Genomic DNA, 56735 nt, shown 5'->3' on the forward strand with positions numbered 1-56735 from the left:
TCTCCACGCAAGGAACGAAAAGCCCGTGTGCTGCCGGCGAACCTGCCGCGTGTCGAGCGTGTGATTGAGCCTTTAAGCATTGCCTGTCCCTGTGGCTGTGGCGATATGGTTCGCATCGGCGAAGACAAGACGGAACGGCTTGATTACATTCCGGCCAGCTATCAGGTGATCGTCACGATCCGCCCGAAATATGCCTGCCCCAAAGGACGCACAGGAGTGGTTCAGGCCAAATCGCCCGCGCATCTTCTGGAAGGCAGTTGGCCGACCGAAGCGTTACTGGCGCAGATCGCCGTCTCCAAACATTCCGAACATATGCCGCTGAACCGACAGGCGGTAGTCATGGCCCGGCACGGGGTTCCGATTGACCGTTCTGTTCTGGCTGATTGGATGGGGCGCACAGGCGCTCTGATCGCGCCGGTCGTGGACCACATGGCGATGATGCTGAAGCAGGACTGTTCGCGGCTTTATGTCGATGAAACAACGGCCCCGATATTGGATCCGGGGCGCGGCAAGACGAAGACCGGTTATCTTTGGGCGGTTCTACGCGATGACCGGGGCTGGGGCGGATCTGCACCGCCGGGTGTGGTGTTCCATTATCGACCTGGACGTAGCGGCGAATATGCCGCTGAAATCCTCGATGGCTTCAACGGCACGATCCAGGTTGATGCCTATGGCGGCTATTCCCACCTCGCCACGCCGAAGCGCGCGGGCGGCGATCCGTTGCGACTGGCATTTTGCTGGGCACATGGTCGTCGAAAGCTCATCAAGGCAACACCCAAAAAAGGCTCGCCCATCGTGGATGAGGCGCTGTTGCGCATCGCAGCCCTCTACAAGATCGAGGACGCTATTCGTGGCAAGGAGCCTGAACATCGCCGCGCCATGCGACAGGAAATGTCCCGGCCTCTGGTGGATGAGTTCTTTGCCTGGCTTGCGGCTCAGGCAAAGCGCATCTCGCGTAAATCCGATCTGGGTAAGGCGCTTGCCTATATGCTCAGGCGTCAGGACGGCTTCCGGCTGTTCCTTGATGACGGCCATGTCGACATAGATTCCAACCTGGTTGAAAATGCCATCCGCAGCCCGGCCATGAATCGTCGCAATGCGCTTTTTGCTGGTCACGATGAAGGTGGACGCAATTGGTCTCGCTTTGCCAGTCTCATCGGCACATGCCGGATGAACGGCGTCGAACCCTATGCCTATCTGCGCGATCTCTTCATCAGCCTCGCCAACGGTCATATGGCCAAGGACATCGACGCCTTGATGCCATGGGCCTATGCGCGCAGATTGAATGAAAGCAAAAATTAGCTCATTTGTGAGCAACAAATGTGCTCACTCATCGAATGATCGAAACCTCAATACTTCAAGCGCAAACCCAAAATCAATGGGGCAGAGACGGCGCATACCTACATCTTTGATTACTGGCTATTTTAGAAATAGCCACAATGTAGCCAGATGTTGACCTTGGCTTCATCCCGCCCACCAACTTGGCAGGTGGGGCATTTCTTTACATCTGGATCTGCCTAGTCTTGATGCCTCTCCGAACGGCGGTCAAAACAGCCCGGTAGAATTCAGTGCTTTTCAGAAGGTCGCCGTAATTTGCTTCCGGCAAACGTGCGATACTTTCCGCAACGCCTGATGACGGACCCGTCGCTTCTGCGATGCTTTCAGTCCAGCTTTTGCAGGCTTTGGAGAACGTTTCGCCAATGTGCTTGCGCGGGTCGAAAAGTGGCACTTCGGTGTGCACGTCATCCTTGAGATAAGACCTGAGACTACGGATGATGTCGGTTGCTTTACCGATCGGAATAACGACATCCTTCAGATCATTGTGCGCCACGCAGACGTTTGCATCCGTGCCATCCTCATTGATCTTCACGTGGAGCCAAGCGTGCTTTTCATCGAGAGACTCGACCGTCAATCGCGGCTCGCCAACATAGATATTCATCGATACGTGGCTCGCATGTTCGCCGCCGGTTTTGACTGACATACGCAAGATCTCGTTCTGGAGCGTGCCGATCCTCGAATCTAGGAATTGCATGAACCAATCTTTCTTGCGGGGTCATGATGCTTCCTTCATTTCTGGGTATCGGTCGGGGTGTTCTGCGGCGTGCATGAACAAGGTGAAATCAGCCATCATCGTGCGCCAATGCTCTTGATGAACATCGAGAATGCAGGCCGGATCTCCGATGAGGTCAGTCCAAAGCGCGATTTTGATTTCGAGGTCGGCACGGGACTGAGCGCGGAGTTTGAGAATGGCCTGCTTCAGATGCCAAACAGCCATCCATATTGCAGATTCCAGTGATTTACCGGACGCGATTCCGATCAAAAACCGGCCATTAATCCAATCATTTACCGGACGGATTTCCGATTAATTACCGGACGCTTTTTCAGCTCTGAGAGTACCTCCTGGTCCGCAACTTTGGCATGCATTTCCTTATCACAAGCAAGGAGATGCGGATGCCGCAAAGACGGAAGCTGACCATGAGACAACTGCGACAGATGCTTCGCCTGAATGCAGACGGCGTGAGCGTGCGCGACATTTCGGTAATGCTGGGGATCGCGCGCAGCACGGTGCAGGACAACATCGAACGCGCGACAGCCGCCGGGCTTTCCTGGCCGCTACCGGGAGAATTGACGGACGATGCTCTCGAGCATCGGCTTTTTTCACGCAGAGGGGTCGAAGCGGGTTTTCGCCGTCGTCCCGAACCGGATTGGGCCGCGATGACGACAGAGCTGAAGAGGCCCGGCGTGACACTGGGAATCCTGTGGGAGGAATACCGAAGCGTTCATCCCGATGGTTATGGTTACAGCCGATTCTGTGATCTTTATCGCGGTTTCGAGAGACAGCTCGCGCCTACGATGCGGCAGGAGCATGTTGCCGGCGACAAGGTGTTTGTCGATTACTCCGGCAAGAAGCTCCCAATCGTGGATCCAGCGACCGGCGAGATCCGGGAGGCGGAGATATTCGTCGCGGTTCTCGGCGCGTCGAGCTACACCTACGCTGAGGCCACATGGAGCCAGACGTTACCGGATTGGATTGGCTCGGACCTTTGGTGAGACGCAAAGCAAACGCGACACTGACGTGATTGTCACATTAATTATGAAACGAAAACCCCGCTCGATGGCGGGGTTTCTGACTGGATATGAACGCCGATTTCTAATTCTCGTCAATGGCGCGCTGTATCCAAAAATAAGCGGCGCCGAAGCTCCCGCTTTATAGTACGCCAAGTTACTTTTCGGCACGCCTTATGCGCACCTCAAAAAACTTAGATATCGTATTGTTTTCTAGCGATATCTCCCAAGCCAGCCGCATCTAGATTCTTCAGTGGGGCCAAGAAGGTGACCTGAATAACACCAGGATCGCGTCCGATCTCAATTGCACCATTAACCGTCGCACGATTGCGAACCTCACCGACGGACATGCCGAGCAGTTTTGCTGCTCGTTCGAGGCCATTGACGATGGCGGCATTCATGTTGGGCGCCGTTCCGATTACTGAAATCGGCGCCACTTCTTCTGTTTGCTCGACGCCCCACTGCTCGGCCAACTTTGCTGCTTTCAGTTTTTCATCAGCAGTAAACGGTCGTGCCAAGGGTGGGAGGTCTTCCAACAAAGGGAACAACACAGGTCCATCATTGTTGTATTTCTTGAGAATTTCCACTTGAAGCGTCACGCTTCCTGCAACATCCATGGTGTGGCCTGCAATCTCACCATCTCCCTGAGAGGCGTGCATGTCCCCCATGTAAACGCCTGCCCCCTTAACCTTCACAGGGCAGACAAGAACAGCTCCAGCGCGAACCGCATCGATGTCCATATGACCATCTGTTTTGTGTTCCAGCAATTGTTCGGGCGTCAGCGAATAGATGTGAGGAGCGCCGACGAGGAAGGCGCCAAAATCGCCAGCATTGTGTGAATCAGGCATCGCAATAGACGGCGTCGTGCCGAGCTGTCCCAGGAATGGCCGCATACGAACGATAGCGCCAACAAGATCAGCGGGCGCGTAGTTCAGGATGGAATGCTGCACGGAGTTATCTGGTAGCGACGCGTAATGGTCTGCATTCTGCGCAATCTTTTGTGCGGCATGCTGCGGCAGCGTGAGGCCAACCGACTGCGTGTCATCGAAAACGACCGTGTAGCCATGCTCCATCGTAAAGGGCTTGATAGCTTCTCCACATTTGTTGCATTTTACGGAATCCTGCCCAACGCCTTCGATGTGCGTTTCAGGCCAAACTTCATCGCAAGTGGGGCATCGTGCTGCCACGAACGGATCACCGAGACAAAATTGATTGGACACGGTGTCATGGCCAGACGCCGTTGCAAGAGATGTCACAGAAATATCTCGAATGCGAATGACTACGCCGTCGCCAACTTCTGCTCCATCAATGAAAACAGGCTTAGTGACTTCATGGCCACCGCGTAATCTAGGCGTTATCATTGGGCCCCAGCATCCCGGCGCGGTATTTGCAATGATGGTGCCGCCATTCTGCAACGGTCCAAGCATTGGCTGTTTTGGGTCGAGAACGCTGTTCGTAAAGCCATCAACCACGATGCTGCGCTTTGCGCCTGAAAAGTTACCGTCCGCCATAATAGCCCTCCTATTTGCTCTTCATGAGACTGTAGCCGCGAGGCGCGTTTTTGCTAAGTCATTTTTTGCGCCTTTAGGACGCAACGGCCCTCACGAAAACATCGTACGCCGCTGTATCGCTATGGCGCATATCCGCCGTCATTCCACAGCTTCAAGATCATAATTAGCTCAAATTACAGATGAAAACATTCTAGGAAGTTTGGAAGGGCAGGCGCTTCAGCGATCATTGAACAGCGAGAAGCCTCTTTTATTAGAATCCCTCATTTAAATCCGTACTGTAATTAAAAGCGGATCTACCGTTAGGCTCTCGACATCAGCAATTTTGGTATATATAAAAAAATTGACATTTTTTTAGCTAAGCAAAATATCGGGAGTATTTTTGCCGATGACAAAGATCATGAAAGCCGGAAACAATATGCCTGCGCAGGCTCCATTGGTTCCGGATCCGGTTCTTCCTTATAGCTGCAAAAACAGCAGAACTGTCTATGCAATTTGTGAGGCAGACGAAGCGACTTTACGTCACCATTTGTCGGCTACACCGTTTGAGTATGTGAACAATCTTTGCATGGTGTATGTGAATGATTTCACTGAAAGCCCGGAATTGCCTTACATGGATGCAGGCATCATTTTCACTGTAAAATATAAAGACACCTATGGTGGCTATTATATGTATGAGTGGGAGGATGACGATGCTGCAATTGAAACCGGCCGTTATTGGGGATACCCGAAAAAATTCGGACACATGACCTTAGAGAAAAATGGCGAGGTTATTCGTGGCACAGCAACTCGCCGCGGCGTTAAACTCATTGATATCGAATTGGATTGTTCAAAACCCATTGAAAATTTGCCTACCCTTCATACAGTTTATCCTCACCTCAATTTGCTCACTATTCCAAATCCAGACGGTCCGGGTATTTTCTCTCAACGCGTCACAGCCCGTGATAATTCATCTACATGCAAAGTTATCTCAAACATTCATGCTGAGGTGAAAGTCGTTCTGGACAGTTCACCAACAGATCCTATCGGTGATTTTGCAGGCCTGAAAGTTATTGGCGGCGGATATTCTGTGACTGATTTTAAAGCCACAACTGAAAACGGCTGGGCGAAAGTCATTGATACGCTCATTTAAATTCTGCTTCCAATTTAAAAAGCGCTAACGGGAGGGTGTTGTGCAAAGAAGTGGTCTGCTTACAGTTTTTCTTTTGTCTGGTGCATATATTGCTTATCTTGCGGGATCCGGTTTCGGCAGTGGACAAGAGATCATGCAATATTTCATGTCCTACGGCTATGTAGGCACTCTTGGAATATTATTCAGCGCAATCCTCTGGGGAACATATGCTGTCTTTATCGTACGGGATTCCCGTGACTTTGAACTCAAAACCTTGCATCAGGTGTACATATTTTATTGCGGTAAGTATTTAGGGAATGCGCTGTTTGTATTCTCTATTGCTTACCTGTTTTGTATGGCCAGTCTTATGATTGCAGGTTCAGGTGCTGCGTTTTCTCAATATTTCAATGTCGGCAATGAACTTGGACGCATCATTATGACGGTTCTGGTTCTGATTACCGGTCTACTTGGTATGAGGAAAATGGTCGATGTTATTGGCAGTCTGGGACCATGCATTATTGTCTTCGTCATGCTGATTGCAATTATTGCATTGTTCCGGGGGGCAGACGGACTTGAAGCAGGAAATCAGTACATTCATGCGAACGAAATGCTGAAACCGAGCGGCAGCTGGCTCTGGGCAGCTATCATGTATTTCTCGTATTGCATTCTTTTTCAGGCTTCATACTTATCCGGTCTGGCTGCCACCAATCCTGCCTCAACCAGCCAATTGACCCAAAGTGTTGTTATTGGTGCCATTGTCTATGTCATTGCATGCATAATCATGCTGCTGGCGTTCATGGCAAATATCACCGAGCTACATGGTATAGAGGTTCCCACATTGCATCTGGGAGCACAAATCAGCCCGTTCCTCGGTGCGATTTACGGCGTGATACTGGTTGCAGCACTCTACACAACAACAGCTCCATTGGTGTGGTCTGTGACGAATGTTTTTGCTCAGGAAAAAACGCAGTACTATAAATGGGTTCTGATGTTCACGGCGGTTCTGGCATATTTAGCCAGCGGTATCAGCACTTTCTCCGTACTGGTAAATCTCGTCACGACAATCGCGGCATATGTCGGGATACTTTACATAATTCCGGTTTTTTATGTGAAATTCATAAAACGTCCGATGCCTGTATCGAAACAATCTGCGTAAATAATAAAAGGTTGTTAGTAAAAACTGACAGCCTTTTATTTTATGACGCCGACGGAGCGCCGATACCTAAAATTTCAGTCGGTTCATTGGTCGGATTAAAAAGCCGGTACGGCAAATTTGCCCGATAGCAAATTGAATCACCTTTATTGGCCAGATACATTTGCCCATTATATTCGAATCCCAAAACGCCGGACAATACATAGATAAATTCTTCGCTTTGGCATGTTACAAACAGCCCCTGAGGCTCCTCATAGTGAGGAGCTATCTTGATGATTGCGGCCTGTAGATCAAAGCCAGCCATACTGTTGCGCAATAATTCATAAACCAGAGGGGAGTCAGGACGACCAAAGGTAGGTCTTTGATCAGCACGCACCAAAATTTGGTCTGCCTCTTCGGATTCAAAAAAATAAACGACACCTACGCCATAGTATGCCGCCAAGCGCCGCAGTTGAGAAATTGACGGTTCTACTTTGCCAGTCTCTATCTGGCTAAGATAGCCTACAGATAATTCGTTCGCTTTTGCAACATCTTGCAAGCGTTTATTGGATTTCTTCCGAAGTTCCCGAAGCTTAGTATGTATCATAAAATTTTTCGTCGCCTCCTCACTTGGGGTTTTGCTTTACCCAACTTAGCTGATATCTATTTTTCAAACCATCTGCGAAATATATGATTTATTAGATCGTACATTCGACAGGCAGCCGTCCTTCTCACCAACCGATAGCAGGCCTTGAAGATTTTGCCGAGCGCAAAAGAGTGTGGAATGCCACGATAATGTGGTGTTGATGGGCACAGCGAAGAGCGCCATATCGCCCAACTCAGGTATGACCGGATGGGTTGTGGCGTCAAACGATTTGGATAATCATGATACCATGAAGACATAGCCCACAAAGTACCCTGGGAAAAGAAGCGAATCAGATGCGCTAAGGTTAGGCGAAATAGCTAGGGTGAGAACTATAATTCGTCCCGAAAGCTATCCCGGCCAAGCCTGGCGCGATCTTCACGGTTAGGTAGCCACCACCAAACGAGGCCAACCTTGGCAAACATGGATCTGATCGAAGCAATCGCGGAAATTCTCTGCACCGAATGCGACGGAACCGACTTTGTCAGTCTGCCTGAGACGGCGAAGTATCTCGAGTGCAGAGTGGAGCAACCTCGCGCTATTGCCGACAAGGACAGCGCCAGGAAGATCGCAGATGCGATCTTGGCTGAGGTTCTTGCCGCACTACAGGATCATGCCAAGCTTGCCGGCAGTCAGCAGATCAGCGAATGGCTGGAAGAAGGTCCGATTGGGGAACGGGGATAGCTGAGGCTGGCGGAGAAGTTGGGGCGATGACGCCCTCCCCGCGAAAGCGAACCCGCTTAATGCATTGGAGCTTTCTTTGATCTAGCGCAAATAACGGCGAGAAGTGGTAAGATATGTTTTCCTCGACGGAGGACCACCATGGCGGATAACAAACGACCCGGTAAAAATGCCGTAATCATTGACGGCGACCGTTCAAGCGGCGGGGATTCCGAGGGTAGCACACTTACCCCGATGCTGATCGGAGGGCTTGTTCTTGTCATTCTGGGTGGCATTATCGTGATGATGTTCGTCTGATTGGACCACGAAACAAGACCATGCTGCCCGCCTTTCGCTATTCAAGGTGGCGGGCGCGGACGCTGTTGGCAAGGGAGCCAACTGCGGCAAGACAGGGTTTTCCGCAGGAAAGAGACACCACTCGGAATCGACGGCCACCCGTGGTTGGGCCATTTTGGTCAAGGCTTGGAGGGGGATCATGAAAAGAGTCGCGTTTACCTGTGCGTTGCTCCTGTTGGCAACCGCAGCACACACTCAAACATCGAAAGAGTTTGCCTTAATGGCGAGAAAGTCGTGGTCGGCTTTCGAATGCTCCTATTTGGCGGCGCAGGCAAAAGATCAAGGCGAATACGGACGACTTTTCAATATTGGCTACGAATTTGGTAAAAAAGCAATTGATGCGTTTCAGAACAATAAAATCAGCAAGGACGACGTCTTAGGCAATATGCCATGGGGCTTTACAATAAATTTGGCAGGCCCGAGCCCTGATTTTATGTTGGGCGTAATTTATCACGCTGCTTCCTCCAATGCCGAAACAGATGTCACGCGCGATATGTTTAGCAAGCCCATCGACACATCGTTGTGGCAAACCAATGCCCAAACCAAATACCAGAAAACAAACTGCGCACTTATTCAGTGAGCCACCGGCTCTGGCACGGCCAGCACATCACGGATGCCGCGTTTATCGTCCGAGATATCGAGGGTCGGTAGTTAAAGTCATGACCTCCACCAGAGGTGGAGGTCATGACTTTTCATACGATCTTTCCTTTGCACCGAAAATGCAAATCGGATTAGCTCTGCCATGCATTGCATGGAGGAAAGCATGAAGAACGCCTTGATCACTGGCGGCAGTCGCGGCATCGGCCGCGCCACCGCTCTGCGCTGCGCGGCGCAAGGCTGGTCTGTAGCCCTGAACTACGCGAGGAACGAACAGGCAGCCCAGCAGGCAGTGACTGGGGCAGCAAAGCTGGGTGCGAAAGCGCTTGCGATCCGGGGTGACATATCCAGCGAGAAAGACGTTATCGCCATGTTCGACAAGGCAGATGCCGATCTTGGTCCGCTGACAGGTGTCGTCCTGAATGCCGGTATCGTGGCTCAAACCATGCCTCTTGCAGACATGAGTGCCGATCGTCTGAAAAACATGTTCGATGTAAATGTTTACGGCACCTATCTATGCGCCCGCGAAGCAGCGCGGCGCTTGCAGCCCGACAGCGCAATCGTCATCGTTTCCTCCATGGCCTCGCGGCTTGGATCACCGTTTGAATATGTGGATTATGCCGGAGCGAAGGGCGCCCTCGATACGCTCACCACCGGTCTCTCTAAAGAGCTCGCGCCGAAAGGCATTCGCGTCAACGCGGTGCGTCCCGGCCTGATTGATACCGAAATCCATGCCAGTGGCGGCAATCCGGATCGCGCGGCAAGGTTGGGCGCCGAGACACCCGCTGGAAGAGCCGGCAAGGCGGAGGAAGTCGCGGAGGCCATTTTCTGGCTGTTGAACGACGCCCCCGCCTATGTGACCGGAACATTCATCGACGTTGCCGGTGGGCGTTAATCCTGAACCGCCTCGACCTATTTCTCGCGCAGCTGATAGGTTTCCGCGACGTAGCGATAGCCCTCGCCTTCCCGCTTGAGATAGGCCAGCGCCGGAAACGGCATATGATAGCCGATGAACGGTAGCCTGTCTGTCGCGATCATATCGAACATGCGCTTGCGGGTCTGGACAGCGGCTTCCTTGTCGATATCGAAGGAAACGTGCCATTCGGGCCGCTGCAACGTTATGACGAAATGGTTCGCCGTATCCGAAACCAGCATCAACGACTTGCCTCCCGTTTCGACCCGGAAAGCCAGATGGCCCGGCGTGTGGCCATAAGCTGCCACAGAATGAATGCCGGAAACGACTTCGCTGTCATCACCCAGAAACGTCATCTTCTCAGCCAGTGGCTTCACGTTTTTGGCCACCATTTCGGCAATTGTCTTGGCGGGGCTGTCAAGCCTTGCGGGATCTGTCCAGAAGCCGAATTCCTTCTGTCCAGCAGCGTAACGCGCATTGGCAAAGGCCGGCTTGCCGTCCTCCATCAGTCCTCCGATGTGATCGGGATGGAAATGGCTCAGCACCACCAGAGACACATCGTCCGTCTTATAGCCCGAAGCTTCCAGCGCGCTGGTCAATTTGCCCAATCCCGCCTCGCGGGCTCCTGCTCCCATGCCGGTGTCAAACAGGACAAGCTCCTTGCCCGTATTGATGAGTACCGGCGTGAAACTGTTGACGAAACGGTCGGCGGGCAGAAGATTTTCCTCAAGAAGTGCAGCGATCACTTTCGGGTCCTGATCCACCGCATATGTTTTTCGGGCGCTTGGCCTGCCCTGCGTCCATCGGAAAGCGTGGTAATCTCGAAATCACCAAACTGAAAACGATGGAAGCCCGGATTTTCTACCTGTGACGGGGTTTCACTTTGGAACTGCCTGTTTCGGCTGCGGCCCTAGTGAGTTCCAGAGGCGACAAGGCCAATCCGGCACCGGCAGCAGATGCTGTAACAATGAAATTACGTCTTGAGATGCTCATCGATCGATCTCCCGGCATAATCTTTGGATAAGATCGACAGGATACCCGAAAAAGCTCCCTGATACATGGGATGCGCGATCAAGTTTCTATTGGCGCGACAAGGGCGGCATCCCTCTTGCCTCTCCGTTCAAGAATCACTATTTACAGGGCCGCGCGGGACGACCCGTGCCAGTGTTCGCATCGGGGACGGCCCCATAGGAGGGTGTCCTGTGGCAGGGCCGATCGAACAATTCGCAATCAAGCCCATCGTTGAACTTGGCGAAATCGGCGGTCAGCCGATTGCTTTCACCAATTCGGCACTCTTCATGGTGCTGACAGTGCTGGGCGCAGCTGTGTTCATGTACCTGTCGGCCCGTCGGGCTGCTGTTGTGCCGGGGCGTTGGCAATCCTCTGCCGAGATTCTCTACGAATTTGTGTCGAAGACATTACGAGAGAACGCCGGTGAAAAAGGCATGACCTTTTTTCCCTTCGTCTTCTCGCTGTTCCTGTTTATCCTGTTTGCCAATTTGATTGGCATGTTTCCTTATGCCTTTACGGTGACGAGCCACATCATTGTGACCTTTGCGCTGGCCATGCTCGTATTCCTGACAGTTACGATCTACGGCCTTATACGAAACGGTTTCGGGTTCTTCCGGCTGTTCATGCCTGCAGGCGTGCCAGTCGTGCTGGCGCCCATCATCGTGCCAATCGAGATCATGTCCTATATCTCGCGCCCGGTCAGCCATTCGGTTCGTCTGTTCGCTGTGATGCTTGCGGGGCACATCACGCTGAAGGTTTTTGCGGGGTTCGTCATCGGTCTGGGCAGCCTGGGCACGCTTAGCATGTTGACTGCCGTACTGCCGCTGGCAATGACCGTCGCGTTGACAGCGCTCGAATTGCTGATGGCAGTCATTCAAGCTTACGTATTTACTATGCTGACCTGCATGTATCTCAACGATGCACTGCTACCGTCACACTGATTGCACAGTTCGCGGGAAGGACGACCTTCCCGCTTTTTCAACGAACGGGACGGCCCGTTCAGAACCCTCGTGAGGGAGCATTAAAATGGCATGGCTTTATCTGATCGTGGCCGGAGTTCTTGAGGTTGTCTGGGCTTATTTCATGAAAAAATCGGAAGGCTTTTCCCTTCTGACACCGAGCGCTATTACCATCGTAACGATGATCGGCAGTTTCATTCTGTTGTCCATCGCCATGCGCAGCCTGCCGCTCGGCACGGCCTATGCAATCTGGACAGGCATTGGCGCGGTGGGTGCATTTGTGGTGGGCATCTTCATTCTTGGTGAGGCTGCAACCTTCTTCCGTGTTGCAAGCGTGACGTTGATTCTAGCCGGTATCATCGGGTTGAAACTCTCATCCAGCTGATCCTCTCGGCTAAAAGAAAAGGGAGGCAAAAGCCTCCCTTTTTTCATGCGATCCAAAGTCGATCAGCGCACCTGATCGAGAAGACGCTTGCATTCCAGAAGATCGAACAACGCCTCCTGCAGGAGCGAGCGGTTATCCTTGGAAGGCCGCTTTCCATCAGCTCCGATGGGGCCATCCTCCTCGCCCTTCAACAAGCCGAAAAGTTTGCGCGCTGGTTGCGGTGCTTTGATGCCGCTCGGCAAAGCCATTTCATTGTCAGCCGCCTCTTCGGCAGCACGCTTATCGGCGGCAGCCTGCTTCTGGCGTGTGATTGCCTCTATGGCCTGAACATCGCCATTGCCGAGCGCGATGATGAACTGCGCATTGTTTTCGCGGAGCAGGCGCTGCACGCCCTTGATCGTATAGCCCTGATCGTAGAGCAGATGACGAATGCCCTTGAGCAATTCGACGTCAAGCGGTCGGTAGTATCGGCGACCGCCGCCGCGCTTCATAGGCTTGATCTGGGTAAAACGCGTTTCCCAGAAACGCAGCACATGCTGCGGAAGATCAAGATCATCCGCTACTTCGCTGATCGTCCTGAATGCATCAGGGCTCTTGTCCATTCCACTTGCCCTTTCCAGTGGTTCGGGTTTCGCCGTTGCGGCGCAACCTCGCCGATCCAGATAGTTCAACTCGCTGCCAACGCGGACGCGTCTGTAACACGAAAGGCGCTTGTTACCATCGGATTTTAAAAGACGGGAGTTAACAAACTCCAGCGTGTGGAAAGACACGGCGCAAACGTCATTCAAAACCGGACGGCGTGCAACACGAACTCGCTCTGAAAAGCCAGGCGCTTTCCAGATTTCAATATCAGCGAAGCGATTCGCTCCGCTGAATCCATTATATAATATCAGAGCTTTATAAGCATCCCTTCACGCATGGCCGAAGGTAGCGTGGCCAACCCAGGGCCAACAGCGACCGCCCCCCCCTGAAGGGGCTGGCGGTCGAAGCGACGTTCTCCGCGCATGGTCCTGAACCAGACACAGAAAACTGTCAGCGATTTGCAATGATGGGCCAAAAATAAAATGCTGCCCGATGGGCAGCATTCCAGCAATTACTTCTGGCTTTTGGTTTCACGCTTCTGGTGTTCCTGCAGAATACGCTGCTTGAGAACGTTGGAAGCTTTGAAAGTCATCACACGACGGGGAAGAATTGGAACCTCCTCGCCTGTTTTCGGATTACGGCCAATGCGCTCGTTCTTGTCACGAACCTGAAATGTCGCGAAAGACGACAATTTCACGGTTTCGCCGTTGACGATAGCGTCACAGACTTCATCGAGGATCATCTCGACAAGAGCCGCCGACTCCGTTCTGGAAAGGCCTACCTTCCGGTAAACAGCCTCTGCCAGATCAGCTCGCGTGACCGTTTTACCTCCCATGACCGAACCTGCCTGGTTAGCGTTTGAACAGATAATATCCTTACGTGACAGGACGTTACACAAATAAAAGCGCAACGGTCAAGCCGCGAGTTCCCTCACGGCAGATCAAATTTGTACTTACCAGCGCAACAGAACCGCGCCCCACGTGAATCCGCCGCCCATTGCTTCCAGAAGAACGAGGTCGCCCTTCTTGATGCGACCGTCTGCAACGGCGGTCGCAAGAGCCAGCGGAACCGACGCTGCAGAGGTGTTACCATGGCGATCAACGGTGATGACCACCTTGTTTTCAGCAATGTTCAGCTTCTTGGCGGAAGCATCGATAATGCGCTTGTTGGCCTGATGTGGAACGAACCAGTCGATATCCTCGGCAGTAAGGCCGGTTTCCGCGAAAGAAGCCTCGATAACGTCCGTAATCATGCCAACGGCATGCTTGAAGACTTCACGGCCTTCCATGCGCAGGTGCCCGACTGTCTGGGTGGTAGACGGGCCACCATCCACAAAAAGTTTTTCCTTGTGATTGCCGTCCGAGCGCAGATTGGCTGCGAGAACACCGCGATCCGAGGTCAGCCCGTTGCCTTCGGCAGCTTCCAGAACCACCGCGCCGGCACCATCGCCGAACAGAACACAGGTCGTACGATCATTCCAGTCGAGGATTCGCGAGAAGGTTTCCGCGCCGATGACCAAAACCCGCTTCGCCATGCCGCCGCGGATATAGAGGTCAGCCGTCGTGATGGCATAGATGAAGCCGCTGCACACGGCCTGCATATCGAAGGCAAAACCCTTGGTGATTCCCAATTCGCGCTGAATTTCCACGGCACTTGCCGGAAAAGTATGGTTGGGCGTCGAGGTTGCCAACAGAACGAGATCAATATCGGTCGGCTGAAGACCGGCATTCTCGATTGCCGCGCGGGCCGCAGCCGCGCCGAGCGAAACCGTGGTTTCGTCATCGCCTGCAATATGGCGCTCACGGATACCCGTGCGCTGCACGATCCACTCGTCCGAGGTTTCGATAATACCTTCGAAATCGGTATTCTTCATGACCCGCTTCGGCAATGCCGAACCGATACCCCGCACGACAGATCTTATCATCTCTTATTTCCTGTCCTTACATGCGACCGGCGCGACAAGCATTCGCGCGCGCAGCCGTGAATTCTGGCCCTACACATATTCGGTAAAAGTTACTTCACCGCTTCGGTGCCGAAAAAATAATCGGCGAACCGCAAATCTTATCCAATTCCGTCTTCCGGATGGCGTTGCCGGAATTATGCCTTTGCGGCCTCGCCACCTTCATTCGAAACATGCGGATGACTGTGGTGGAAATGCGCCAGATCGGCTTCGATCTTTTCCAGAAGGCGATTTCTCACCATGTCATAGCCGACTTCCACTGCCGAGCAGAAACCTTCTGCGTTCGCGCTGCCATGACTTTTGATGACAATTCCGCTGAGACCGAGGAAAACGCCGCCATTGACCTTATTCGGGTCCATCTTTTCACGCAGACGGTCGAACGCGCCCTTGGCGAAAACATAGCCGATCTTGGCAAGCAGCGTACGACTCATTGCCTGACGCAACAGTTCCGCCATCTGGCGGGCCGTGCCTTCCGCAGCCTTGAGCGCGATATTGCCGGTGAAACCTTCGGTCACGACTACGTCCACCGTGCCCTTGCCGATATCATTGCCTTCAACGAAGCCGGAATAGGCCAGCCCGTCCAGCGGAGTATCACGCAGAATCTGGCCCGCTTCCTTGATCTCGTCGAGACCCTTGACCTCTTCCGTGCCTACATTCAGGAGACCGACGGTCGGCTTGCGCACTTCGAACAGGGCACGCGCCATGCCCGCGCCCATAACAGCATAATCGACGAGCTGACGTGCATCGGCACCAATTGTGGCGCCAATGTCGAGCACGATGCTTTCGCCGCGCAGCGTCGGCCAGATGCCTGCAATCGCGGGGCGCTCGACGTCCGACATCATGCGCAGGCAGAATTTGGACATGGCCATCAGAGCACCCGTATTGCCGGCGGAGATACACGCCTGCGCGTCACCGGTCTTTACAGCCTCGATAGCCTGCCACATGGACGACTTGCCCCGACCGGCGCGCAAAGCCTGGCTCGGCTTGTCATCCATGCTGATGGCAACCTCGCTCGCGCGAAACTCGGATGCGGCCTTCAGTTTCGGGTAACGTGCCAGAACGGGCTCCACCTGAGCGGGGAGACCGAAAAATATGAAACGGATGTCAGGATGGCGCTCAAGCGCCTTCGCTGCGCCGGGGATGACCACTTCAGGGCCAAAATCACCGCCCATCGCGTCAATCGAAATTTTGATCACTCTTGATTATTCCTGTGCGATCCCTGTCCCTGCCCTGCCTTTGCAGCAGACAGGTTTTCGGCGAAAATAGTGTTTTTGCGTTTCCGCACAACCAAATTCTATCAAACTCACCGTGAATCACGGCTTCTTTTGCCATTCCGAAAGTTTCGCAAACGGCGAAACGGGCTTCTCGTCCCCCTCTTCGTCCCCGAAAACCTTCGGCTCGCTCTCGTCAGGCAAGCCCGGTTTGCGGGGATATGGATCAATGGCGAGATCGAAGAATTCCTCTGCAATCGCGCCGACATCAATCTTGTCACCGACAAAAACTTCCGGACTGTCCGCGCCTTCCGCATCGAGCAGCATTTCACCGCTTTCATCAAGCTGAATTCGGGCGAGCCGTGAATTTTCCGGCACGAAGATCGTGTCGACCTCTTCAGCGACACTGTTGGTCAGCGGCTCCAGCGTCACGACGCAGGATTGAACGATCTCCGCATCGATGCGGCCGCGCACCCGGATACCGTCCTTCTTCCAGGGCGTAATCAGAAATTCCGCGCTAAAGGCGTTCACGGCCTCAAGTCCATGGTCTGCCGCAAGCGCTGCGCGCTCTTTCTCATCCGTGCCTATTTTCACCGTTACGCCTTTTTGCGGCAGGTGAAGAACCGGAACAGGATAGGTGAGCGCCGGTTTATCAGTCATTCTTATTGGCCTCTTCAGCATTGTTCGTTGGCGCAAGGCCAATCTCATCGGCATCCATATAGGAAATGTCGCCTGCCGCCAAAGCATCGTCCGCAATTTTTTGCAGGCGGTCGCGGCATCCCAGAACATATTCGCTTAAATGGTGGGCATGCGGCCAGAATTCGAGGTCCGGACGGATATTTCGCGTCAGCGCCGCTGCCAACGCCTCTGCATCGTTTGCATCCAGCGCCTCACCATAGGCCGCGACACGACCGTAGAACATGCGCGCAAGTTTCTTCATGCGCTTCGGCACGCCCTGATCGCCGATGCCGAGTTCGCGCAGCGAATGGTCGACATCCTTGAAAAACTCATCCGCGATTTCCTGCGCAAGATCGGCAAGCACCTTGTTTTCTCCCCTCATGCGGTGAAGGGCGAGAAAAATATGCAAGGAAAGCATTTCATAGCGACCGAGTGGCGTATCGGGCACCTGAAATTGTGCATAAAACCGTTTTTGCCGCGCCGCCGCCACGATCACCTCGTAAACGCGAAGCATAATTGCCTCGTTTGCTTTCGACTTGCGGCGGAATAGTTGGAGAATCATGTCCGTACGACCGTTCCAGTTGCATAAATAAGCAAGGTGGTTTACCGAAGTTCTCCCGACGGCGAAAGTGCCGCGCTGGTTTAGAATGTATGGAGAGGTCTTTGTTGCAGCGAATTTTACCAAGTGTACGCAAGCAGCGTGCTCTTCTCGCAGGCACGGCAGTTCTCGTCTCAGTGGCTCTTGCCGGATGTAACACTGCGTCCACGCTCAATCCATCCGAAACGCTGACAGAGGGTTACGTGCTCGATCAGGGTGCGCTTGATTCGGTTCCTGTCGGTTCCAGCCGCGAGCAGGTGCTTCTGGCGCTCGGCACGCCGTCCACCACTGCGACCTTCGACAACGAAGTGTTCTATTACATTTCGCAGAAGCGTTATCGCGCGGCGCAGTTCATGAAGCCGAAGATCGTTGAGCGGCAGATTCTTGCCATCTATTTCGACAAGGACGGCAAGGTCGAGCATATCGCCAATTACGGCCTGAAGGACGGCAAGCTGTTCGACTTCGTGTCGCGCACAACGCCGACAGGCGGCAAGGACCAGACCTTCCTCGGTCAGATCATTCAGGGCGTTTCCAAGGCCCCAACATCATTGCCGGGCATGGGCTCTTCAGGCGGCGCCAACAACTGATCCGTCAAATATCTACAAAAAGAAAACCCGCCTTCACGGCGGGTTTTCTTTGTTTGAAGTTCAATCCGTCATGCCATATGCGCCAGCACAGCCAACAGAAGAAGGGCCACGATGTTGGTAATCTTGATGGCCGGATTGACGGCCGGACCAGCGGTATCCTTATAGGGATCACCAACAGTATCGCCGGTCACCGATGCCTTGTGCGCTTCCGACCCTTTCAGGTGCTTCACGCCATCGGTGTCGGTAAATCCATCTTCGAAGCTCTTCTTGGCATTGTCCCAAGCGCCGCCGCCGGACGTCATGGAAATCGCCACGAACAGGCCGTTGACGATGACACCGAGAAGCGATGCGCCGAGTGCTGCAAAGGCTGCTGCCTTCGAGCCTGAGATGAGCAGCACGCCGAAATAGACGACTATCGGCGCCAGCACAGGCAAAAGCGACGGGATGATCATTTCACGAATGGCCGCTCTGGTCAGCAGATCGACCGCCCGGGCATAGTCCGGACGTTCCTTGCCGGTCATGATCCCCGGCTTTTCGCGGAACTGGCGGCGCACTTCCTGCACGACCGCGCCGCCTGCCCGGCCCACGGCCGTCATGGCCATGCCACCGAACAGATAAGGGATCAGACCGCCGAAGATCAGTCCCGCAACCACATAAGGATTGGAGAGATCGAAGGAGACAGGTCCCATATCCGCGAAGTAGGGATAGGTTTGCCCGTTGGCGGCGAAATAGGCCAGATCGTTGGAATAAGCCGCAAACAGCACCAGTGCACCAAGTCCCGCCGAACCGATGGCATAGCCCTTGGTGACGGCCTTGGTCGTATTGCCCACGGCGTCGAGCGCATCGGTAGCCTTGCGGACTTCCGGGTCGAGACCGGCCATTTCCGCGATGCCGCCCGCATTGTCCGTAACCGGGCCGAAGGCATCAAGCGCTACGATCATGCCCGCGATGCCAAGCATGGCAGTAACAGCAATAGCGGTCCCGAACAGGCCTGCAAGCTGGTAGGTCGAGATAATGCCACCTACGATCACGATTGCCGGAAGCGCGGTTGATTCAAGCGAAACCGCCAGTCCCTGAATGACATTCGTGCCGTGGCCTGTGACGGAAGCCTGTGCAATGGAATTGACCGGGCGCTTGTTGGTACCGGTATAATATTCCGTAATCACGACGATCAGACCGGTCACGATCAGACCGATCAGACCGCAGATGAAGAGATTGGTGCCGGTAATGCTTTTTCCGGCCACAGTTCCGATTTCACCCCAGCCGATGGTCAGTGTATTGGCAACGGCAAGACCGACAATGGAAAGCAGGCCGGTCGCGATCAGCCCCTTGTAGAGCGCACCCATGATGGAACCATCGACGCTGAGCTTGACGAAGAAAGTTCCTATGATCGACGTAATCACGCAGGCACCGCAGATCATCAGCGGATAAAGCATGACACTCGGCAAAACGTCCGATCCGTTGAAGAAGATTGCGCCGAGAACCATGGTAGCAACGACCGTCACGGCGTAAGTTTCGAACAGGTCAGCGGCCATGCCTGCGCAATCGCCAACATTGTCACCGACATTGTCTGCAATAGTTGCAGGATTGCGCGGATCATCTTCGGGAATACCGGCTTCCACCTTGCCCACCAGATCGCCGCCGACGTCGGCGCCCTTGGTGAAGATACCACCACCCAGACGTGCGAAGATCGAAATCAGCGAAGCGCCGAAACCGAGCGACACCAGCGCATCGATAACGGTACGGTCCGACGGCGAATAACCAAGCCAGACGGTGAGAATGAAATAGTAAACGGATACGCCGAGCAGCGCGAGCCCGGCCACCAGAAGGCCGGTAATGGCCCCGGACTTGAAGGCCAGTTCAAGCCCTCCGGCAAGGCTCAGCGAAGCTGCCTGCGCGGTGCGCACATTGGCGCGAACCGAAACGTGCATTCCGATGAAACCAGTGACGCCCGACAGAACCGCACCAATCAGGAAGCCGATTGCGGCGCTGATCGACAACAGATACCAGGCTGCCAGAAAGACCACGACGCCGACGATGGCAATCGTTGAATATTGTCTTGTGAGATAGGCTGAGGCACCCTCGCGGATGGCTTCAGCAATTTCCTGCATGCGCTGCGTCCCCTGATCGGCTGCAAGAACCGAACGGATCGCCCATATGGCGAAAAGAACGGAAACCACGCCGCAAGCAATGACGAGAACTAAGACTGCCACTCCCATTTGCATAAAGGCCAACTCCCATTGAGTTTGCGCTGGCTACCGTCAGACCGCGAGCCGCGATTGTCGGCAGGCACATGCGCAGGATAGGCCCGAAAACCCCTCCCCGGACCCGATTGAGCGGCATGGAAGTGCCTGAAGCCAATAAAGGATACCGGGCTTCATCGGTATATTCACGTCTGGAACTTACGCCTTGGAATCAATCAATTGGCGCGATTCCTTGTATTTCAGCATTCTCAATGCCGCACGCCCAACATGCGAAACGGTTTAACAAACGTCAAGTCGTTCTTTGCCAGCGCACAATGAAAGAAGGGCTGCGATTTCTCACAGCCCTTCTTTCATATTTGTTGTTGCTTAAATCTGATCAGCGCGGCTTCACGCCACGGCTCTCGCCACGAATGACAAATGCCAGTCGGTCAAGCACGGCGTTGACCAGCTTCGGCTCTTCTTCCGTATAGAATGCCTTGGCGATATCGACATATTCGGACACGATCACAGCCGTTGGCACGTCTTTGCGCGTCTGCAATTCCCATGCGCCTGCACGGAGAATTGCGCGCAGCGTCGAATCGAGACGCGACAGCGGCCAGTCTTCCGTCAGCGCCTGATGAATCAACGGATCGAGCTTCAGCTGTTCATCGACGACACCGGCCACAATCGCGCGGAACCATTGCGGATCGGCATCGAGATACTGGGTGCCGTCCACTTCCTTGCCAAGACGGAAAGCTTCGTACTCAGCCACCACTTCCAGAACCCCCGTCCCGGCAACATCCATCTGATAGAGTGCCTGAACTGCAGCAAGACGGGCAACGCCGCGCTTGTTCGCCGTGCGTGGAAGATTGGGGGTCGGGCGGCCTTCGGTAGAAGAAGTCATGGTAATCAGACTCCGAACTTCTTGCGCAGGTCGATCATGGTCAGTGCGGCACGAGCGGCAAATCCGCCCTTGTCCTTGTCTTCACGGCGAGCGCGAACCCATGCCTGCTCTTCGTTTTCGACGGTCAGAATGCCGTTGCCGATAGCGATGCTTTCCTCGACCGAGAGATCGGTAAGCGCACGGCAGGATTCATTGGACACGATATCGAAATGATAGGTCTCGCCACGGATAACCGTGCCGAGCGCGACAAAGCCGTCATATTCCTTGCCGCCATTGTCTTCGCCGTCGAGTGCGAAAGAAATGACTGCCGGAACCTCAAGCGCACCTGGAACCGTCACGACATCATAGGTCGCCCCTGCTTCATCCAAGGCTGCCTTTGCGCCATCCAGAAGCGCGTCGGCGAGATCATCGTAGAAACGCGCTTCAACAATAAGCAAATGCGGCGCATGCGCCTCGTGCTTGGACATGAGAGACTCCATGACAAATTTTGCGGACCGCAACGATTGCGGTCAACGCTTAAAATCGGGATATGCTTTTACAGCCTGGGAATTTAGGCTGTAAGCCTATTTCTGATATTGCGCAAGCCTTGCCGCGTAACGTGCCAGCTGGTCGATCTCGATATTTACCTTGTCACCTGCTTTCCGCTCGCCCCAGGTCGTGACTTCAAGCGAGTGGCGGATCAGGAGCACATCAAACTCGTTTCCGTTGACGCCATTGACCGTCAGCGAAGTTCCGTCGAGCGCAACCGAACCCTTCTGGGCAATGAATGGAGCCAGTTCTTCCGGCGCGCGCAGGGTGAAGCGCACTGCGTCGCCCTCATCCTTGCGTTCGATGATTTCAGCCTGTCCGTCGACATGGCCCGAAACGAGGTGGCCGCCCATTTCATCACCGAGTTTCAGCGAGCGCTCCAGATTGATGCTCCGTCCGCTCTGCCAATTGGAGATCGTGGTCAGGCGCAGCGCTTCTTCCCATGCCTCCACCTCGAACCAGCGGGCATTCGTGCCTTTTTCCGGAAGTGCCACCACCGTGAGACACACACCGGAACAGGCAATCGATGCACCAAGCTCGATCGTTTCGGGATCATATGCGGTTTCGATACGCAGAAGAACGCCTTCATTCAGCGGCTTGATACGGTCAACTTTGCCGATATCGGTAATAATGCCTGTAAACATCAAGTCTTCCTTACATATTCCGCATAGGCATCGTCACCATAGCGAGCCTGCCTCAGAATTTTGAATTCGTCTGCGATATGGGTTTCAAGCCCTTCCACGGCAACCCCGTGTTCGCCGCCGATTTCAACCGGCGAGCGGAAGATAGCAAGCCGATCTACCAATCCCTCGTCCATAAAGCTTTTCGCAACACCTGCTCCGCCCTCAACGAGAACCGATGAAATACCCTGCGCCGCAAGATCATCCATCAGTTCAGGCAAGGCGATGCGGCAGTCATGTGCTTCTGTTGCGAGAATGCGGCAACCAGCGGCCTTCAATTCATACCGCCGTTCCGGCGATGCCTCTTCACCGCAGGCGACCCACAAGGGCTGCGCATCGGCCGTCTGCACGAGCTTCGAGGACAGCGGCAGGCGCAATCCGCTGTCGAGCACGACACGAACGGGTGAACGCTGCTCCAGCCCCGGCAGACGACAATTCAGCACCGGATCGTCGGCCAGCGCTGTTTCGATACCAATCAGGATCACATCGGTTTGTGCTCGCAGAATATGCGACTGCGCCCGCGCAATCGGTCCCGTTATCGCAACCTGCCCCACGCCCCGGCGACCGATCATGCCGTCGGCGGAAAGTGCAAGTTTCAGAATCACTTCCGGGCGCTTCTTCGCAGATCGATTCAGATAACCGGCAAGATCGTCAGCAGCCTGTTCGGCGAGAATGCCCGGCACGACCTCAATCCCTGCCTCGCGCAGTATGGCAAAACCTTTTCCGCTGACGCGTTCATCCGGATCGGTTGCGGCAACCACGACACGCGCTACCCCTGCCCGCACCAGCGCCTCCGCACAAGGCGGCGTGCGTCCGTGATGTGCGCATGGCTCCAGCGTCACATAAGCCGTCGCGCCGTGAGCGGCCTCTCCCGCATCAGCCAGTGCCTGCGGCTCGGCATGGGGTCTGCCGCCAATTGCAGTTACACCGCGTCCGATGATGACGCCATCTTTGACTATAATGGTGCCGACGGAAGGATTGGTTCCCGTCAGCCCCTTGTGACGGCGGGCATGACGGATCGTTGCTTCCATGAAGCGAACATCTTCCGAGGTTGCATTCGAAGGCGGAAACTTGCTGCCACTCATACTCAAGCGTCCAGATCGTCCTCGATTTCAGCAACTGTCAGTTCATCGATGACGTTGTGGAAATCGACGGCCTTGCTGAAATTGCGATAGACCGACGCAAATCGGATATAGGCAATATCGTCGATGCCTTTCAGCGCATCCATCGCCAGCCGCCCGATTTCATCGGATGTCACCTCTGCCTCACCCGAGCTTTCAAGCTGGCGCACAATGCCGGAAATGGCGCGTTCGACCCTGTCGTTATCGACATCGCGTTTGCGCAGCGCGACTTCGATGGATCGTGTCAGCTTGTCACGATCGAAGGGAACCCGACGCCCGCTTTTCTTCACGACCATCAGGTCGCGCAACTGCACGCGCTCAAAGGTCGTGAAACGACCGCCGCACACCGAACAGACACGGCGCCTGCGAATGACTGCGCCGTCTTCCGCCGGACGGGAATCCTTCACTTGCGTATCTTCAGACTGGCAATAGGGACAACGCATGGAACTCTTTCGATTTCAATATCGGCAATCTCAATATCGGCAGCTTCAATACTGGCAAGTTTGCACTGGCGACGAACAGCTCATATGTGGGGTTACCCCCGCCAAAAACTCAAGAGCTGTACCATCGGCAACCGATTCCCGGCAATCATAGCCCATAAGCGGCAACCTACCTACCGGATGCGACAATGAAAAAGCCCCGCTCAACAAGTTGAAACGGGGCTTCATCTCAATCATGGAAACAGGCTTATCCCTGATAGTCGTACATCGGGAAACGGGCGGTCAAGGCGATGACCTTTTCCTTCACGGCCTGTTCGACGGCAGCATTGCCTTCGTCGGAATTGGCAACCTTGAGGCCGTCGAGAACTTCGGCGATCAGCGAACCGATTTCCTTGAATTCAGCAGCGCCGAAACCGCGGGTCGTGCCTGCAGGCGTGCCGAGACGGACGCCGGAGGTGACGAACGGCTTTTCAGGGTCGAACGGAATACCGTTCTTGTTGCAGGTGATGTTGGCGCGGCCGAGAGCGGCTTCCGCACGCTTGCCCGTTGCGTTCTTCGGACGCAGATCGACCAGCATCAGATGGTTGTCAGTGCCACCCGAAACGATATCGAGGCCATTCGACTTCAGTTCTTCAGCCAGCGCGCGCGCATTGTCGACGACGTTCTTGGCATAGAGCTTGAATTCAGGCTTCAGTGCTTCACCGAAGGCAACCGCCTTGGCGGCGATGACGTGCATCAGCGGGCCGCCCTGAAGACCTGGGAAAACAGCCGAATTGAACTTCTTCGCCAGGTCGGCATCATTGGTGAGGATCATGCCGCCGCGTGGGCCGCGAAGCGACTTGTGCGTCGTGGTCGTGCAGACATGGGCATGCGGAACCGGCGAAGGATGAACGCCACCGGCAACCAGACCGGCAATATGCGCCATATCGACCATGAGATAGGCACCGACTTCGTCAGCGATCTCGCGGAAGCGCTTCCAGTCCCAGACGCGCGAATAGGCCGTGCCGCCTGCGAGGATGAGCTTCGGCTTGTTTTCACGTGCGAGACGGGCAACTTCGTCCATATCGAGCAGATGGTCGTCCTTGCGAACGCCATAGGACACGACATTGAACCACTTGCCGGACATGTTGACCGGCGAACCGTGGGTAAGGTGACCACCCGAATTGAGGTCGAGGCCCATGAATGTATCGCCCGGCTGAAGCAGAGCGAGGAACACGGCCTGGTTCATCTGGCTGCCGGAATTCGGCTGAACATTTGCGAATTCGCAGCCGAAGAGCTTCTTGGCGCGTTCGATGGCCAGTTCTTCCACGACGTCCACATACTGGCAGCCGCCGTAATAGCGCTTGCCCGGATAGCCTTCGGCATATTTGTTGGTGAGGATGGAACCCTGTGCTTCCAAAACAGCGCGCGAAACGATGTTTTCCGAGGCAATCAGCTCGATCTCATGACGCTGACGACCGAGTTCGTTGCGAATTGCACCGAAAATCTCGGAATCGATGTCCTCGAGGCTTGCATTGAAGAAAACGTCGGAAGACGCATTCTTGGCGGCGGCGTTGGCTTGAGACATGTTTCACACCCTCCGGGTTAGCCGGTAAAAGCTATATGGATGAGGCGCATTATCACACTTGAACGCACAAGGCCAATGGTCGCAAAGCGAAAAGCTTATTCCAAAATGCGGCAAACCGATTTGATAATTAAACGGAGACGAAAAAGCCGCCCGAAAAGCTTTCGGACGGCTTCGAAAACTCAAACTTAGGATGAGAATCAGGTGTCAGTGCCGAGTGCGAGTTCGGTCGCACCGTCCATCTTGTAGATGTCGTCGCGGAACTGCACCACGCCATCGCCAGTGGACCAGGCGGAAATGTAGACAAAGTGCAGCGGAACCGGATCAGCAAGCTGGATCGGGGTGTTCGTGCCGGACTTGATCGTGCTTTCGATGTTCTGACGGTCCCAGCCTGCGGTGTTCTTCAGCAGCCACACATCGAGGTCGCGCACGTTCTGGACGCGAACGCAGCCCGACGAGTCAAAGCGCATAAGCTTGTTGAAATAGCTCTTCTGCGGCGTATCGTGCATATAGACCGCATACTGGTTGTGGAAGTTGATCTTGGTCGAGGACATGGCGTTGATCTTGCCTGGGTCCTGACGGAACATCAGCTTCACCGCATCGTCCGTATTCCAGTCGATGCTTTCCGGTGCCACTTCCTGACCGGACTGGTCGTAGAGGCGGATCTTGTTCTTCGCCAGATATTGCGGGTCTTTCCGCATCAGCGGAATGATATCCTTCTGGATGATCGACTTTGGCGCGGTCCAGTAAGGATTGAGAATGACTTCGTGAATCTTCGAATTGAGGATCGGCGTCTGACGGTCGATCTTGCCGACAACCGCCGTGTGACGCTGCACGACGCTGCCGCCTTCAACGGCCTCGATGCGCGCGGCCGGGATGTTGACCATCACGAAACGCTGCTCCTGCATACCCTGATTGGCCAGAGGCGAAAGGCGCTGCAGATTGGTCTGGAGCTGTCCGAGGCGCGTATTGGCGTCCACATTCATGGCCGCATAGGTAAACTGCCCCATGACGCCGTCGGCTGGCAGGCCATGACGGGACTGGAAGCGCTTCACGGCAGCATCGACATAGGTGTCGAAGGAACTAGAAAGCCCCGCTTCCTGCGGCAGATCGCCGGAAATCATGAGGCGCTTGCGCAGCGCCTGCACTGATGGATCGGTGACACCGATCTGAAGCTTTGCATTACCCGGAACGCTCGGCCAGCCGCCGCGACCGGCGATGTCGGTATATTGCGCGATAGCAGTCTGGAGATTGCCGACCGTCTGCTGGCTCAAAACCGGCTGGTTGGTCGCGACCCGCTGGCCGCCCGTTGCACGGGCGTCGAACTGGTCAGCCCAGTTGCCGCGGCGCGACGATCCAATAACGTCGGTCAGAGCTTGCTGAGCATAAGCCGAGGAAACCATGGCGGAGGCTGCCACGGAAAGGCCGGCGGTTGCCGCGCCGCGCAGGAAACTGCGGCGATCTACTCTGAAAGCATCGGCTGGTCTGTCGGTCTTGGTCATTTTGCTTAGTCCCAAAAGGCTAACCGCTCGCGCGGAATCTTCCCAGAGAATATCAGCAATAGGTCAACAAGGCGATATCCGGATTGCAAGCAATGCAAAGCTGCTCGCTTATCCGAAATTCGATTTCGAGCCCATTCCTGACTGAAGGTGGCACAATATTGCCCGTGCCGCTCTAAAACGCTTATGTCGTTTTTTATGGCTTAATCATGTCGCATGGCCGGAATTTCAAGCCATGCGCCTTACGATTAGCAGCTTCACAGTACCTTATTCTTCTCAATGACAGCCTGTTGTGACAGTTCTGCAACTACTTAGAGCCGATAAGCGATGCTGTCGTTCCAGAAGCGATCGAGACGCTGCAGCGACTTGTTCATCGCCGTGAATTCTTCAACCTGAATGCCGCCGACCTGCTCGATCGAGGAGATATGGCGTTCGTAGAGCGAAGCCACCTGATCGGCAATCGCATTGCCCTTGTCTGTCAGGCTGACGCGCACCGAACGACGGTCGACGCGCGAACGCTGATGATGGATGAAGCCCATTTCGACCAGCTTCTTCAGATTGTACGAAACATTGGAGCCGAGATAGTAACCGCGCGAGCGCAGTTCACCGGCGGTCAGTTCGGAATTGCCGATGTTGAAGAGCAGAAGCGCCTGCGTCGCATTGATGTCGCTCTGGCCATTGCGGTCGAACTCATCCTTGACGACGTCGAGCAGGCGGCGATGCAGGCGCTCGACCAGCTGGAGCGCTTCCAGATAAAGCGAACGAAGTGCAGTTTCCGGCGTCGTGAGCGGAGCGGATATGTCCGTCTTGCGCTGTGCGTTGATCATTTCTTTTGCCTCTCTGTCGGAGCCACATTTCATGAAACCATGATGCAGCTCTCTGTCCTGTTTTATGCGGTGTATTGTTCTCACCGTGTCTTGAGAGGAATTTAGGGGAGATGCATAAAATTCGACTTAAAAGTCAGCCTTAACAGTAACTTACCGGAGAGATTGCGCATTCAGGCTTAATGTTTGCTTACTTCAAGCCATTTGCGGGACGGCGCCCGGATACATTGTTACAGCGCCAGAATGCCGGTTTTCCGGCCGTTAGAAAGGCCTGCCACATTAAACTTTCGTCATTTGAGAAGTGTCTGGATAGCGGCTAAATACGAGCCATCTACAATCCATTGGAGGGACCATGGCGCTTCGTCTTGCACATTATTTCGTGGTCGGCGGGCTGTTAAGCTTTACCGGCTTTGCGAGTTTCGCTCACGCGGAACCGGTTACCGCAGCTCCACAGATGACCATGTATAAAGACCCTTACTGCGGCTGCTGCGAGGGCTGGGCTGAACATATGAAAGCCGCTGGCTTCAATGTCACAGTGAAGGTCGAGGAAGCGATGGATACCGTAAAGGCAAAGTATGGCGTCGGTGCCAATCTTGCCTCATGCCACACGGCAGTCGTCGATGGATATGTCATCGAGGGGCATGTTCCAGCCGGTGCGGTCAAGCGGTTGCTGGCTGAACGTCCGCAGGCCACGGGACTGACCGCACCCGGTATGCCGATGGGATCACCCGGCATGGAAATGCCGGGCAGCAAGGCCGATACCTATGATGTTCTGCTTTTCAAAGGCCAGATGACGAAGCCATTTGCCCGCTATGAAGGGACACAGGCGCTATAAAGCTAAATCGGCAGGTTCGCACGGGCCTGCCGCCTCTTCTCGAAGAAGAGCAGAATGCGAAAAGCGATGAAAATGACGATACAGGCCGCGTTGAAACCCACGGTCAGCGGCTTGTATTCGAAATGTCGCGAAAAAACGGAATAAATGGCAATTTCGCCGAGCGCTGCCACAAACCAAAGCACAGGTCCCCACGGTGCGCGCATCCACAGCCCCGTCGCGGCAACGGGCATCAGCACCGCCAGAGCCACAACCGCTGTCTGCCACGGCCATGGCATGAGATCGAAACGCCAAAGAAGCCCCGGGTGAATCCCGATCAGCCTGATCCAGTAGAAAACGCCGCTGGCCAGCGCCACAAGAGCGAGTATCCGAACGAACCATGTGAAGGCCCATTCGGTTCCACTCGGCTGGGTATGCTGGCGCAGCTCGTTCATATGCATCAAAAGGTCAGTTCCTTGTCACCCAGATTTGCAAAATAGACATTGACCTGTTCAGGCTTCACTTCATCGAGTGTTGCCGGTTTCCACGCGGGCGCACCGTCCTTGTCTATAAGCAATGCGCGAACGCCCTCATAGAAATCGTGCGCTTCCAGCATGCGGTTGGCAATGCGGTATTCCATGCGCATGCAATCATCGAGATTAAGCGGGCGACCATCTGCAATCTGGCGGAAAGTCACCGCGACACTCGTTGGTGAACGGGTGGCGATCACCTTCACGATGTCCATCGCAGCCTTGCTGCCCGCTTGGGCTTCTTTTTCCAGGGCGGCCATGCAATCGCCAAGCGTCGCACCTGAAAAGCATTCCGCGATGATCTGGCGCGTTTCGATAGAGGTTTCAAAATCGGGATACTGGCTGCGCGTCAGTGCCGCATCGATGTCGGCGGTTGCGATGATGTCTTCGCGCAAATCATGCAGATCGCTTGCAGCTACGGCGTGTGTTGCAATCCCGCTTTGCAGGCAGTCGCCCCAGCGAATGCGGTTGCCGGTCAGCGCCAGATAATATCCGAAATTGTCATGCAGATGCGGCAGGAAAGCACTGCCGCCGACATCCGGGAAGAAGCCGATGCCGGTTTCCGGCATGGCAAACATGGTGTTTTCCGTCACGATGCGATGCGAACCGTGAACGGAAATGCCCGCACCGCCGCCCATGATAATCCCGTTAATGAGCGAGATATAGGGCTTTGGGAAACGGCCAATACGCGCATTGAGCCGATATTCGTCGCGGAAGAATTCGTAGGCAGGCGTTCCGGACTGACCGGCCTTGTAGGCGGCAACGACATCGCCGCCCGCACAGAATGCACGCCCCTCGCCTTCCAGAATCACGCAGGCCACTTCAGGATCGTCTTCCCAAGCCTGCAAGGCGCGGTCGAGCGCCAGAATCATTTTATGCGTGAGCGCATTGAGAGCTTCGGTTCGCGTAAGCTTCACAAGCCCCGCTTTTCCCTTGCGTTCAAAGCTGATTTCGCTGCCACCGCCGAAGTCAATCTGCATATCCTGTCTCCCGTTCCATCAAATGGGTAGAAAGTGAGACGCCCCGCGTCAATCCTGCACAGGTCAATGTTCTTGGTTTCATCACTTTTCCCATGATAAACGGTGCGCATCCGATGCTAGTGGATTGAATTTTACGTTTGATACCCGTCCGATATTAATCCCGTTTCAAACGTCAAATTCGAAATATCCATTAGATGGATAAAGTTACTAGTGGTCCTTTTGATCCCGACATTTGCTCAGCGCTCATATCCGAGGGATGCAAATGTCGAAATCAGGCCACTAGTCTTGAGATTTCATATTCCAAGACATCAATTCTCGGGAATAGCTTCATGACCGACCGCCAGTCCAAATATCTGCCCGCCAATATCAGCCAGCATGTCGATGACGTTACCGGCAGCAGGCGCCTGCGCCGCATGCGCAAGGCCGACTGGTCGCGCAGGCTGGTACAGGAAACCCGGCTGACGGTCGATGACCTCATCCTGCCGTTCTTCCTGACCTATGGAACCGGCGTGGCGGAGCCTGTGGAAGCAATGCCCGGCGTTGAACGTCTTTCGGTCGATATGGCCGTTCGCATGGCGGAAAAGGCCGCCAAGCTTGGCATTCCTGCCATCGCCCCCTTCCCCCGCGAAAAGCTGGACGTGAAGACCGAGGACGGTGCCTTCGTCGCCAGTCCAGACAATCTGATCAACCGCGCCGTGCGCGCCATCAAGAAGGAAGTGCCGGAAATTGGCATCATCACCGATGCGGCACTCGATCCCTTCACCACGCATGGCCATGACGGCATCCTGCGGAACGGCGAGATCGTCAACGACGAATCGGTTGCCATGGTGGTTCGCGGTGCTCTTTCGCAGGCTGAAGCCGGTGCGGATATCATCGCGCCTTCCGATATGATGGACGGTCGCGTCGGGGCTGTGCGTCAGGCGCTGGACGAACATGGGTTCTGTCACCTGCCGATCATGTCCTATGCCACCAAATTCGCCTCGGCCTTCTATGGCCCTTATCGCGATGCCATCGGCACGCAGGGACTGCTCAAAGGCGACAAGAAAACCTATTATCTTGATCCGGCCAATCCGGAGGAAGCCGTGCGCGAGGCCGAGCAGGATGTTGCCGAAGGTGCGGATATGTTGATGGTCAAGCCAGGCCTGCCCTATCTCGACATCATCCATCGCCTGAAAAGCGAGTTCCGCCTGCCCACCTATGCCTATCAGGTGTCGGGCGAGTACGCGATGATCAAGGCTGCTGGCATCAATGGCTGGATCGACGAAGAAAAAGTGATGATGGAAAGCCTTCTGGCGTTCAAGCGTGCCGGTTGTGACGGAATTCTTACTTACTTCGCAATCGAAGTGGCTGAAAAGCTTAAACAGCAAGGCTAAACGGCGGGTCCTTTCGGCGGGAAATCTTCAAATTTCCTTGAAACCGCCGGTTTTGGTTCCCATGTTGATGACTGTTCCGCTGAGGTAGCGGGACAGCGCCGGTTGTCACACTACCCCGGACGCTTCCTTGGAAACGACTGGAAGGAAAAATGTCCGACCATATTCTGCACGGCGAAGTCATGGGACCGCGTTATGAAAGCCGCGCATTCTTTGAAGGCGTGCGCACGCGCCGCATTATGGCTTTTCTTATCGATTACCTGATTGTCTTTCTGCTCTGCATTCCGGCAGCAATCGTTATTGCAATCCTCGGCATCATTACGCTGAGCCTCGGCTGGATGCTCTACGGCATCATGTTTCCCATGGTCGCGCTATTTTATGTAGCCCGCACTCTGGGCGGACCGCAGCAGGCCACCAAGGGCATGCAGATGATGAACATCAAGCTCGTCCGGCTCGAAGGCGGCACGGTTGATCCGATGCTCGCTATCGTTCACACGGTCCTGTTTTGGGGTCTCAATGTGGTGCTGACGCCGCTGATCCTGCTCGCTTCGCTGGTTCTCGACCGCAAGCGCACGGTGCACGATCTTCTGCTTGGCACGGCTGTCATTCGTTCAGATCGATAAGCCTATAGAGTTGGCCTATAGAGTTGGATCGACACATCTGTTTTTCGAAAATCGATTCCGAATTTCGGGTTGATGCTTCAGATCAAAAAAATTCAGAGCCGGCTGCGCAAAATGCCTATTGACGTTTTGTGCCGTCGGCTCAATCCTTAGAGACAGTATCGTGATGGTTTTGCCAGAGCATTTCCAGCAAAAGTGCGAAGCGGTTTTGCGTAGGAAAATGCGTCAAAGCGAGTAAATTAAGCCATTTCGTGGATATTGAATGACCCATCAACCGCAACAGTCTCCGCAGTTCTTTCTGACAGCTCCGTCGCCCTGCCCTTATCTCGAGGGTCAGATGGAGCGAAAAGTCTTTACGCATCTGGTCGGCGACAAAGCGAACGAGATCAACGATCTTCTGACCCAAGGCGGTTTCCGCCGTTCCCAGAACATTGCCTATCGTCCAGCCTGCGAATTGTGCAGGGCATGCATATCCGTTCGCATCCTGGCCGGAGAGTTCAAGATGACGCGCAACATGCGCCGCGTCTGGACACAGAATAATGACCTGATAGGACGTGTGCACAAGGCACAGCCCAGCACTGAACAATATGCGCTTTTCCGCGATTATCTCGATGCGCGCCACCGTTCCGGCGGCATGTCGGACATGACGGTCCTCGACTATGCAATGATGATCGAGGATACGCATGTAAATACGCAGATCATCGAATATCGCAAGCGCGGCCCGGAAAGCTTCATCAGTGCCAAGGGCGACGGTGAGCTGATCGCTGTAGCACTCACCGATGTGATGGCCGATGGCCTGTCGATGGTCTATTCATTCTTCTCACCGCATATGCATGACCGGTCGCTTGGGACCTACATGATCCTCGATCATATCCAGCGCGCACATGCCGCCGGTCTGCCGCATGTCTATCTCGGCTATTGGGTCGAGGGATCACGCAAGATGCAGTATAAAATCCGCTTCACTCCGCAGGAGCATCTGGGTCCCCGCGGCTGGCAGCGATTTGAGGGTTAGACACGAAAAAGGCGGCAAAAGCCGCCTTTCCTTGTACACGCAAGCCAATCTAGAATTTACCCGAACGCGGAAAGCCCTTCGGCACCAGACGACCCGCAGAGGCGCGCGCGCCGATCCACTCGACAAGCTCTTCCTTGTTGCGATTGAAGGTGCGCTCTGCGGAATCCTGCCAGGAAAGCCCTTCAGCAATTGCAAAAGTGCGTACGTCGGATACACCGCCATCCTTGTACTTCTGCAGGCGTACGCCCTTGCCGCGTGTCATTTCCGGAATATCGGAAAGCGGGAAGACCACCATCTTGCGGTTCTCGCCGACGACAGCAATGTGATCGCCGGAGACGCGCTGGCAAAGCTTTGCCTCGTCCGGCGTCTTGACGTTCATCACCTGCTTACCCTTGCGGGTGTTGGCGACCGCCTCATTCTCGGGAACAATGAAACCGTTACCTTCATGGCTGACGAGCAGCAGTTTCGCGGATGGATCATGCACGAAGGCGGTCAGAATATCCTGATCGTTTTCCATATCGACGAGAATGCGGATCGGCTCGCCATGGCCGCGCCCTCCCGGAAGCGTGTTCGCGCCGATGGTGAAGAACTTGCCGCCCGTCGTGAAGAACAGAAGCTTGTCGGTCGTCTCGGCATGGAAAGCGAGCTTGAGCTTGTCGCCTTCCTTGAAGGCAAGCGTGGAGAAGTCGGCCAGATGCCCCTTCATCGCGCGCAGCCAGCCCTTTTCCGACACAACAATCGTGACCGGCTCACGCTCGATCATCGCCTGATGAATATCTTCCAGATCATGGGTTGGCGCATCAGCAAAGGTCGTACGACGTGCGCCGAGCTTGGTCTTCGGACCAAACTTTTCGCGCACCGACTTGATTTCGGCACTGATCTTCTTCCATTGGCGCGTGCCGGAAGCGAGCAGACCTTCGAGGTCTGTCTTCTCGACGGTAAGGTCATCGAACTCCTTGCGGATTTCGAATTCCTCAAGCTTGCGCAACGAACGCAGGCGCATATTGAGGATCGACTCGGCCTGAACATCGGTCAGCTCGAAGGTCCGCATCAGGTCCTGTTTCGGCTCATCTTCCTCACGGATGATGCGGATCACCTCATCCAGATTGAGATAAGCGATCAGGAAGCCGCCAAGGATTTCCAGGCGTCTTTCGATTTCCGCCAGACGGAATTGGGAACGGCGGACAAGCACTTCCTTGCGATGGTCGAGCCACTCGCGCAGAACGCTGCCCAGCGACAGGACATTCGGCACCTTGCCATGCGACAGCACGTTCATGTTCAGCGAAACGCGGCTTTCCAGCTCGGTCAGCTTGAAAAGCGATTCCATCAGCAGTTCAGGATCGACCGTCCGATTCTTCGGCTCCAGAACGATGCGAATGTCTTCTGCCGACTCGTCGCGGATGTCGTCGAGCAATGGCAGCTTCTTTGCCAGCAGCAGCTCGGCGATCTTTTCGATCAGGCGCGATTTCTGCACCTGATAGGGAATTTCAGTGACGACGATCACCCAGGTGCCGCGATTGCCCTCTTCCTTCTCCCAGCGGGCACGAACGCGAAATGCGCCGCGGCCCGTGCGATAGGCATCGAGAATATTATCGTGTGCTTCGACAAGGATGCCGCCCGTCGGGAAATCCGGGCCACGCACCTTGCACTTCAGAAGAGCAGCCGGATCAGTCTCGGCTTCGCGCTTCAGTTCTTCCCATTGCTCCGGTGAGGTTACAAGTTCCTCAACCGGCGCGTCGGGATGATTGATGAGATACAGCGCCGACGAGCAAAGCTCCGCCACATTATGCGGCGGAATATTGGTGGCCATGCCGACCGCGATGCCTGCCGAGCCGTTTGCAAGCAGGTTCGGGAAAGCGCCCGGAAGAACGATCGGCTCCTCGTCCTCTTCATTATAGGTCGGACGGAAATCAATGGCGTTTTCGTTGATGCCTTCCAGCAGCAGCGTCGCCACTTCCGTCATGCGTGCTTCTGTGTAGCGCATGGCGGCAGCGTTATCGCCGTCGATATTGCCGAAATTGCCCTGCCCGTCCACGAGCGGATAACGCACCGCGAAATCCTGCGCCAGACGCACCAGCGCATCGTAGATCGACGCATCGCCGTGCGGATGGAACTTACCCATCACGTCGCCGACGATACGGGCGCATTTTGCATAGGCCTGATCGGGATTGAGACGCAGCAGACGCATGGCGTGCATGATGCGGCGGTGCACCGGCTTCAGGCCGTCGCGCACGTCCGGCAGCGCACGATGCATGATCGTGGACAGCGCATAAGCGAGGTAACGTTCCTCGAGAGCCGATTTGAGATCGACCCGCTCGATGTGTTCTTCGCCGTCATCCGGCGGAATCAGACTTTTTCCCATGTCTCTCAGTACCAACTGCGCGATTCGCCAGCAAGAGTTCAGGAGAACCAATCCAGTACATTAGTGCGTCGTGCGTCCATTTGGACGCACAAAGGTCGCCCTAACTTATTGAATCTACGCATCGTGCTTTCCAAAAGTCGATTCCGATTTTTGGAAAGCACGATGCTGTAGTGTGCAATAGTCGCAATCCTGCCGCCATTTGTGTCCTATAGAGCTATCAGGGGTGAATTTCCCCGGCTGCAATCGCAGGCTGAGGAAATCATGTTGTTATTGCGAGTGATTTCCGCCTATGAATGCCGCGCTATATTAGAGATCAGGCAGGAGCTTCGAATGCAGGTTTTCGTCAACATCAAGCCAGCGGCACGTATTTTAGCGGCCGGAACAGCGCTTTCGCTGATTTTCGGCAGCGCGGCCATGGCGGCAGACGCCAATGCAGTTGCTGAGCGCATCAAGACGCTCTACGCAAAACAGGGCGGCGAGCTGAGTTTCGCCAATGTTCAGGCGAATGGCTCCGACATTGTGCTTCAGGGCACCAAGATCAAGCTGCCGACGGTCGCTGAAAAGGAAACCGCCCTTGGCGACGTGACGCTCCAGAACGTTCAGGATACACCGGACGGCGGCTACAGCATCGAACAGGTTACAGTGCCCGATCTTGCTTTTGCCGGTCAGGAAGACAAGAACGACAAGGCCGAGATCAAGGGCCTTGCCATGCAGAACGTGCAGATTCCGTCGGAAACGGCCAAGGGTCCGCTCGACAGCATGGTTATGTATGACAAGCTGAAGATCGACGAAATCCAGTTCGGCACGCCCGGCACGGATGGTGCAACGGTGAAGGGTTTCGACCTGTCGCTCGACACCTCCAACAAGGCCGAGAAGATCGGCTATGTCTGGACCATCGCCAATATCGATGCGACCTTTGAAAAGGACGGCAAGAACCCGCTTGCGCCGCTTGACATGAACACGTTCAACGGTTCGCTGAACTCCAAGGGCAACTGGTCGCCATCTTCCGGTGATACTTCGCTGGACCAGCTTGAGCTTCAGGCAGCAGAACTCGGCAAGATCAACATCACCGGCAGCCTCGGCGGATATGATCTGGCTTTCCTCGAAGCCGTCCAGAAGACGCAGGAAAACATGAGCAAGGCCGATGCAGACAAGGACGCTGCCGGTCTCGCAATTCTGGGTCTGGCAGAACAGCTGAACCTCAAGAATCTGTCGATCCGCTTCGACAATGAAACCCTGACCCAGAAGATTCTCGACTATTACGGCAAGCAGCAGGGTGCCGATGGCAAGCAGCTTGGCGAACAGATGAAGATGATGGTTCCGCTGATGGCAACACAGCTCAAGAACCCTGAGTTTGCCCAGCAGCTCAAGGCCGCATCCGACAAGTTCTTCGACGATCCGAAGTCGCTGACCATCAGCGCATCGCCGGACCAGCCGGTGACCTTCGCTTCGATCGTTGCCACGGCATCGCTGGACCCGACGAAGATCATCCAGCTTCTGAAAGTCAGCGTCGACGCTAACAACTAAAATGAAAAAGCCCGGTGAGTTTTCTCACCGGGCTTTTCTTCACCTAATAAAAAACCCGGCTCCAGGCCGGGTTTTTTTATTCCATCGTGTGCTTTTAGCTTTTCTGTACCGGAGCCAGACGGATATGCAGATCGCGCAGCTGCGCGGGCGACACATCCGAAGGCGCGTTCATCAGAAGATCGAGCGCCTGCTGGTTCATCGGGAACAGCGAGATTTCGCGCAGGTTCTTCGCACCGACCAGAAGCATGATGACGCGATCGATACCGGCAGCCATGCCGCCATGCGGAGGCGCGCCGTACTGGAACGCACGATAGAGACCGCCGAAACGCTCTTCCACGTCCTGCTGGCTGAGACCAACCTTTTCAAATGCCTTGACCATGACGTCCGGCAACTGATTACGGATCGAACCGGAAGCGATTTCAAAGCCGTTGCAGACGAGATCGTACTGGTAAGCCTTGATCGCAAGCGGGTCCTGGTTTTCCAGCGCGTCCATGCCACCCTGCGGCATGGAGAACGGGTTGTGTGCGAAGTCGAGCTTCTTGTTGTCCTCGTCCCATTCGTAGAACGGGAAGTCGATGATCCAGGCCAGTTCGAAACGGTCGCGATCAACGAGATTCAGTTCTTCACCAGCGCGCGTGCGGGCATCGCCTGCGAACTTGTAGAACTTGGACGGCAGACCGGCAACGAAGAAGCAGGCATCGCCGTCTTCCAGCCCCATCTGCGTGCGGATCGCTTCGGTGCGCTCTTCACCGATGTTCTTGGCAATCGGGCCTGCGCCTTCGAGCTTGTCGCCTTCCTTGCGCCAGAAGATATAGCCGAGACCCGGCTGGCCTTCGCTCTGCGCCCAGGAGTTCATGCGGTCGCAGAATGCTCTGGAGCCGCCGGTCTTGGCCGGAATGGCCCAGACTTCGACCTTTGGATCGTTGGCGATCATGTTTGCGAAGACCTTGAAGCCCGAACCGGCGAAATGATCGGTCACAGCCTGCATTTCAATCGGGTTGCGCAGATCAGGCTTGTCCGAACCATAGGTGCGGATCGCATCGTCATAGGCGATACGGCGGAAGGTCTGCGTGACCGGCTTGCCTTCGGCAAACTCTTCGAAGATGCCGCGCATGACAGGTTCCATCGTTTCCCAGACTTCTTCCTGGGTCACGAAGCTCATTTCGAGGTCGAGCTGGTAGAATTCGCCCGGCAGGCGGTCTGCACGCGGATCTTCGTCGCGGAAGCAAGGCGCGATCTGGAAGTAGCGGTCGAAACCGGCAACCATCAAAAGCTGCTTGTACTGCTGCGGCGCCTGCGGCAGCGCATAGAACTTGCCTTCGTGAATACGGCTCGGCACGAGGAAGTCGCGTGCACCTTCCGGCGACGAGGCCGTCAGGATCGGCGTGGTGAACTCATTGAAGCCGATTTCTGTCATGCGGCGACGCATCGCAGCAATGATCTTGGTGCGGCTCATGATGTTCTTGTGCAGCGTTTCACGGCGCAGATCGAGGAAACGGTACTTCAGGCGGATATCTTCCGGGTAGTCCGGCTCGCCGAATACAGGCAGCGGCAATTCCTTGGCAGCCGCCAGCACTTCGATTTCGGTTGCGAAGATTTCGACTTCGCCGGTCGGCAGATTCGTATTGACCGCATCGTCTGCGCGGGCCTTCACTTCACCATCGACACGGATAACCCATTCGCCACGAACGGTTTCAGCAACCTTGAAGGCGGGCGAATCGGGATCGGCCACGATCTGGGTAATGCCGTAATGATCGCGAAGATCGATGAAGAGAATGCCGCCATGGTCACGGACGCGGTGAACCCATCCGGAAAGGCGAACGTTCGAACCAACGTCCGTCTTGCGAAGGGCTGCGCAGGTATGGCTGCGGTAACGGTGCATGATTTCTGCCTTTTGGTAAGATAAGTCAGTGCAGGCAAAGCGCTGCAAATTCTGGCGGAAAAGCGCATTTTGACCGGGTTTTGTCAAGTCTGCACTCTCTACAAGGGTCGAGGTTCGGGCCACATGACGCAACGTATCGACAAAAAACACGATTTGCACTTGTTATGCTGCGGGTTTTGAGCATTCTTTCGCGACAAGCGGCCGCGCTTTCTCTAAAAGGTAGACATGCATCTCATCACGACGACAGAGGCCCTCGAAGAGGCCGTATCCGCCCTTGCCAAATCCGATTTCGTCACGGTCGATACAGAATTCATCCGTGAAACGACGTTCTGGCCGGAATTGTGCCTTATCCAGATGGCTTCGCCAGACCATACGGCGCTAGTGGACGCGCTTGCGCCGGGGCTCGACCTCGCGCCGTTCTTCCGCCTGATGGCGGACGAGAAGATCATCAAGGTTTTCCATGCCGCGCGGCAGGATATCGAAATTGTCTTCCATCTCGGCGACCTCATCCCTTCACCTGTCTTTGACAGTCAGGTTGCGGCGATGGTTTGCGGGTTTGGCGATGCCATTTCCTATGACCAGCTTGTGCAGAAGGTCACCGGCAAGCACATCGACAAGTCTTCCCGGTTTACCGACTGGCGCCGCCGGCCGCTTTCGGACAAGCAACTCGACTATGCCCTGGCCGACGTTACCTATCTGCGTGACATCTACCTCTATCTGAAGGAAGAACTTCAGAAGGAAGGTCGCAGTGAGTGGGTGAATGAGGAAATGGCGGTGTTGACTTCCCGCGAAACCTACGACCTGCATCCGGACGATGCGTGGCGGCGGGTAAAGGCGCGCGTTCGCAAGCCGCTTGAACTTGCCATCGTGCAGGCTGTGGCCGCCTGGCGTGAACGCGAAGCACGCGAGCGCAATGTGCCGCGCGGACGCATCATCAAGGACGATACCATCGCTGAAATCGCACAACAGCAGCCGCGTGACGCAGAAGCGCTCGGTCGCCTTCGTTCGATCCCGAAAGGCTGGGAGCGTTCGGCACAGGCTGCTGGGCTTGTTGCTGCGATCCAGTCCGCGCTTGAAATCCCCAAGGAAGATTTGCCGAAATTGCCGAAGCCGTCGCATTCGCCGGAAGGCAGCGCTGCTGCTGCAGATATCCTCAAAGTTCTGCTCAAGCTTGTGACGGAAGAGCACGGCGTCGCGGCAAAGATCGTCGCCAGTTCTGATGACATCGAAAAGATCGCCTCAGAAGGCGACAAGGCCAATGTACCTGCCCTGCATGGCTGGCGTCGCGAGGTATTCGGTCAGAAAGCCCTCGATCTCATCGACGGCAAGATCGTCATCAAGTTCGAGAACCGACGGATCAGGGCGGTTGAGTTAGGGGAGTAAGGGAGTAAGGGAGTAAGGGAGTAAGGGAGTAAGGGAGTAAGGGAAAAACGAGCCTGAATGCTCGCTCCACGCAAGAAATTTCTTGGCTACGAGTTCCCTTCCTATTCCCCTATTCCCCTAAATCACTCCCGTGTCCCCTCAATCGCAGCGTCGCCTACCGCGAAATAGATGTTCTTTCCGGTCAGCTTGGAAAGCTGTTGCAAGCGTCCTTCGGGACGATCCGAAATCAGATCGGCCAGATCTCCCGGCACGACAAGCGCAATGCCGTTTTCCTCTTCACGCCAGACAAGGCGCGGGATGACGCCCGGCATCGAAGCCGACAGAAGGTAGACCACACGCAGCAAGGCTCCGAGCAACTTCGCCCTTTCACGCAGACGCGGCGTGGCGAGCTGCATGATTTCCGGTGCAATCTCGTCTTCGATCAGGCCCTCGTGGCGATAATAATTGGCAAGCGCCATGAAGGAACGCCCGGCATGGTCGATACCGCCGAACGAGCCGTGGGCGATGATGTTCAGCGCCTGTGATCCGCGATAATCTGGATGCGCGCGCCAGCTTATATCGGCCACTAGACAGGCGGCCTGCCTGTAGCGCGCTTCGTCCTCGGTTTCGTCAAAACCGAGCACCGGCAAGGACAATGTCGTCCATGTTGCCAGTTCGCGAGCATGACGCGGAGAGCGTGAGCGCAGAATGGACAGTTCGTCTGCCGAGGCCAGCAGAGGATCGAGCCGCTGTTCGTTCTTGGGCAAAAGCGAATAAAGATAGCCTTCGCGTACGCCGAGCGCCGAGAAAACGATCTTCGAAGGCTTCATCAGACGGATCGTCTCGAGCAGCACCGTAGCGCCATAGGCCAAAAGCTGGCGACGGTTTTTCGAAACCGCCTCGATGCCGCGCATCGTGTCCAGATTGCCCTTGGCAACACGCTTGAGGAAGCTTTGCGCTTCCACCGGGTTTATCTCATAGCCGTGCATGACATGCAGCGGATAATTCTTCGCCGTCATATGCAGCTTGGCAAGGTTACGCCACGTACCGCCGACCGCATAGAACACTTGTCCCTGATGCGCTTTCAGAAGCGTCGCCTTTGCCAGCTCCGTACGCGCGATCTTGGTTGCCTCTGGCAGCCGTCCATCGGACATATCCTGCAGGCGCAGGCCACCGAGCGGCAAGGTGATCCCCTCGCCTACCTCGTGGTCATCCACCGCAATCAGTTCAAGGCTGCCGCCGCCAAGGTCACCGGTCACGCCCTTCGGTCGATAGAAGCCCGAAATGATGCCGAGCGCCGAATAATGGGCTTCTTCCTTGCCGGACAGCACTTCAATGTGCCGGCCGAGAATGGCTTCTGCCTGAGCAATGAAGTCCGGACCGTTTTTCGCTTCACGCGCAGCCGCAGTCGCCAGCGCGTGGATGGATACGGCGCCAGCCTGTTCAGCCAATGCGCGAAAACGCTTCAGCGCACGAAGCGCCGCCTCAACGGATTTCTCGTTGAGCTTGCCGGTTTTCGCGAGGCCTTTTCCGAGGCCGCAGAGAATCTTTTCGTTGAAAAGCACCGTCGGAGAACGGACGATGCCTTCATAAATGACGACACGGATCGAGTTCGAGCCAATGTCGATGACCGCAACGGGCTTGAGCCCCTTCAGACGGCCTTGTGCTAAAGCTGCGCTCATGCAGTCGTTTTTCTTTCCGCCTGCGCGCGCTTGCGATGCGCGATAAGACGGGGGGCCGAAGACTTCAGCGACTTTCCGCGACCCGACAGGCTAGGATTGGTCATGAAATATTCCTGCGCGTTGAAAGCTTCCTCTCCTGCTTCTTTTTCTATCCGGCGAGAGGTGCCGTCCGCAAGTAGCTGATAGCTCTGTTGGTTATCAATTATGTTGGCAAACATGATTTGCGACAGGATTTGCTGGTGCACTGTGGCATTTGTGATCGGAACGAGGGTCTCCACCCGGCGGTCGAGATTGCGTGGCATCATGTCGGCGGAACCGATATAGACGATTGCCTTGTCGGAAGGCAGGTCATTGCCGTTTCCGAAGCAGAAAATACGGCTATGCTCCAGAAAACGCCCGACAATCGACTTGGCGCGAATATTGTCGGAAAGCCCCGGAACACCTGGACGCAGGCAGCAGATACCGCGCACGACCAGATCAATCTGCACACCCGCCTGGCTCGCCATGTAAAGCGCGTCAATAATCTGTGGATCGACGAGCGAGTTCATCTTCATCCAGATCGCAGCCGGACGCCCCGCCTTCGCATGCGCGACCTCATCCTCGATGTGCTTGAGGATTCGGGCGCGGAGCGTAAAAGGTGAAATCGCGATCTTCATCTCTTCGGCAGGCTGGGCATAGCCCGTGATAAAATTGAAGATATGCGCCACGTCGCGTGCAATATCCGCATCCGACGTGAAGAACGACAGGTCGGTATAGATGCGCGCCGTGATCGGGTGATAGTTGCCCGTACCCAGATGCACATAGGAACGCAGCTTCTGGTCCTCACGGCGCACCACGAGCGACATTTTCGCGTGGGTTTTCAATTCGATGAAACCGAACACCACCTGAACGCCTGCGCGTTCCAGATCACGTGCCCAACGAATATTCGCCTCCTCGTCGAAGCGTGCCTTCAGTTCGACAAGCGCCGTTACGGACTTTCCGGCTTCGGCGGCATCCACCAGCGCGCGCACGATCGGGCTGTCATTGGAGGTGCGATAAAGCGTCTGCTTGATCGCCAGCACATCCGGGTCGGCTGCGGCTTGCCGCAGGAACTGCACAACCACGTCAAAGGATTCATAGGGGTGATGGACCACAATGTCCTTTTCGCGAATCGCTGCGAAGCAATCGCCGCCATGCTCGCGAATACGCTCCGGGAAACGCGGATTGTAAGAAACGAATTTCAGGTCTTCACGCGGGATCGAAACGATCTCCGAAATCATGTTGAGCGCCAGAAGCCCCTCATGCACGCTGATGCGGTTTTCCGAAACGCCAAGTTCCGTCGCCACGAAGACGCGCAGAGCTTCCGGCATTTCTCCATCAAACTCGATGCGGATCACCTGACCGCGGCGGCGGCGTTTCAGCGCCGTCTCGAAGAGACGAACGAGATCTTCCGCCTCTTCTTCCACTTCGATATCGCTGTCGCGGATGATGCGGAATGTACCGGCGCCGCGCACTTCATAACCGGGGAACAGCCGCCCGATGAACAGGCTCACCGCGTCCTCGATGGTGATGAAGCGGTAAACGTTGGCCTGATCTGTCGGCAACTGGATAAAGCGCTTCAGCGCAACAGGAATGCGCAACAGCGCCGTCATCGGATGATTATCAGCGCGGCGCGCAAGCTGCAGGGCGATGGAGAAGCCGAGATTCGGAATGAACGGGAATGGATGCGCCGGATCGATGGAGAGTGGCGTCAGGACCGGAAAAATCGTTTCGAGGAAGTGGTTTTCAAGCCATTCCTTCTCCGGCTTCGCAAGCGCCGATGGGCGAACGATCTCGATGCTTTCCTGTTCCAGTTCCTCGCGCAGTGTGCGCAGGCGCTGCTGCTGTTCTTCCTGCAGGCGCCCTACTTCGTCCAGAACGAAATCAAGCTGTTCCTGCGGCGTGCGTCCGTCGGCGCTGCGCATCGCCACACCGGCGCGCACCTGAGCGGCGAGACCGGCAATGCGGACCATGAAGAATTCATCGAGATTGGCGGCGGAAATAGACAGGAAACGCAGGCGTTCGAGCAAGGGCTGGCGCATATTCGCGGCTTCCTCGAGAACGCGCCGGTTGAATTGCAGCCAGGAAAACTCGCGATTGACGAAGCGGTCGGCGCTTTGCATCAGCTCGCTGTTCAAAGCTTTGTGAACGTCAGGGCCTATGTCCATATCGGGAACCACGGTTGGGTTGGGGGCTAATCCGGCTGTCATCTCGTGTGTTCCGCCTTGGGATGCGCTGGGGGTTTCGCTCGCCATAACGCTGTTTTCGCTCATTTTTCCTGTCCCGACTTCCGCCGGAACATTCCGGCTCCATCTATTTCTTTTCCGCGCATCTGATTCCGAAAACCGCTTCGCACTTTTCGGGGTACGCTATCAGCCTATGGCTGCCATATGACAGTTTGATAGCAATTAGCTTGAAATGTCCTCAGAATTGATGAAAACGCTTCCGGAAACAAGACTTTCGCGGTACACGCATGCCAATGTTTACGCATGATCTCGTCCGGCACACGGTTCAGGAGCATGCTCATACCGCCCATCGACCAGAACCGGAGCATATTATGTCCGATCACATCATTCCTCACTTTCAGAACGACGCCGGCCATGCTGCCATCGAAATCGGTGTGAAGGAATTCATGTGCGTTGGTGCAAACCCGCCTTTCGATCATCCGCACGTGTTTCTGGACATGGGTGATGAAAGCGAAGTCGTTTGCCCTTATTGCTCGACCCTCTATCGTTACAACGCCAAGCTCCATGCTGACGAAACCGTTCCGGCTGGCTGCATTTACGAAGCACCCGCCGACAAAGCTGCCTAATCTGGGCAGCCTCACGGGGCTGAATGCCGGATGATCTCATCGACATGAGCAAAGGGCGCATATTGATTGCCGGGGCCGGAGTAGCTGGTCTGTCGGCAGCACTGGAGCTGGCAGCACGCGGCTGGAATGTTCGGCTTGTCGAAAAAGCCGGGACCCTTTCGGAAGTCGGCGCCGGCCTGCAACTTGCCCCCAATGCGATGCGCCATCTGGAACGGCTCGGCGTTGCAGACCGTCTTTCCACCCAAACCGTAACGCCAGAAGCGCTCTATCTCATGGACGGGCGTAAAGCGCGTCCGCTGATGGAAATGAAGCTTGGCGACAAGGCTCGTCAGCGCTGGCACCATCCCTATCTCGTTTGCCATCGCGCTGATCTGCAATCCGCTCTGCTCGATGCCTGCCGTGAAGAGCCCGGCATTGAGATCAGCCTCGGCGCTGAAATCACAAATCACCGTGTCGAAAACGGAACCGTTGCGGCCACCATCCGCCATGACAATTCCGAAGAAACTATCAACTCTGCCTATCTGATCGCCTGCGATGGCGTCTGGTCGGCAGAGCGCTCAAAGGCAGGTTTCGGCAAGGCACGGTTCAGCGGCCACATTGCCTGGCGCACAACACTTGCCGTCGGAACTCTCCCCGCATCGTTTTTATCCGCCATGAAAACGAGGAATGCCGTTTCAGCATGGCTCGGCAGGCAGGCGCATTTCATCGCCTATCCGGTCAAGGGCGGCAGCTTCTTTAATTTCGTCGCCATCACGACAGGCGAAAACCCCGGCGAAGTCTGGTCCAGAACCGGCGATCCGACACGTTTGCGCTCCATTTATGCGGATTGGAGCGCTCCGGTTCGTGATGTTCTGGCGGCGACCGATGCTTGGACCTATTGGCCGCTTTTCGAAATGGCAGACGCTCAATTCGTCGGGCCGGACCGGACGATTTTTCTCGGCGACGCATCGCACGCGGTCACACCTTTCGCCGCGCAAGGTGCCGCCATGGCAATCGAGGATGCGGCCGCCCTTGCCGAAGCGCTGGACAGTGACGGCCACGAAACAGGATTAAAGCGCTTCGATACCGCCCGCAAAGAGCGCATCGCGGCAGTTGCCAAACGCGGTCAGTTAAACAGGTTCGCCTATCACGCCACCGGCATTTTTGCGCTTGGCCGCAACACGCTCTTCGCCATGCGCAGCCCGGAAAGCTTCCTGAAAGATCTGGACTGGCTCTATGGCTATGATGCCATTGCGGCCGTACGGAATTAAGCTGCGTCGCGCGCTGCTTCGAGTGTAGCAACGTCGAGCTTGACCATCTTCATCACGGCATCGGCCACGCGCTGGCGCTGTTCGGCAGTGCCGTTTTGCAGGACATCCAGCAGCATCTGCGGCACCACTTGCCACGAGAAGCCATATTTGTCCGTCAGCCAGCCGCATTCCATCGGCGCACCGCCCTCCATCAGTTTTTCCCAGAACATATCCAGTTCCGCCTGATCCTTGCATTGGACGAAGAGCGAGACTGCCGGGGAAAACTTGAAGGCCGGCCCGCCGTTGAGACCGGATATTGCCTGCCCGTCGAGGGTAAAGTTCGCAACCACCACATCGGTGCCTTCAGGCTGGTGTGCATGCTCGAACCGGATGAAACCATCGACGGATGCCGGTCTTCCGCAGGCACGGAAAATCGAGACATAATGGTTCGCCGCTTCCTCTGCCTGCCTGTCAAACCAGAGACAGATTGTCAGACCTGACATTTTCTCCTCCCTGCCGCATCGGCCCGACAATCGAAACCGATCTTCGGGGCGATGCGTAGTTTTAAAGGGTTAGAAGAGTGGAGCGTTCTTTGTGCATCCGTAAGGACGCAGGGCGCTCCAAGTGTTTGTATTTTCTATTGTCTGGAATACTCTATCCCATGACCTTGCTGGCTTCTTCCATATCCATCCACATTATCTCCCAGACATGACCGTCAAGATCTTCGAAGCTGCGTCCATACATGAAACCATAATCCTGCTTCGGCCCCGGATCGGCCTTTCCGCCAGCATTCACCGCTTTCTCCACCGTCGTGTCGACTTCAGCCTTGCTTTCCGCAGAAAGGCAGATCAGCACCTCGCTCACCGTGTTGGCATCGGCGATCTTCTTCGGTGTGAACTGGCTGAACTTTTCGTGGTCGAGGATCATCGCGTGAATAGTATCCGAAAAGACCATGCAGGAAGCCGTTTCGTCCGAGAACATGGGATTCTTGGTGGCGCCGATGGCTTCATAGAAGCTGGTCGACTGTGCAACATTCTTCACTGGCAGGTTCACGAAAATCATTTTCGGCATGAGATTTCCTCTGTTGGCGGGCCAAGCGACCCGATCTTTATTTTACGATTATCTATCGCCTGCCCGGCTCCCCCGGCGATAAGATCGAGCCATGAGTCTCAGGCCCGATATGCAATCGATGCTTGAGTCTTCCTTGCGTAAAACAAGTCACGCAATTGGCATCGAAAGAACTCAAAGTTTGCTTGTGCATAATGGCATGTAAGTTATAATTAGCAACCATGAAGTTAGAAAAAATAACCAAACCAGAAAAGCCAGCCGCTAAACGCAGTTATGATGATGCCTGCGCTGCGGCTCATGCCCTTGATTTGATTGGGGAACGCTGGTCTCTTCTGGTCATGCGCGAATTGATGTTCGGCCCCAAACGTTTCAGCGATCTGCGGGCTGATCTGCCGGGCGTGAGCGCAAATGTCCTCACGCAGAGGCTTGAAGGGCTGGAAGAAGCTGGCATTCTTCGCAAGACGAAACTTCCGCCTCCGGCATCGGTGCAGGTCTATGAACTGACCGAATGGGGCTATGAGAGCGAACCTATCCTTCAGACGCTGGGCCGTTGGGCCGCACGTTCGCCAAAGCACGATCCTAACCTGCCGATTTCAACCGCTTCCTTTCTGCTTTCCCTCCGAACCATGATGGACCATGACAGGTCTCTCGGCATGCGCGCCGTGATCGGTCTTCGTCTGGACGGAGAAGATTTCACCGCCCAGCTGGAGGATGACGGAATTCATATAGAGCGCGGCACAGCACAGGAATACGATCTCCATTTCGAAAGCTCGCCGCGCATGCTTGCCGCAGCTATCTATGGCGGACAGCCCATTTCAGCCCTGGAAAGCGCCAATGTTCTCAAGGTCATAGGCGACCGTGCTCTGGCGGAAAAGTTCGTGACATTGTTCCCGCTTCCCGACAAGGCTCCACTGTCCGAGTAAAATATGCAACTTTTTAGTTGCGTATTTTTGCGGTCGTCTTATATTGGCAACCATTAAGTTGCCAATTACGGAGGATTCATATCATGACCATTGCAAGCAATACTGACCGCATCGTGAAGACCGTCGACATTCATGCAGGGATCGACCGCGTATGGCGCGCCCTTACCGATCATGAAGAGTTTGGAAGCTGGTTTCAGGTCAAGATCGACGGGCCATTCATCGTCGGCACCCGTTCGACTGGCCATATCACCTATCCCGGTTTCGAGCACGAGCCTTGGGAATCCTTCATCAAGGAAATGAAGGCACCGAGCTATTTTGCCTTCACTTGGCATCCCTATGCGGTGGACCACAACATTGATTATTCCAAGGAGCCGCCGACGCTGGTGGAATTCAGATTGGAAACGGTCGAGACCGGAACGCGGCTGACTGTGATCGAAAGCGGTTTCGACGCCCTGCCTGCTGAACGCCGCCCGCTGGCGTTGCGGATGAACGAAGGCGGCTGGGAGGAGCAAGTCGGCAACATCAAAAGACACGTCGAAAATGAACGATAGGCAAGCTGTGACCGGCACGGATATGTCTATGGTTTTCGCGGCGCTCGCCGATCCGACCCGGCTGGCGCTCATCGAAACCCTGAGTGATGGTGAAAGCCGCTCAATTGTGGCGCTGTCGCAAAATGGCAGCATTACCCGGCAGGCAGTCACCAAGCACCTGACAGTGCTGGAACAGGCAAAACTGGTCGAGCGGGAAAAGGTCGGACGGGAAAGCAGGTTTCGCCTGCATCCCGCACCACTGATCGACGCCCGTGCCTATCTCGCAACCGTTTCCAGCCAATGGGATGATGCTCTCCAGCGTCTGCGCCGGTTTGTCGAGGATTAGAGCATGTCGCGGAAAAGTGGGAACCGGTTTTCCGATGACGACATGCGTAAAAACAAACAGTTAGAGCGCGACGCGCTCTAACGCTGGTTGAAAAGCAACGAGGATGTACCCTTCACAAAGCCAAGCTTCTCGTAGAACGGCACAAGCCGTTCCGGGCAGTAGAGCTCAAAGCTTTTCACACGCTGCAGCTTTTCATGGCTGACAATGCGTTCCACGAGAGCTTGTCCCAGCCCCTGCCCCCGATGCTTCTCCGACACAATCACATCGAATATCAGCGCCTTAAAAGTGTAGTCGGTGAGAACGCGGGCGAAACCTGCAATCCCGCCTTTTGCATCGAGGCAGAAGAGAAGCAAATCGCAATGGGCCAGCATATGCGTGACCTCATCCAGCGTCCGCTCGCTCGTCCACCATTCTTTACTATAAAACTCATGAAATTCGCGATATTGCTCGGGTGCGAGTTTCTCCACCCATTGAAAATCAGTCACGAATTGCCTCTCCCGTTCGTTGAACTATCAGTCGCAAAGGCGTTTCAGAATGGCAATCCAGTTTGAGCAGACCTGTCCGATCTTTCGCATTTTCGACATTGAAAAGGCCCGCGAATTCTATCTCGGCTTTCTCGGATTCAACCTGGATTGGGAGCATCGCTTTGCCGAGGGAATGCCGCTTTATATGCAGGTTTCCCGCAGCGGGCTTGCCCTGCATCTTAGCGAACATCACGGCGACGGAAGCCCCGGCGCGAATATTTTCGTGCGCATGCAGGGTGTCGAGGAACTGCATAAGGAGATTAACGCGCGCGGCTACCGTTTCATGCGGCCGGGAATCGAGAATGAGCCGTGGGGCCGCGTGATGACGGTCATCGACCCTTTCGGCAATCGTATCCAGTTCTGCGAAGGTCCGCACGACGAATAAACAAAAACACCCGCTGGCGAACCGGCGGGTGTCTTGATTCTAGAGCATTTCCTGTTTTGATTGAATCATTGCAAATGCTCTATCTGTTTGTTTTTACGCATGTCTTTATCCCGAAACCGGTTCCCACTTTCGGGAGACATGCTCTAGCTCAAAAATCCGATCAGTGCAGGATCTGGCTCAGGAACAGCTTGGTGCGTTCATGCTGCGGATTGTCGAAGAACTGGTCCGGCGAGTTCTGTTCAACGATCTGGCCCTGATCCATGAAGATCACGCGATTGGCAACCTGACGGGCAAAGCCCATTTCGTGCGTCACGCAGATCATGGTCATGCCTTCGGCAGCAAGGCTCACCATCGTATCGAGCACTTCCTTGACCATTTCCGGATCGAGAGCCGATGTCGGTTCGTCGAACAGCATGACTTTCGGGTTCATGCACAATGCACGGGCAATCGCCACGCGCTGCTGCTGGCCACCTGAAAGCTGGCCCGGATATTTGTTGGCCTGTTCCGGAATCTTCACGCGGGCCAGATAATGCATGGCGATTTCTTCCGCCTGCTTCTTCGGCATCTTGCGAACCCAGATCGGGGCAAGCGTGCAGTTTTCCAGAATGGTCAGATGCGGGAAGAGGTTGAAGTGCTGGAATACCATGCCAACTTCACGACGCACTTCATCGATCTTCTTGAGGTCGCTGGTCAGTTCGATGTTGTCGACAACGATCTTGCCCTTCTGGTGTTCTTCCAGACGGTTGATGCAGCGGATCATGGTCGATTTGCCCGATCCAGACGGTCCCGCCACAACGATGCGCTCGCCGCGCATGACCTTCAGATTGATGTCCCGCAGGACGTGGAACTCACCATACCACTTATGCATATTGGTGATTTCTATGGCGACATCGGTTTTGGAAACCTGCATCTTCGAACGGTCGACTTCCACTCCGAGCTCGGATTGCGGGAGGGCGCTTTGTGCACTCATTTCCATTATTCCCTTTATTCTTATCGTTTATGACCCGTGTCGAGCCGTCGTTCCATGAATATAGAGTATCGCGACATTGCGAAACAGAAAATCCAGAAAACGAAGCCCGCAAAGATCAGACCGGTAGCAGGCGTCTGTGGAGAAGCCCAATTGGCATCGGAAAAATTCTGACGGACGATGCCCAGCAGGTCGAACATGCCGATGATGTAGACAAGGCTTGTATCCTTGAAGAGACCGATGAAGGTGTTGACGATACCCGGAATGACCAGCTTCAGCGCTTGCGGCAGGACGATCAGTCCCGTCTTCTGCCAGTAGCTGAGACCCAGCGCATCCGCGCCTTCATACTGCCCACGCGGGATAGCCTGAAGACCGCCGCGCACCACTTCTGCCATATAGGCCGATGCGAACAGCGCCACGCCGATGAGCGCACGCAGCAGCTTGTCGAAAGTCACGCCCGGCGGCAGGAACAAAGGCAGCATGACACTTGCCATGAACAACACCGTCACCAGCGGAACGCCGCGCACCATTTCGATGAAGATGATCGAGAAGGTCTTGATGACAGGCAGTTTTGAACGGCGTCCGAGCGCGAGCACGATACCAAGCGGCAGCGACACGGCGATGCCGACAAAGGACAGCACAAGCGTGACCAGAAGTCCGCCCCAGAGCGGGGTTTCCACGTAAGGAAGGCCGAACCAGCCGCCGACCAGCAGGAAGAAGGCGACAACCGGGAACACGAAGAAGAACAGGATCGCATTGAGAGCCTTCTTCGGGGCCTTCGGAATCAGCAGCGGCACAAGCAGGACGACGAAGATCAATGCCGTCAGATTGACACGCCAGCGTTCGGAAATCGGATAGCGGCCATAGATGAACTGCTCATATTTCGCGTTCACGAATGCCCAGCAGGCACCCGACCAGCCTTCCGGTTGCGTGCCGCCCTGCGCGACGGTCAGGCACGCCGTGCGATCCGCACCGGTCCAAACGGCCTTGAAGAACAGCCACTCGATGATCGGCGGAAGGAACCATGCCACGGCAAGCAAGCCGAGAATGGTCAGCGCCGCATCGACAGGCGTTGCGAACAGATTGACGCGCAGCCAGTGTGAAAAGCCCTGCACGGAGCGTGGCGGCGCTTCGCCATCCACCATATGCGTGCGGACATATTGGAGATTTGCGTTTTCCATTGTCATCTCTCCACCAGCGCCATCCTGGCGTTGAACCAGTTCATCAGGCTGGACACAATCAGGCTGATGCCCAGGTAGATCACCATCCAGATCGCCACGACTTCGACCGATTGACCGGTCTGGTTGAGGATCGTGCCGCCTACGGCGACAAGATCGGGATAGCCGATGGCAATGGCGAGCGACGAGTTCTTGATAAGGTTCAGATACTGGCTCGAGAGCGGCGGAATGATGATGCGCAGCGCCTGTGGCACGATGATGAGACGCATCGTCTGACCGGGACGCAAGCCCACTGCATAGGCCGCCTCGGTCTGCCCTTTGTTGACGCCCAGAACGCCAGCGCGAACCGTCTCAGCAATAAAGGACGCCGTGTAGAAGGAAAGCGCCAGAAACAGGGCCAGAAACTCCGGCTTGATCTGCGCGCCGCCGGTCAGATTGAAGGTTCCAAGCTTCGGCGAATCGAACGAAACCGGAAAACCGGTCGCGATCAGCGCCAGTATTGGCAAGCCGATAATCAGGGCGGCGGACACGCGTATCGTATGAAAGGACTTGCCGGTTGCCATCTGGCGGCGTCTTGCCCAGCGCGCAACGATGATAGATGCCACGATGCCGACGAGAAGCGCCACAGGCAGAAGCCACGCCCCCTCGCCCCAGACAGGAGCGGGCATGAAGAAGCCGCGATTGTTGAGGTAGGTGCCGAGCGGAAGTGCAAAACTTTCACGTGCCTGCGGCAGGACCGACAGAACACCGAAATACCAGAAGAAGATGACGAGCAGCGGCGGAATATTGCGGAAGACTTCCACATAAACCGTGCAGATCTTGCGGATCAGCCAGTTGCGCGAAAGGCGCCCGATACCAACCAGAAACCCGATGATCGATGCCGTAATGACACCGAGCAAGGCCACATAAAGCGTATTCACGAGGCCGACCAGAAAAGCCCGGCCATAGTTCGAATCGCTGTTGTACTGAATGAGCGTCTGGCTGATATCAAAGCCGGCGCGCCCATTGAGAAAACCGAAGCCGGACGCAATGTTTGCGCGCTGCAGATTGGTGATCGTGTTGCCAACGATCCAGTAGATTGCGCCAATGACCGCGCCAAAGACAATGACCTGATAGAAGATGCCGCGAATCCGCGGATCGTACAGGAGCGAAGTTCCGCCGCTGTCCTGGCGACGTTCAGTTGCAGAATAGGAAGCCATATGTTTCCTGTGCCTCTCGGCTGGCTGCATCGACGTCGAGCAGGAAAAGCTGCCATATCTGCGGAGCAATTCCTGAAATCAAGGCATCGAATGCCGAACCGTTCGGTCTTGCCATCCCCTGTTCAGGCTCATCTCGAGCTTGCGGGCCTGCAAGACGCGGTTGAATTCCAAAATGCAGCTTGTCAGCATTCAAATGCGCGCATGACGCACGGCCAATAGCAAACGGACAAACTGCCGAGCCGACAAATCCGGCGGGCGCTGCTGCACCCGCCGATAATCAGTCTGGAGAGTAAGGTCCGTTAGCGCACAGGGATGCCATATTGCAGGCCGCCCTTGTTCCACTGGGCATTGATGCCACGGGCAATCTTGAGCGGGCTGCTGGCGCCGATATTACGCTCGAAGATTTCGCCGTAGTTGCCGACGCCCTTCACGATCTTCACCACCCAATCATTGTCGAGACCGAGATCGGTACCGATCTTCGTGTCTGCTTCCACGCCGAGAAGACGCTTGACGTCCGGGTTGTCGGACTTCTTCATCTCTTCGACATTGGCCTGCGTAATACCGTATTCCTCGGCGTTGAGCAGCGCATTATGGGTCCAGCGAACGACGTCCGCCCACTTGGAATCGCCCTGACGAACGGTCAGACCGAATGGCTCCTTGGAGATGATTTCCGGCAAGATGACGTGATCGTCCGGATTGGCAAGCGCCAGACGAACCCCGTAGAGGCTGGACTGGTCGGTCGTATAGGCGTCGCAACGACCGGAATCGTAGGCGGCATTGGCTTCTTCGATCTTCTCGAAGACAACCGGATTATATTCCATCTTATTGGCGCGGAAATAGTCGGCCATGTTCAACTCGGTCGTCGTACCGGCCTGAACGCAGATGGAAGCGCCGGAAAGCTGCAATGCGGAATTGATGCCCGACAGCTTCTTCGAATTAATCATGAAACCCTGGCCATCAAAATAGTTGATGCCAGCAAAATCGAGACCGAGCGCAGTATCGCGGCTGATGGTCCAGGTCGTGTTACGGATCAGGACGTCCACTTCACCCGACTGCAGTGCGGTGAAACGCTCTTTTGCGTTAAGAGGGGTGAACTTCACCTTGGTCGGATCACCAAAAATCGCAGAAGCCACAGCGCGGCAATAGTCTACGTCGAAACCGGACCACTCGCCCTTGTCGTTGGGCGAAGCGAAGCCAAGAAGACCCGTATTAACGCCGCACTGCAGAAAACCTTTCGCCTTCACGTCGGAAAGCGTGTCAGCGGATGCTCCCGAAGCGACGCCAAACAGCGCTGCCGCACCCAATACACCCGTCATAAGAGTTTTTTTCATCTGGCCTGCAACCTTTTTGTTCCCTGGAGAGCGCCGAACCATTGGTTCATGGCGTCTCTTGTTGCTTTATTTTTTGCATAAACCCGTTGGAAAAGCCGCGTGACCTCCCAAGCCCATGCCCTACAGCAGATTGCCCTCGCCCGAGACCGCTTTCGGTCTTCGATTTTTGTTTTTGAGCGCAGTGACAAACCTGTCGCCTTCACGGGTCTTATCGAAGGCGAATTTTTGCCGTTGGTCAAGGCATTAACGCAGTCCGGTGAGCAGGCTTTTAAAAAAGATGAGGGACAAATATTTGAAAATTTACACGGTTTCCCGATTTCTGGGTAGGCGGCTTCACTCATAAAACCCATGCCGCCCCATCGCAAAGAAAAGCAATATAATTCAATTAATACAAATATTTATATGACACTACCATCCTAGATAGCCACACCGGACAACAACCTTTGCGGGAAATCAGATGCGCGGCATCGCGCTATCGTCATCCAAAGAAAAAATAATATTTCGCGTCGCCATATAGCGGGCCACCCACCAGGTCGTGACGAATCCAATTGCCAGACCGGCGACAACGTCCGTCGGATAATGTGCTCCGGCGGCAAGTCTGCTGATCCCGAAGAGAATACAGATGAGGACTGTCAGGATGCGCCAGCGCGGCAGGAATATCCAAAGCGAAACCATCATGATGCCAGCCATCATGGAATGGCCGGATGGGAAGCTTTCATAGAGAAACTGCCCCTTGAAAGGCGAGAAATAAGCCGCCCCCACGTCATCAAGCAGGAAGGGACGCGCGCGGCCAATGGCGAGTTTGCCGATTTCGACCGGCACGCTCGCGACAACGATTGAAGTCAGCACGAGTGTTGCCCAGCTATGGAGTTTCACGAACCACGATCTGGCCCGCGATCTGACATTGTCGCGCAGTTTCGGCGAAAGCAGTACCGCGGTGACGAGCCACACGACGATGCCGATTGCCAGCCAGACAATGGTGCGAATCGCATCGGTCACCGCACGCAGGAATTCCATGATGACATTGGTACTTTGCGCAGTGACGCGGACAATGTCGGCATCCCACAGGTGCAGCACAAGAATAATGAACGGTAGAAGCACGACAATCGCGGTCATTTCAAGTGTCCAGGAGGACGGCGCGCCCTTGTAAGCCGGGCGTATAAGAGCTTGAAGGAGTTCCAGTGCGGCGCGAAAGGGATAAACAAAAATGCTGCCCGTGCTTGACCCGGTCATAACAGAAATATCCTTTCAAACGCATCTTACGCAATAAACGGCACGCGAGGTTGCATACAGACCGCGTGCATTCTATCCAAGTATTCAAAGTTTCCGCCGCAAACGGAATCGCAGATCTTTTTGCCGCAGCCGACCTTGATGCGACCCGGCAGAATCCTCTCTTTCGAGAATCGGCGGGCGAGAATCAGTGGGACAGCATGCAACATGGTCTGGAGGCATTTTCGTGACTAAGCAGCAGGGCAAGACAGAGAAGCTGGGTGTAAACACACGGCTGACACACGACGGTTATCAGCCGCGCGATTATCATGGTTTCGTCAACCCACCCGTTGTCCGTGCCTCAACCGTGCTTTTCCCCGATGCGGAAACAATGGCGACCGGCAACCAGAAATACACCTATGGTACGCGCGGCACGCCCACCAGCGATGCATTGTGCGCGGCCATCGATGCGCTGGAAGGCTCGGCAGGTACGATCTGCGTGCCGTCAGGGCTTGCGGCTGTAACCATTCCGCTTCTGGCCTTCCTGTCGCCGGGCGATCACGCGCTGTTCGTCGATTCGATCTATAATCCCACCCGGCATTTTGCCGATACGATCCTGAAGCGCATGGGCGTGGACGTCGAGTATTACGATCCGGAGATCGGTTCCGGCATCGCGAAGCTGATGCGCCCGAACACCAAGGTTGTGTTCACCGAATCGCCTGCCTCGAACACGTTCGAAATGCAGGACATTCCAGCCATCGCTGAAGAGGCCCACAAGGGCGGTGCCATCGTCATGATGGACAATACCTGGGCTACCCCACTTTATTTCAAGGCACTCGATTTCGGCGTGGACATCACCATCCACGCCTCGACAAAATATCCATCCGGTCATTCGGATATTTTGTTTGGCACGGTTTCGGCCAACGAAAAATGCTGGTCGCAGCTTCTGGAAACGCACGGAACACTTGGACTGTGCACATCGGCAGACGACACCTATCAGATCCTGCGCGGCATGCGCACCATGGGCGTGCGGCTGGAACATCACCGCAAGAGCGCACTGGAAGTTGCGCGATGGCTTGAGAAACACCCTGCCGTCGACCGTGTTCTGCATCCGGCACTGGAAAGCCATCCCGGCCACGAAATCTGGAAGCGGGACTTTTCCGGCTCGTCGGGCATT

Annotated in this window: 58 protein-coding genes and 1 pseudogene (1 of these 59 running past the window's edge); 25 read left to right on the top strand and 34 right to left on the bottom strand. The window is 55.3% G+C overall.

Annotated features, from left to right (window positions below; translation table 11 throughout):
- Positions 1 to 1302 (top strand): IS66 family transposase (gene tnpC, locus F9K91_RS12890; RefSeq protein ID WP_151677936.1); only part of this gene is annotated, 1302 nt, incomplete at its 5' end.
- A gap of 199 nt (positions 1303 to 1501) precedes the next feature.
- Here the strand turns inward: tnpC and F9K91_RS12895 are convergent.
- Positions 1502 to 1981, bottom strand: a complete 480-nt coding sequence (locus F9K91_RS12895; protein ID WP_151677937.1) for a hypothetical protein — start codon at positions 1979 to 1981, stop codon at positions 1502 to 1504.
- Positions 1982 to 2053: 72 nt separating this feature from the next.
- On the bottom strand, positions 2054 to 2320 hold the full coding sequence (locus F9K91_RS12900) for a hypothetical protein (protein WP_151651834.1): 267 nt from the start codon (positions 2318 to 2320) through the stop codon (positions 2054 to 2056).
- Between the two features lie 155 nt (positions 2321 to 2475).
- Between F9K91_RS12900 and F9K91_RS12905 the strand changes: the two genes are divergently transcribed.
- On the top strand, positions 2476 to 3051 hold the full coding sequence (locus tag F9K91_RS12905) for a helix-turn-helix domain-containing protein (protein ID WP_235912968.1): 576 nt from the start codon (positions 2476 to 2478) through the stop codon (positions 3049 to 3051).
- Between the two features lie 209 nt (positions 3052 to 3260).
- Here the strand turns inward: F9K91_RS12905 and F9K91_RS12910 are convergent, their stop codons facing one another.
- The gene (locus F9K91_RS12910; protein ID WP_151554758.1) at positions 3261 to 4577 is read right to left on the bottom strand and encodes an acetamidase/formamidase family protein; all 1317 of its coding nucleotides are present in this window, start codon (positions 4575 to 4577) and stop codon (positions 3261 to 3263) included.
- A gap of 385 nt (positions 4578 to 4962) precedes the next feature.
- On the opposite strand from F9K91_RS12910, the gene F9K91_RS12915 reads away from it, so the two are divergent.
- On the top strand, positions 4963 to 5706 hold the full coding sequence (locus tag F9K91_RS12915; RefSeq protein ID WP_151554759.1) for an acetoacetate decarboxylase family protein: 744 nt from the start codon (positions 4963 to 4965) through the stop codon (positions 5704 to 5706).
- Positions 5707 to 5746: 40 nt separating this feature from the next.
- On the top strand, positions 5747 to 6841 hold the full coding sequence (locus F9K91_RS12920; RefSeq protein ID WP_151677938.1) for a YkvI family membrane protein: 1095 nt from the start codon (positions 5747 to 5749) through the stop codon (positions 6839 to 6841).
- A gap of 40 nt (positions 6842 to 6881) precedes the next feature.
- Here the strand turns inward: F9K91_RS12920 and F9K91_RS12925 are convergent, their stop codons facing one another.
- A complete protein-coding gene (locus tag F9K91_RS12925) occupies positions 6882 to 7424 on the bottom strand; it encodes a helix-turn-helix domain-containing protein (protein WP_151554761.1) in 543 nt (180 codons plus the stop codon).
- 450 nt (positions 7425 to 7874) lie between these two features.
- Here F9K91_RS12925 and F9K91_RS12930 point away from each other — a divergent pair, with 450 nt between their 5' ends.
- The 4 genes from F9K91_RS12930 to F9K91_RS12940 all read left to right on the top strand — a co-directional run bounded on the left by F9K91_RS12930 (position 7875) and on the right by F9K91_RS12940 (position 9969).
- Entirely contained in the window at positions 7875 to 8144 is a 270-nt protein-coding gene (locus tag F9K91_RS12930; protein WP_151554762.1) for a hypothetical protein, read from the top strand.
- Positions 8145 to 8282: 138 nt separating this feature from the next.
- On the top strand, positions 8283 to 8438 hold the full coding sequence (locus F9K91_RS26000) for a hypothetical protein (protein WP_167522214.1): 156 nt from the start codon (positions 8283 to 8285) through the stop codon (positions 8436 to 8438).
- A gap of 178 nt (positions 8439 to 8616) precedes the next feature.
- The gene (locus tag F9K91_RS12935; protein WP_151677939.1) at positions 8617 to 9057 is read left to right on the top strand and encodes a hypothetical protein; all 441 of its coding nucleotides are present in this window, start codon (positions 8617 to 8619) and stop codon (positions 9055 to 9057) included.
- Positions 9058 to 9240: 183 nt separating this feature from the next.
- On the top strand, positions 9241 to 9969 hold the full coding sequence (locus tag F9K91_RS12940) for an SDR family oxidoreductase (RefSeq protein WP_151554764.1): 729 nt from the start codon (positions 9241 to 9243) through the stop codon (positions 9967 to 9969).
- 17 nt (positions 9970 to 9986) lie between these two features.
- Here F9K91_RS12940 and F9K91_RS12945 read toward each other — a convergent pair.
- Positions 9987 to 10980 (bottom strand): annotated as a pseudogene (locus F9K91_RS12945) (MBL fold metallo-hydrolase).
- A 209-nt stretch (positions 10981 to 11189) separates the two neighbouring features.
- Between F9K91_RS12945 and F9K91_RS12950 the strand changes: the two are divergent.
- The gene (locus F9K91_RS12950; protein ID WP_151677940.1) at positions 11190 to 11939 is read left to right on the top strand and encodes a F0F1 ATP synthase subunit A; all 750 of its coding nucleotides are present in this window, start codon (positions 11190 to 11192) and stop codon (positions 11937 to 11939) included.
- An 85-nt stretch (positions 11940 to 12024) separates the two neighbouring features.
- Complete coding sequence (gene sugE / locus F9K91_RS12955) at positions 12025 to 12342, top strand: quaternary ammonium compound efflux SMR transporter SugE (RefSeq protein ID WP_061347387.1); 318 nt, start codon at positions 12025 to 12027, stop codon at positions 12340 to 12342.
- 62 nt (positions 12343 to 12404) lie between these two features.
- On the opposite strand, the gene F9K91_RS12960 is transcribed toward sugE, so the two are convergent.
- The 6 genes from F9K91_RS12960 to F9K91_RS12985 form a co-directional block, all read right to left on the bottom strand.
- A complete protein-coding gene (locus tag F9K91_RS12960) occupies positions 12405 to 12944 on the bottom strand; it encodes a MerR family transcriptional regulator (protein ID WP_010661103.1) in 540 nt (179 codons plus the stop codon).
- Positions 12945 to 13435: 491 nt separating this feature from the next.
- Positions 13436 to 13759, bottom strand: a complete 324-nt coding sequence (locus F9K91_RS12965; protein WP_010661102.1) for an integration host factor subunit alpha — start codon at positions 13757 to 13759, stop codon at positions 13436 to 13438.
- Positions 13760 to 13876: 117 nt separating this feature from the next.
- Positions 13877 to 14848 (bottom strand): beta-ketoacyl-ACP synthase III, encoded by a 972-nt coding sequence (locus F9K91_RS12970; protein WP_109988393.1) that lies wholly within the window; start codon positions 14846 to 14848, stop codon positions 13877 to 13879.
- 173 nt (positions 14849 to 15021) lie between these two features.
- Positions 15022 to 16080: a phosphate acyltransferase PlsX gene (gene plsX / locus F9K91_RS12975; RefSeq protein ID WP_109988394.1), complete on the bottom strand. Its 1059-nt coding sequence runs from the start codon at positions 16078 to 16080 to the stop codon at positions 15022 to 15024.
- Positions 16081 to 16197: 117 nt separating this feature from the next.
- Complete coding sequence (locus tag F9K91_RS12980; RefSeq protein WP_151677941.1) at positions 16198 to 16755, bottom strand: YceD family protein; 558 nt, start codon at positions 16753 to 16755, stop codon at positions 16198 to 16200.
- Positions 16748 to 17335 (bottom strand): ubiquinol-cytochrome C chaperone family protein, encoded by a 588-nt coding sequence (locus F9K91_RS12985; protein ID WP_109988396.1) that lies wholly within the window; start codon positions 17333 to 17335, stop codon positions 16748 to 16750. The genes F9K91_RS12980 and F9K91_RS12985 overlap by 8 nt, the downstream gene beginning before the upstream one ends.
- A 101-nt stretch (positions 17336 to 17436) precedes the next feature.
- Between F9K91_RS12985 and F9K91_RS12990 the strand changes: the two genes are divergently transcribed.
- Positions 17437 to 17958, top strand: coding sequence for an outer membrane protein assembly factor BamE (locus tag F9K91_RS12990; protein WP_109988397.1), 522 nt, complete (start codon positions 17437 to 17439; stop codon positions 17956 to 17958).
- Positions 17959 to 18026: 68 nt separating this feature from the next.
- Here F9K91_RS12990 and F9K91_RS12995 read toward each other — a convergent pair whose 3' ends face one another.
- From F9K91_RS12995 to ldtR, 9 genes are all read right to left on the bottom strand, one after another.
- Entirely contained in the window at positions 18027 to 20183 is a 2157-nt protein-coding gene (locus F9K91_RS12995) for a sodium-translocating pyrophosphatase (protein ID WP_151677942.1), read from the bottom strand.
- A 355-nt stretch (positions 20184 to 20538) separates the two neighbouring features.
- The gene (gene nusB, locus F9K91_RS13000; protein WP_109988399.1) at positions 20539 to 21045 is read right to left on the bottom strand and encodes a transcription antitermination factor NusB; all 507 of its coding nucleotides are present in this window, start codon (positions 21043 to 21045) and stop codon (positions 20539 to 20541) included.
- Positions 21046 to 21050: 5 nt separating this feature from the next.
- Entirely contained in the window at positions 21051 to 21512 is a 462-nt protein-coding gene (locus tag F9K91_RS13005) for a 6,7-dimethyl-8-ribityllumazine synthase (protein ID WP_010661093.1), read from the bottom strand.
- Positions 21513 to 21608: 96 nt separating this feature from the next.
- Positions 21609 to 22217, bottom strand: a complete 609-nt coding sequence (locus F9K91_RS13010) for a riboflavin synthase (protein ID WP_151677943.1) — start codon at positions 22215 to 22217, stop codon at positions 21609 to 21611.
- Positions 22217 to 23338, bottom strand: a complete 1122-nt coding sequence (ribD, locus tag F9K91_RS13015; protein WP_151677944.1) for a bifunctional diaminohydroxyphosphoribosylaminopyrimidine deaminase/5-amino-6-(5-phosphoribosylamino)uracil reductase RibD — start codon at positions 23336 to 23338, stop codon at positions 22217 to 22219. The genes F9K91_RS13010 and ribD overlap by 1 nt, the downstream gene beginning before the upstream one ends.
- A 2-nt stretch (positions 23339 to 23340) precedes the next feature.
- Positions 23341 to 23817 (bottom strand): transcriptional regulator NrdR, encoded by a 477-nt coding sequence (nrdR, locus tag F9K91_RS13020; RefSeq protein WP_109988402.1) that lies wholly within the window; start codon positions 23815 to 23817, stop codon positions 23341 to 23343.
- 244 nt (positions 23818 to 24061) lie between these two features.
- Positions 24062 to 25381, bottom strand: coding sequence for a serine hydroxymethyltransferase (gene glyA / locus F9K91_RS13025; RefSeq protein WP_151677945.1), 1320 nt, complete (start codon positions 25379 to 25381; stop codon positions 24062 to 24064).
- A 197-nt stretch (positions 25382 to 25578) separates the two neighbouring features.
- Complete coding sequence (locus F9K91_RS13030) at positions 25579 to 26880, bottom strand: L,D-transpeptidase family protein (RefSeq protein WP_151677946.1); 1302 nt, start codon at positions 26878 to 26880, stop codon at positions 25579 to 25581.
- A 308-nt stretch (positions 26881 to 27188) separates the two neighbouring features.
- Positions 27189 to 27704 carry a transcriptional regulator LdtR gene (gene ldtR / locus F9K91_RS13035; RefSeq protein ID WP_010661087.1) on the bottom strand — a complete coding sequence of 172 codons (516 nt, stop codon included), beginning with the start codon at positions 27702 to 27704 and terminating at the stop codon, positions 27189 to 27191.
- A 349-nt stretch (positions 27705 to 28053) separates the two neighbouring features.
- On the opposite strand from ldtR, the gene F9K91_RS13040 reads away from it, so the two are divergent.
- A complete protein-coding gene (locus F9K91_RS13040; protein ID WP_151677947.1) occupies positions 28054 to 28536 on the top strand; it encodes a DUF411 domain-containing protein in 483 nt (160 codons plus the stop codon).
- A 2-nt stretch (positions 28537 to 28538) separates the two neighbouring features.
- Here F9K91_RS13040 and F9K91_RS13045 read toward each other — a convergent pair whose 3' ends face one another.
- Together F9K91_RS13045 and F9K91_RS13050 are read right to left on the bottom strand one after the other, a co-directional pair.
- The gene (locus F9K91_RS13045; protein WP_061347374.1) at positions 28539 to 28973 is read right to left on the bottom strand and encodes a DUF6163 family protein; all 435 of its coding nucleotides are present in this window, start codon (positions 28971 to 28973) and stop codon (positions 28539 to 28541) included.
- On the bottom strand, positions 28973 to 30022 hold the full coding sequence (locus tag F9K91_RS13050; protein ID WP_151554777.1) for an enoyl-CoA hydratase/isomerase family protein: 1050 nt from the start codon (positions 30020 to 30022) through the stop codon (positions 28973 to 28975). Before F9K91_RS13050 ends, F9K91_RS13045 begins: the two co-directional genes overlap by 1 nt.
- 329 nt (positions 30023 to 30351) lie before the next feature.
- Here F9K91_RS13050 and hemB point away from each other — a divergent pair, with 329 nt between their 5' ends.
- The 3 genes from hemB (at position 30352) to F9K91_RS13070 (ending at position 33024) form a co-directional block, all read left to right on the top strand.
- Positions 30352 to 31395 (top strand): porphobilinogen synthase, encoded by a 1044-nt coding sequence (hemB, locus tag F9K91_RS13055; protein WP_151677948.1) that lies wholly within the window; start codon positions 30352 to 30354, stop codon positions 31393 to 31395.
- A gap of 149 nt (positions 31396 to 31544) precedes the next feature.
- A complete protein-coding gene (locus F9K91_RS13060) occupies positions 31545 to 32015 on the top strand; it encodes an RDD family protein (RefSeq protein WP_061347371.1) in 471 nt (156 codons plus the stop codon).
- Positions 32016 to 32274: 259 nt separating this feature from the next.
- The gene (locus F9K91_RS13070; RefSeq protein ID WP_012092346.1) at positions 32275 to 33024 is read left to right on the top strand and encodes an arginyltransferase; all 750 of its coding nucleotides are present in this window, start codon (positions 32275 to 32277) and stop codon (positions 33022 to 33024) included.
- Positions 33025 to 33073: 49 nt separating this feature from the next.
- Here F9K91_RS13070 and F9K91_RS13075 read toward each other — a convergent pair whose 3' ends face one another.
- A complete protein-coding gene (locus tag F9K91_RS13075) occupies positions 33074 to 35386 on the bottom strand; it encodes a DNA topoisomerase IV subunit A (protein WP_151643035.1) in 2313 nt (770 codons plus the stop codon).
- 330 nt (positions 35387 to 35716) lie between these two features.
- On the opposite strand from F9K91_RS13075, the gene F9K91_RS13080 reads away from it, so the two are divergent.
- Positions 35717 to 36913 (top strand): hypothetical protein, encoded by a 1197-nt coding sequence (locus F9K91_RS13080; RefSeq protein ID WP_151677950.1) that lies wholly within the window; start codon positions 35717 to 35719, stop codon positions 36911 to 36913.
- Positions 36914 to 37007: 94 nt separating this feature from the next.
- On the opposite strand, the gene aspS is transcribed toward F9K91_RS13080, so the two are convergent.
- Positions 37008 to 38795 carry an aspartate--tRNA ligase gene (aspS, locus tag F9K91_RS13085; RefSeq protein WP_151677951.1) on the bottom strand — a complete coding sequence of 596 codons (1788 nt, stop codon included), beginning with the start codon at positions 38793 to 38795 and terminating at the stop codon, positions 37008 to 37010.
- Positions 38796 to 39020: 225 nt separating this feature from the next.
- Here aspS and rnd point away from each other — a divergent pair, with 225 nt between their 5' ends.
- Entirely contained in the window at positions 39021 to 40178 is a 1158-nt protein-coding gene (gene rnd, locus F9K91_RS13090; RefSeq protein ID WP_151677952.1) for a ribonuclease D, read from the top strand.
- Between the two features lie 122 nt (positions 40179 to 40300).
- Here rnd and ppx read toward each other — a convergent pair whose 3' ends face one another.
- Together ppx and F9K91_RS13100 are read right to left on the bottom strand one after the other, a co-directional pair.
- Complete coding sequence (ppx, locus tag F9K91_RS13095) at positions 40301 to 41839, bottom strand: exopolyphosphatase (protein WP_151554784.1); 1539 nt, start codon at positions 41837 to 41839, stop codon at positions 40301 to 40303.
- The gene (locus tag F9K91_RS13100) at positions 41836 to 44067 is read right to left on the bottom strand and encodes an RNA degradosome polyphosphate kinase (protein WP_061347466.1); all 2232 of its coding nucleotides are present in this window, start codon (positions 44065 to 44067) and stop codon (positions 41836 to 41838) included. The genes ppx and F9K91_RS13100 overlap by 4 nt, the downstream gene beginning before the upstream one ends.
- 347 nt (positions 44068 to 44414) lie before the next feature.
- On the opposite strand from F9K91_RS13100, the gene F9K91_RS13105 reads away from it, so the two are divergent.
- Together F9K91_RS13105 and F9K91_RS13110 are read left to right on the top strand one after the other, a co-directional pair.
- Entirely contained in the window at positions 44415 to 44669 is a 255-nt protein-coding gene (locus F9K91_RS13105; RefSeq protein WP_151554786.1) for a zinc-finger domain-containing protein, read from the top strand.
- A gap of 44 nt (positions 44670 to 44713) precedes the next feature.
- Positions 44714 to 45919: an FAD-binding protein gene (locus F9K91_RS13110; RefSeq protein WP_151554868.1), complete on the top strand. Its 1206-nt coding sequence runs from the start codon at positions 44714 to 44716 to the stop codon at positions 45917 to 45919.
- Here the strand turns inward: F9K91_RS13110 and F9K91_RS13115 are convergent.
- Positions 45916 to 46401: a VOC family protein gene (locus tag F9K91_RS13115; protein WP_151554787.1), complete on the bottom strand. Its 486-nt coding sequence runs from the start codon at positions 46399 to 46401 to the stop codon at positions 45916 to 45918. The genes F9K91_RS13110 and F9K91_RS13115 overlap by 4 nt on opposite strands.
- A 151-nt stretch (positions 46402 to 46552) precedes the next feature.
- Positions 46553 to 46969, bottom strand: coding sequence for a VOC family protein (locus F9K91_RS13120; RefSeq protein ID WP_151554788.1), 417 nt, complete (start codon positions 46967 to 46969; stop codon positions 46553 to 46555).
- 218 nt (positions 46970 to 47187) lie between these two features.
- Here F9K91_RS13120 and F9K91_RS13125 point away from each other — a divergent pair, with 218 nt between their 5' ends.
- From F9K91_RS13125 to F9K91_RS13135, 3 genes are all read left to right on the top strand, one after another.
- Positions 47188 to 47889: a winged helix-turn-helix transcriptional regulator gene (locus F9K91_RS13125; protein ID WP_151677954.1), complete on the top strand. Its 702-nt coding sequence runs from the start codon at positions 47188 to 47190 to the stop codon at positions 47887 to 47889.
- 83 nt (positions 47890 to 47972) lie between these two features.
- On the top strand, positions 47973 to 48440 hold the full coding sequence (locus F9K91_RS13130) for an SRPBCC family protein (protein ID WP_151554790.1): 468 nt from the start codon (positions 47973 to 47975) through the stop codon (positions 48438 to 48440).
- Positions 48430 to 48765 carry an ArsR/SmtB family transcription factor gene (locus tag F9K91_RS13135; protein ID WP_176037485.1) on the top strand — a complete coding sequence of 112 codons (336 nt, stop codon included), beginning with the start codon at positions 48430 to 48432 and terminating at the stop codon, positions 48763 to 48765. Before F9K91_RS13130 ends, F9K91_RS13135 begins: the two co-directional genes overlap by 11 nt.
- 77 nt (positions 48766 to 48842) lie before the next feature.
- Here F9K91_RS13135 and F9K91_RS13140 read toward each other — a convergent pair whose 3' ends face one another.
- Positions 48843 to 49250, bottom strand: a complete 408-nt coding sequence (locus F9K91_RS13140) for a GNAT family N-acetyltransferase (protein WP_151554791.1) — start codon at positions 49248 to 49250, stop codon at positions 48843 to 48845.
- Between the two features lie 49 nt (positions 49251 to 49299).
- Here F9K91_RS13140 and F9K91_RS13145 point away from each other — a divergent pair, with 49 nt between their 5' ends.
- Complete coding sequence (locus F9K91_RS13145) at positions 49300 to 49674, top strand: glyoxalase superfamily protein (RefSeq protein ID WP_151554792.1); 375 nt, start codon at positions 49300 to 49302, stop codon at positions 49672 to 49674.
- Between the two features lie 160 nt (positions 49675 to 49834).
- Here F9K91_RS13145 and F9K91_RS13150 read toward each other — a convergent pair whose 3' ends face one another.
- From F9K91_RS13150 to F9K91_RS13165, 4 genes are all read right to left on the bottom strand, one after another.
- Positions 49835 to 50644, bottom strand: coding sequence for an amino acid ABC transporter ATP-binding protein (locus tag F9K91_RS13150; protein ID WP_151554793.1), 810 nt, complete (start codon positions 50642 to 50644; stop codon positions 49835 to 49837).
- A gap of 20 nt (positions 50645 to 50664) precedes the next feature.
- Complete coding sequence (locus F9K91_RS13155; protein ID WP_151554794.1) at positions 50665 to 51822, bottom strand: amino acid ABC transporter permease; 1158 nt, start codon at positions 51820 to 51822, stop codon at positions 50665 to 50667.
- Positions 51823 to 51824: 2 nt separating this feature from the next.
- Positions 51825 to 53018 carry an amino acid ABC transporter permease gene (locus F9K91_RS13160; protein WP_151554795.1) on the bottom strand — a complete coding sequence of 398 codons (1194 nt, stop codon included), beginning with the start codon at positions 53016 to 53018 and terminating at the stop codon, positions 51825 to 51827.
- A gap of 299 nt (positions 53019 to 53317) precedes the next feature.
- Positions 53318 to 54349, bottom strand: coding sequence for an amino acid ABC transporter substrate-binding protein (locus tag F9K91_RS13165; protein ID WP_151554796.1), 1032 nt, complete (start codon positions 54347 to 54349; stop codon positions 53318 to 53320).
- A 99-nt stretch (positions 54350 to 54448) separates the two neighbouring features.
- Here F9K91_RS13165 and F9K91_RS13170 point away from each other — a divergent pair, with 99 nt between their 5' ends.
- Positions 54449 to 54676 carry a hypothetical protein gene (locus F9K91_RS13170; RefSeq protein ID WP_151554797.1) on the top strand — a complete coding sequence of 76 codons (228 nt, stop codon included), beginning with the start codon at positions 54449 to 54451 and terminating at the stop codon, positions 54674 to 54676.
- Positions 54677 to 54802: 126 nt separating this feature from the next.
- Here the strand turns inward: F9K91_RS13170 and lpxE are convergent, their stop codons facing one another.
- Positions 54803 to 55582, bottom strand: a complete 780-nt coding sequence (lpxE, locus tag F9K91_RS13175) for a lipid A 1-phosphatase LpxE (protein WP_151651825.1) — start codon at positions 55580 to 55582, stop codon at positions 54803 to 54805.
- A 223-nt stretch (positions 55583 to 55805) separates the two neighbouring features.
- Between lpxE and F9K91_RS13180 the strand changes: the two genes are divergently transcribed.
- Positions 55806 to 56735 carry the 5' portion of a cystathionine beta-lyase gene (locus F9K91_RS13180; RefSeq protein WP_151677955.1) on the top strand. Its footprint extends 240 nt past the window's final position, so 930 of the gene's 1170 nt are visible here — the first part of the coding sequence; the start codon lies at positions 55806 to 55808; its stop codon lies off the right edge, out of view.

Source organism: Brucella tritici (assembly GCF_008932295.1).
GTDB classification, from domain to species: domain Bacteria; phylum Pseudomonadota; class Alphaproteobacteria; order Rhizobiales; family Rhizobiaceae; genus Brucella; species Brucella tritici.

Coding starts and splice junctions, on each gene's coding strand:
- F9K91_RS12895 (WP_151677937.1), bottom strand. CDS start 1,981: ATGTCAGTCAAAACCGGCGGCGAACATGCGAGCCACGTATCGATGAAT.
- F9K91_RS12905 (WP_235912968.1), top strand. CDS start 2,476: ATGAGACAACTGCGACAGATGCTTCGCCTGAATGCAGACGGCGTGAGC.
- F9K91_RS12910 (WP_151554758.1), bottom strand. CDS start 4,577: ATGGCGGACGGTAACTTTTCAGGCGCAAAGCGCAGCATCGTGGTTGAT.
- F9K91_RS12915 (WP_151554759.1), top strand. CDS start 4,963: ATGACAAAGATCATGAAAGCCGGAAACAATATGCCTGCGCAGGCTCCA.
- F9K91_RS12925 (WP_151554761.1), bottom strand. CDS start 7,424: ATGATACATACTAAGCTTCGGGAACTTCGGAAGAAATCCAATAAACGC.
- F9K91_RS26000 (WP_167522214.1), top strand. CDS start 8,283: ATGGCGGATAACAAACGACCCGGTAAAAATGCCGTAATCATTGACGGC.
- F9K91_RS12935 (WP_151677939.1), top strand. CDS start 8,617: ATGAAAAGAGTCGCGTTTACCTGTGCGTTGCTCCTGTTGGCAACCGCA.
- F9K91_RS12940 (WP_151554764.1), top strand. CDS start 9,241: ATGAAGAACGCCTTGATCACTGGCGGCAGTCGCGGCATCGGCCGCGCC.
- sugE (WP_061347387.1), top strand. CDS start 12,025: ATGGCATGGCTTTATCTGATCGTGGCCGGAGTTCTTGAGGTTGTCTGG.
- F9K91_RS12960 (WP_010661103.1), bottom strand. CDS start 12,944: ATGGACAAGAGCCCTGATGCATTCAGGACGATCAGCGAAGTAGCGGAT.
- F9K91_RS12965 (WP_010661102.1), bottom strand. CDS start 13,759: ATGGGAGGTAAAACGGTCACGCGAGCTGATCTGGCAGAGGCTGTTTAC.
- F9K91_RS12970 (WP_109988393.1), bottom strand. CDS start 14,848: ATGATAAGATCTGTCGTGCGGGGTATCGGTTCGGCATTGCCGAAGCGG.
- F9K91_RS12980 (WP_151677941.1), bottom strand. CDS start 16,755: ATGACTGATAAACCGGCGCTCACCTATCCTGTTCCGGTTCTTCACCTG.
- F9K91_RS12985 (WP_109988396.1), bottom strand. CDS start 17,335: ATGATTCTCCAACTATTCCGCCGCAAGTCGAAAGCAAACGAGGCAATT.
- F9K91_RS12995 (WP_151677942.1), bottom strand. CDS start 20,183: ATGCAAATGGGAGTGGCAGTCTTAGTTCTCGTCATTGCTTGCGGCGTG.
- nusB (WP_109988399.1), bottom strand. CDS start 21,045: ATGACTTCTTCTACCGAAGGCCGCCCGACCCCCAATCTTCCACGCACG.
- F9K91_RS13005 (WP_010661093.1), bottom strand. CDS start 21,512: ATGTCCAAGCACGAGGCGCATGCGCCGCATTTGCTTATTGTTGAAGCG.
- F9K91_RS13010 (WP_151677943.1), bottom strand. CDS start 22,217: ATGTTTACAGGCATTATTACCGATATCGGCAAAGTTGACCGTATCAAG.
- ribD (WP_151677944.1), bottom strand. CDS start 23,338: ATGAGTGGCAGCAAGTTTCCGCCTTCGAATGCAACCTCGGAAGATGTT.
- nrdR (WP_109988402.1), bottom strand. CDS start 23,817: ATGCGTTGTCCCTATTGCCAGTCTGAAGATACGCAAGTGAAGGATTCC.
- glyA (WP_151677945.1), bottom strand. CDS start 25,381: ATGTCTCAAGCCAACGCCGCCGCCAAGAATGCGTCTTCCGACGTTTTC.
- F9K91_RS13030 (WP_151677946.1), bottom strand. CDS start 26,880: ATGACCAAGACCGACAGACCAGCCGATGCTTTCAGAGTAGATCGCCGC.
- ldtR (WP_010661087.1), bottom strand. CDS start 27,704: ATGATCAACGCACAGCGCAAGACGGACATATCCGCTCCGCTCACGACG.
- F9K91_RS13040 (WP_151677947.1), top strand. CDS start 28,054: ATGGCGCTTCGTCTTGCACATTATTTCGTGGTCGGCGGGCTGTTAAGC.
- F9K91_RS13045 (WP_061347374.1), bottom strand. CDS start 28,973: ATGCATATGAACGAGCTGCGCCAGCATACCCAGCCGAGTGGAACCGAA.
- F9K91_RS13050 (WP_151554777.1), bottom strand. CDS start 30,022: ATGCAGATTGACTTCGGCGGTGGCAGCGAAATCAGCTTTGAACGCAAG.
- hemB (WP_151677948.1), top strand. CDS start 30,352: ATGACCGACCGCCAGTCCAAATATCTGCCCGCCAATATCAGCCAGCAT.
- F9K91_RS13060 (WP_061347371.1), top strand. CDS start 31,545: ATGTCCGACCATATTCTGCACGGCGAAGTCATGGGACCGCGTTATGAA.
- F9K91_RS13070 (WP_012092346.1), top strand. CDS start 32,275: ATGACCCATCAACCGCAACAGTCTCCGCAGTTCTTTCTGACAGCTCCG.
- F9K91_RS13075 (WP_151643035.1), bottom strand. CDS start 35,386: ATGGGAAAAAGTCTGATTCCGCCGGATGACGGCGAAGAACACATCGAG.
- F9K91_RS13080 (WP_151677950.1), top strand. CDS start 35,717: ATGCAGGTTTTCGTCAACATCAAGCCAGCGGCACGTATTTTAGCGGCC.
- aspS (WP_151677951.1), bottom strand. CDS start 38,795: ATGCACCGTTACCGCAGCCATACCTGCGCAGCCCTTCGCAAGACGGAC.
- rnd (WP_151677952.1), top strand. CDS start 39,021: ATGCATCTCATCACGACGACAGAGGCCCTCGAAGAGGCCGTATCCGCC.
- ppx (WP_151554784.1), bottom strand. CDS start 41,839: ATGAGCGCAGCTTTAGCACAAGGCCGTCTGAAGGGGCTCAAGCCCGTT.
- F9K91_RS13100 (WP_061347466.1), bottom strand. CDS start 44,067: ATGACAGCCGGATTAGCCCCCAACCCAACCGTGGTTCCCGATATGGAC.
- F9K91_RS13105 (WP_151554786.1), top strand. CDS start 44,415: ATGTCCGATCACATCATTCCTCACTTTCAGAACGACGCCGGCCATGCT.
- F9K91_RS13110 (WP_151554868.1), top strand. CDS start 44,714: ATGAGCAAAGGGCGCATATTGATTGCCGGGGCCGGAGTAGCTGGTCTG.
- F9K91_RS13115 (WP_151554787.1), bottom strand. CDS start 46,401: ATGTCAGGTCTGACAATCTGTCTCTGGTTTGACAGGCAGGCAGAGGAA.
- F9K91_RS13120 (WP_151554788.1), bottom strand. CDS start 46,969: ATGCCGAAAATGATTTTCGTGAACCTGCCAGTGAAGAATGTTGCACAG.
- F9K91_RS13125 (WP_151677954.1), top strand. CDS start 47,188: ATGAAGTTAGAAAAAATAACCAAACCAGAAAAGCCAGCCGCTAAACGC.
- F9K91_RS13130 (WP_151554790.1), top strand. CDS start 47,973: ATGACCATTGCAAGCAATACTGACCGCATCGTGAAGACCGTCGACATT.
- F9K91_RS13135 (WP_176037485.1), top strand. CDS start 48,430: ATGAACGATAGGCAAGCTGTGACCGGCACGGATATGTCTATGGTTTTC.
- F9K91_RS13145 (WP_151554792.1), top strand. CDS start 49,300: ATGGCAATCCAGTTTGAGCAGACCTGTCCGATCTTTCGCATTTTCGAC.
- F9K91_RS13150 (WP_151554793.1), bottom strand. CDS start 50,644: ATGAGTGCACAAAGCGCCCTCCCGCAATCCGAGCTCGGAGTGGAAGTC.
- F9K91_RS13155 (WP_151554794.1), bottom strand. CDS start 51,822: ATGGAAAACGCAAATCTCCAATATGTCCGCACGCATATGGTGGATGGC.
- F9K91_RS13160 (WP_151554795.1), bottom strand. CDS start 53,018: ATGGCTTCCTATTCTGCAACTGAACGTCGCCAGGACAGCGGCGGAACT.
- F9K91_RS13165 (WP_151554796.1), bottom strand. CDS start 54,349: ATGAAAAAAACTCTTATGACGGGTGTATTGGGTGCGGCAGCGCTGTTT.
- lpxE (WP_151651825.1), bottom strand. CDS start 55,582: ATGACCGGGTCAAGCACGGGCAGCATTTTTGTTTATCCCTTTCGCGCC.